Annotated in this window: 58 protein-coding genes (2 of these 58 cut by a window edge); 32 read left to right on the top strand and 26 right to left on the bottom strand. The window is 50.6% G+C overall.

The genetic code is table 11. From position 1 onward, the window contains the following. Window positions 1-315, bottom strand: partial view of a trimeric intracellular cation channel family protein gene (locus LA337_22970; protein UBI15976.1) — the 5' portion only. 303 nt of this gene lie to the left of the window's left edge; the window shows 315 of its 618 coding nt (coding positions 1-315); it begins with the start codon at window positions 313-315; the stop codon falls past the left edge of the window. A 258-nt stretch (window positions 316-573) separates the two neighbouring features. Further along, window positions 574-1437, bottom strand: coding sequence for a YicC family protein (locus LA337_22965; protein ID UBI15975.1), 864 nt, complete (start codon window positions 1435-1437; stop codon window positions 574-576). 125 nt (window positions 1438-1562) lie between these two features. On the opposite strand from LA337_22965, the gene rph reads away from it, so the two are divergent. Beyond that, window positions 1563-2279: a ribonuclease PH gene (gene rph, locus LA337_22960; protein UBI15974.1), complete on the top strand. Its 717-nt coding sequence runs from the start codon at window positions 1563-1565 to the stop codon at window positions 2277-2279. A gap of 65 nt (window positions 2280-2344) precedes the next feature. Beyond that, on the top strand, window positions 2345-2986 hold the full coding sequence (gene pyrE / locus LA337_22955) for an orotate phosphoribosyltransferase (protein UBI15973.1): 642 nt from the start codon (window positions 2345-2347) through the stop codon (window positions 2984-2986). Window positions 2987-3052: 66 nt separating this feature from the next. Here the strand turns inward: pyrE and slmA are convergent, their stop codons facing one another. From slmA to coaBC, 3 genes are all read right to left on the bottom strand, one after another. Then, window positions 3053-3649 (bottom strand): nucleoid occlusion factor SlmA, encoded by a 597-nt coding sequence (slmA, locus tag LA337_22950; protein UBI15972.1) that lies wholly within the window; start codon window positions 3647-3649, stop codon window positions 3053-3055. 116 nt (window positions 3650-3765) lie between these two features. After that, entirely contained in the window at window positions 3766-4224 is a 459-nt protein-coding gene (gene dut, locus LA337_22945) for a dUTP diphosphatase (GenBank protein UBI15971.1), read from the bottom strand. Beyond that, entirely contained in the window at window positions 4202-5422 is a 1221-nt protein-coding gene (coaBC, locus tag LA337_22940; protein UBI18540.1) for a bifunctional phosphopantothenoylcysteine decarboxylase/phosphopantothenate--cysteine ligase CoaBC, read from the bottom strand. Before coaBC ends, dut begins: the two co-directional genes overlap by 23 nt. 172 nt (window positions 5423-5594) lie before the next feature. Between coaBC and radC the strand changes: the two genes are divergently transcribed. From radC to mutM, 4 genes are all read left to right on the top strand, one after another. After that, window positions 5595-6260 (top strand): DNA repair protein RadC, encoded by a 666-nt coding sequence (gene radC, locus LA337_22935; protein ID UBI15970.1) that lies wholly within the window; start codon window positions 5595-5597, stop codon window positions 6258-6260. Window positions 6261-6478: 218 nt separating this feature from the next. Further along, window positions 6479-6715, top strand: a complete 237-nt coding sequence (rpmB, locus tag LA337_22930; protein ID UBI15969.1) for a 50S ribosomal protein L28 — start codon at window positions 6479-6481, stop codon at window positions 6713-6715. Between the two features lie 20 nt (window positions 6716-6735). Then, window positions 6736-6903, top strand: a complete 168-nt coding sequence (gene rpmG / locus LA337_22925; GenBank protein UBI15968.1) for a 50S ribosomal protein L33 — start codon at window positions 6736-6738, stop codon at window positions 6901-6903. 98 nt (window positions 6904-7001) lie between these two features. Next, on the top strand, window positions 7002-7811 hold the full coding sequence (gene mutM, locus LA337_22920) for a bifunctional DNA-formamidopyrimidine glycosylase/DNA-(apurinic or apyrimidinic site) lyase (GenBank protein ID UBI15967.1): 810 nt from the start codon (window positions 7002-7004) through the stop codon (window positions 7809-7811). A gap of 47 nt (window positions 7812-7858) precedes the next feature. On the opposite strand, the gene coaD is transcribed toward mutM, so the two are convergent. After that, on the bottom strand, window positions 7859-8338 hold the full coding sequence (gene coaD / locus LA337_22915) for a pantetheine-phosphate adenylyltransferase (GenBank protein ID UBI15966.1): 480 nt from the start codon (window positions 8336-8338) through the stop codon (window positions 7859-7861). An 8-nt stretch (window positions 8339-8346) separates the two neighbouring features. After that, a complete protein-coding gene (gene waaA / locus LA337_22910) occupies window positions 8347-9624 on the bottom strand; it encodes a lipid IV(A) 3-deoxy-D-manno-octulosonic acid transferase (GenBank protein ID UBI15965.1) in 1278 nt (425 codons plus the stop codon). 397 nt (window positions 9625-10021) lie between these two features. Here waaA and rfaQ point away from each other — a divergent pair, with 397 nt between their 5' ends. The 6 genes from rfaQ to LA337_22880 all read left to right on the top strand — a co-directional run bounded on the left by rfaQ (window position 10022) and on the right by LA337_22880 (window position 16346). Continuing rightward, on the top strand, window positions 10022-11092 hold the full coding sequence (gene rfaQ / locus LA337_22905) for a lipopolysaccharide core heptosyltransferase RfaQ (GenBank protein ID UBI15964.1): 1071 nt from the start codon (window positions 10022-10024) through the stop codon (window positions 11090-11092). Further along, the gene (locus tag LA337_22900) at window positions 11089-12213 is read left to right on the top strand and encodes a glycosyltransferase family 4 protein (GenBank protein UBI15963.1); all 1125 of its coding nucleotides are present in this window, start codon (window positions 11089-11091) and stop codon (window positions 12211-12213) included. Before rfaQ ends, LA337_22900 begins: the two co-directional genes overlap by 4 nt. Beyond that, the gene (rfaP, locus tag LA337_22895) at window positions 12206-13003 is read left to right on the top strand and encodes a lipopolysaccharide core heptose(I) kinase RfaP (GenBank protein UBI15962.1); all 798 of its coding nucleotides are present in this window, start codon (window positions 12206-12208) and stop codon (window positions 13001-13003) included. Before LA337_22900 ends, rfaP begins: the two co-directional genes overlap by 8 nt. 74 nt (window positions 13004-13077) lie before the next feature. Continuing rightward, window positions 13078-14088 carry a lipopolysaccharide 3-alpha-galactosyltransferase gene (waaO, locus tag LA337_22890; GenBank protein UBI15961.1) on the top strand — a complete coding sequence of 337 codons (1011 nt, stop codon included), beginning with the start codon at window positions 13078-13080 and terminating at the stop codon, window positions 14086-14088. Window positions 14089-14178: 90 nt separating this feature from the next. Beyond that, window positions 14179-15192 carry a glycosyltransferase family 8 protein gene (locus tag LA337_22885; protein ID UBI15960.1) on the top strand — a complete coding sequence of 338 codons (1014 nt, stop codon included), beginning with the start codon at window positions 14179-14181 and terminating at the stop codon, window positions 15190-15192. An 11-nt stretch (window positions 15193-15203) separates the two neighbouring features. Next, entirely contained in the window at window positions 15204-16346 is a 1143-nt protein-coding gene (locus tag LA337_22880; GenBank protein ID UBI15959.1) for a lipopolysaccharide N-acetylglucosaminyltransferase, read from the top strand. 36 nt (window positions 16347-16382) lie between these two features. Here LA337_22880 and rfaL read toward each other — a convergent pair whose 3' ends face one another. Genes rfaL through rfaD form a run of 4 tightly spaced genes read right to left on the bottom strand, consistent with a single transcriptional unit; the run spans window position 16383 to window position 20578 of the window. Further along, the gene (gene rfaL, locus LA337_22875; protein UBI18539.1) at window positions 16383-17591 is read right to left on the bottom strand and encodes an O-antigen ligase RfaL; all 1209 of its coding nucleotides are present in this window, start codon (window positions 17589-17591) and stop codon (window positions 16383-16385) included. Continuing rightward, a complete protein-coding gene (rfaC, locus tag LA337_22870; GenBank protein UBI15958.1) occupies window positions 17591-18583 on the bottom strand; it encodes a lipopolysaccharide heptosyltransferase RfaC in 993 nt (330 codons plus the stop codon). Before rfaC ends, rfaL begins: the two co-directional genes overlap by 1 nt. A gap of 3 nt (window positions 18584-18586) precedes the next feature. After that, window positions 18587-19633: an ADP-heptose--LPS heptosyltransferase RfaF gene (gene rfaF / locus LA337_22865; GenBank protein ID UBI15957.1), complete on the bottom strand. Its 1047-nt coding sequence runs from the start codon at window positions 19631-19633 to the stop codon at window positions 18587-18589. Between the two features lie 12 nt (window positions 19634-19645). Continuing rightward, complete coding sequence (gene rfaD / locus LA337_22860; GenBank protein UBI15956.1) at window positions 19646-20578, bottom strand: ADP-glyceromanno-heptose 6-epimerase; 933 nt, start codon at window positions 20576-20578, stop codon at window positions 19646-19648. A gap of 278 nt (window positions 20579-20856) precedes the next feature. Here rfaD and yibB point away from each other — a divergent pair, with 278 nt between their 5' ends. The 3 genes from yibB to tdh all read left to right on the top strand — a co-directional run bounded on the left by yibB (window position 20857) and on the right by tdh (window position 24225). Further along, window positions 20857-21714 carry a protein YibB gene (gene yibB / locus LA337_22855; GenBank protein ID UBI18538.1) on the top strand — a complete coding sequence of 286 codons (858 nt, stop codon included), beginning with the start codon at window positions 20857-20859 and terminating at the stop codon, window positions 21712-21714. Window positions 21715-21993: 279 nt separating this feature from the next. Beyond that, window positions 21994-23190 carry a glycine C-acetyltransferase gene (kbl, locus tag LA337_22850; GenBank protein ID UBI15955.1) on the top strand — a complete coding sequence of 399 codons (1197 nt, stop codon included), beginning with the start codon at window positions 21994-21996 and terminating at the stop codon, window positions 23188-23190. 9 nt (window positions 23191-23199) lie between these two features. Continuing rightward, window positions 23200-24225, top strand: a complete 1026-nt coding sequence (tdh, locus tag LA337_22845; protein ID UBI15954.1) for an L-threonine 3-dehydrogenase — start codon at window positions 23200-23202, stop codon at window positions 24223-24225. A 67-nt stretch (window positions 24226-24292) separates the two neighbouring features. Here the strand turns inward: tdh and rfaY are convergent, their stop codons facing one another. After that, window positions 24293-24979: a lipopolysaccharide core heptose(II) kinase RfaY gene (rfaY, locus tag LA337_22840; GenBank protein ID UBI15953.1), complete on the bottom strand. Its 687-nt coding sequence runs from the start codon at window positions 24977-24979 to the stop codon at window positions 24293-24295. Between the two features lie 244 nt (window positions 24980-25223). Between rfaY and LA337_22835 the strand changes: the two genes are divergently transcribed. Further along, window positions 25224-26258 carry a glycosyltransferase gene (locus tag LA337_22835; GenBank protein ID UBI15952.1) on the top strand — a complete coding sequence of 345 codons (1035 nt, stop codon included), beginning with the start codon at window positions 25224-25226 and terminating at the stop codon, window positions 26256-26258. On the opposite strand, the gene LA337_22830 is transcribed toward LA337_22835, so the two are convergent. Genes LA337_22830 through gpmM form a run of 3 tightly spaced genes read right to left on the bottom strand, consistent with a single transcriptional unit; the run spans window position 26245 to window position 30057 of the window. Beyond that, complete coding sequence (locus LA337_22830; protein UBI15951.1) at window positions 26245-27216, bottom strand: divergent polysaccharide deacetylase family protein; 972 nt, start codon at window positions 27214-27216, stop codon at window positions 26245-26247. The genes LA337_22835 and LA337_22830 overlap by 14 nt on opposite strands. A gap of 3 nt (window positions 27217-27219) precedes the next feature. Continuing rightward, entirely contained in the window at window positions 27220-28503 is a 1284-nt protein-coding gene (gene envC / locus LA337_22825) for a murein hydrolase activator EnvC (protein UBI15950.1), read from the bottom strand. Window positions 28504-28512: 9 nt separating this feature from the next. After that, window positions 28513-30057 carry a 2,3-bisphosphoglycerate-independent phosphoglycerate mutase gene (gene gpmM, locus LA337_22820; protein UBI15949.1) on the bottom strand — a complete coding sequence of 515 codons (1545 nt, stop codon included), beginning with the start codon at window positions 30055-30057 and terminating at the stop codon, window positions 28513-28515. 248 nt (window positions 30058-30305) lie between these two features. On the opposite strand from gpmM, the gene LA337_22815 reads away from it, so the two are divergent. The 5 genes from LA337_22815 (at window position 30306) to cysE (ending at window position 33472) form a co-directional block, all read left to right on the top strand. Then, window positions 30306-30737, top strand: a complete 432-nt coding sequence (locus LA337_22815) for a rhodanese-like domain-containing protein (protein UBI15948.1) — start codon at window positions 30306-30308, stop codon at window positions 30735-30737. A gap of 51 nt (window positions 30738-30788) precedes the next feature. Next, the gene (grxC, locus tag LA337_22810) at window positions 30789-31040 is read left to right on the top strand and encodes a glutaredoxin 3 (protein ID UBI15947.1); all 252 of its coding nucleotides are present in this window, start codon (window positions 30789-30791) and stop codon (window positions 31038-31040) included. 46 nt (window positions 31041-31086) lie between these two features. Further along, window positions 31087-31554 (top strand): protein-export chaperone SecB, encoded by a 468-nt coding sequence (gene secB / locus LA337_22805; GenBank protein UBI15946.1) that lies wholly within the window; start codon window positions 31087-31089, stop codon window positions 31552-31554. Beyond that, window positions 31554-32573, top strand: coding sequence for an NAD(P)H-dependent glycerol-3-phosphate dehydrogenase (gpsA, locus tag LA337_22800; protein ID UBI15945.1), 1020 nt, complete (start codon window positions 31554-31556; stop codon window positions 32571-32573). Before secB ends, gpsA begins: the two co-directional genes overlap by 1 nt. Before the next feature lie 77 nt (window positions 32574-32650). Further along, the gene (cysE, locus tag LA337_22795) at window positions 32651-33472 is read left to right on the top strand and encodes a serine O-acetyltransferase (GenBank protein ID UBI15944.1); all 822 of its coding nucleotides are present in this window, start codon (window positions 32651-32653) and stop codon (window positions 33470-33472) included. Window positions 33473-33565: 93 nt separating this feature from the next. On the opposite strand, the gene trmL is transcribed toward cysE, so the two are convergent. The 6 genes from trmL to LA337_22765 form a co-directional block, all read right to left on the bottom strand. Continuing rightward, window positions 33566-34039, bottom strand: coding sequence for a tRNA (uridine(34)/cytosine(34)/5-carboxymethylaminomethyluridine(34)-2'-O)-methyltransferase TrmL (trmL, locus tag LA337_22790; GenBank protein UBI15943.1), 474 nt, complete (start codon window positions 34037-34039; stop codon window positions 33566-33568). A 46-nt stretch (window positions 34040-34085) separates the two neighbouring features. Continuing rightward, complete coding sequence (locus LA337_22785) at window positions 34086-35426, bottom strand: aromatic acid/H+ symport family MFS transporter (GenBank protein UBI15942.1); 1341 nt, start codon at window positions 35424-35426, stop codon at window positions 34086-34088. A 197-nt stretch (window positions 35427-35623) separates the two neighbouring features. Continuing rightward, a complete protein-coding gene (gene lldD / locus LA337_22780) occupies window positions 35624-36814 on the bottom strand; it encodes an FMN-dependent L-lactate dehydrogenase LldD (GenBank protein ID UBI15941.1) in 1191 nt (396 codons plus the stop codon). After that, window positions 36811-37587 carry a transcriptional regulator LldR gene (lldR, locus tag LA337_22775; protein ID UBI15940.1) on the bottom strand — a complete coding sequence of 259 codons (777 nt, stop codon included), beginning with the start codon at window positions 37585-37587 and terminating at the stop codon, window positions 36811-36813. Before lldR ends, lldD begins: the two co-directional genes overlap by 4 nt. Next, the gene (lldP, locus tag LA337_22770) at window positions 37584-39239 is read right to left on the bottom strand and encodes an L-lactate permease (protein UBI15939.1); all 1656 of its coding nucleotides are present in this window, start codon (window positions 39237-39239) and stop codon (window positions 37584-37586) included. The genes lldR and lldP overlap by 4 nt, the downstream gene beginning before the upstream one ends. Window positions 39240-39501: 262 nt before the next feature. Further along, on the bottom strand, window positions 39502-39864 hold the full coding sequence (locus LA337_22765; protein UBI15938.1) for a YibL family ribosome-associated protein: 363 nt from the start codon (window positions 39862-39864) through the stop codon (window positions 39502-39504). A 292-nt stretch (window positions 39865-40156) separates the two neighbouring features. On the opposite strand from LA337_22765, the gene LA337_22760 reads away from it, so the two are divergent. Continuing rightward, window positions 40157-40363 (top strand): hypothetical protein, encoded by a 207-nt coding sequence (locus LA337_22760; GenBank protein ID UBI15937.1) that lies wholly within the window; start codon window positions 40157-40159, stop codon window positions 40361-40363. 12 nt (window positions 40364-40375) lie between these two features. Here the strand turns inward: LA337_22760 and mtlR are convergent, their stop codons facing one another. The 3 genes from mtlR to mtlA form a co-directional block, all read right to left on the bottom strand. Beyond that, complete coding sequence (gene mtlR / locus LA337_22755; protein UBI15936.1) at window positions 40376-40966, bottom strand: mannitol operon repressor MtlR; 591 nt, start codon at window positions 40964-40966, stop codon at window positions 40376-40378. Next, entirely contained in the window at window positions 40963-42111 is a 1149-nt protein-coding gene (gene mtlD, locus LA337_22750; GenBank protein UBI15935.1) for a mannitol-1-phosphate 5-dehydrogenase, read from the bottom strand. The genes mtlR and mtlD overlap by 4 nt, the downstream gene beginning before the upstream one ends. A gap of 230 nt (window positions 42112-42341) precedes the next feature. Further along, on the bottom strand, window positions 42342-44258 hold the full coding sequence (gene mtlA, locus LA337_22745; protein ID UBI15934.1) for a PTS mannitol transporter subunit IICBA: 1917 nt from the start codon (window positions 44256-44258) through the stop codon (window positions 42342-42344). Between the two features lie 530 nt (window positions 44259-44788). Between mtlA and LA337_22740 the strand changes: the two genes are divergently transcribed. The 9 genes from LA337_22740 (at window position 44789) to LA337_22700 (ending at window position 55119) form a co-directional block, all read left to right on the top strand. Beyond that, entirely contained in the window at window positions 44789-45151 is a 363-nt protein-coding gene (locus LA337_22740) for a DUF3302 domain-containing protein (protein UBI15933.1), read from the top strand. Between the two features lie 2 nt (window positions 45152-45153). After that, a complete protein-coding gene (locus LA337_22735) occupies window positions 45154-46290 on the top strand; it encodes an HlyD family secretion protein (protein UBI15932.1) in 1137 nt (378 codons plus the stop codon). Window positions 46291-46360: 70 nt separating this feature from the next. Continuing rightward, window positions 46361-46969, top strand: a complete 609-nt coding sequence (locus tag LA337_22730; GenBank protein UBI15931.1) for a glutathione S-transferase — start codon at window positions 46361-46363, stop codon at window positions 46967-46969. Window positions 46970-47194: 225 nt separating this feature from the next. Further along, the gene (gene selA, locus LA337_22725) at window positions 47195-48586 is read left to right on the top strand and encodes an L-seryl-tRNA(Sec) selenium transferase (protein ID UBI15930.1); all 1392 of its coding nucleotides are present in this window, start codon (window positions 47195-47197) and stop codon (window positions 48584-48586) included. Beyond that, window positions 48583-50427 carry a selenocysteine-specific translation elongation factor gene (selB, locus tag LA337_22720; GenBank protein UBI15929.1) on the top strand — a complete coding sequence of 615 codons (1845 nt, stop codon included), beginning with the start codon at window positions 48583-48585 and terminating at the stop codon, window positions 50425-50427. Before selA ends, selB begins: the two co-directional genes overlap by 4 nt. Before the next feature lie 189 nt (window positions 50428-50616). Further along, window positions 50617-51768, top strand: a complete 1152-nt coding sequence (gene yiaY / locus LA337_22715) for an L-threonine dehydrogenase (protein UBI15928.1) — start codon at window positions 50617-50619, stop codon at window positions 51766-51768. Window positions 51769-51860: 92 nt separating this feature from the next. Next, on the top strand, window positions 51861-53399 hold the full coding sequence (gene aldB / locus LA337_22710; protein ID UBI15927.1) for an aldehyde dehydrogenase AldB: 1539 nt from the start codon (window positions 51861-51863) through the stop codon (window positions 53397-53399). Window positions 53400-53653: 254 nt separating this feature from the next. After that, entirely contained in the window at window positions 53654-53977 is a 324-nt protein-coding gene (locus LA337_22705; GenBank protein UBI15926.1) for a DUF3302 domain-containing protein, read from the top strand. A 5-nt stretch (window positions 53978-53982) separates the two neighbouring features. Beyond that, window positions 53983-55119, top strand: coding sequence for an HlyD family secretion protein (locus LA337_22700; protein ID UBI15925.1), 1137 nt, complete (start codon window positions 53983-53985; stop codon window positions 55117-55119). 81 nt (window positions 55120-55200) lie between these two features. On the opposite strand, the gene LA337_22695 is transcribed toward LA337_22700, so the two are convergent. Continuing rightward, window positions 55201-56154: a LysR family transcriptional regulator gene (locus LA337_22695; protein UBI15924.1), complete on the bottom strand. Its 954-nt coding sequence runs from the start codon at window positions 56152-56154 to the stop codon at window positions 55201-55203. A gap of 121 nt (window positions 56155-56275) precedes the next feature. Here LA337_22695 and LA337_22690 point away from each other — a divergent pair, with 121 nt between their 5' ends. Beyond that, window positions 56276-57016 carry a MipA/OmpV family protein gene (locus tag LA337_22690; GenBank protein ID UBI15923.1) on the top strand — a complete coding sequence of 247 codons (741 nt, stop codon included), beginning with the start codon at window positions 56276-56278 and terminating at the stop codon, window positions 57014-57016. Between the two features lie 91 nt (window positions 57017-57107). Here the strand turns inward: LA337_22690 and LA337_22685 are convergent, their stop codons facing one another. Then, window positions 57108-57308, bottom strand: the end of a protein-coding gene (locus LA337_22685) for a glycoside hydrolase family 127 protein (protein ID UBI15922.1). It continues 1755 nt past the right edge of the window; the window shows 201 of its 1956 coding nt (coding positions 1756-1956); its start codon lies off the right edge, out of view; it ends in the stop codon at window positions 57108-57110.

Genomic DNA, 57308 nt, shown 5'->3' with positions numbered 1-57308 from the left:
AGCGCCAATAATAGAAAAAACCACCAGGCCCAGCGCATCCAGTACAAGGAATATTTTACGCAGATAGGGCATGACGGGAGCAATAATGGTGGTGAGTACCGCAGCGGTCGCCACGATAATGACGTATTCAGGGTGCTTTACCCAGCCAAGCGGATAGTGGCCGAGAAGAATGTCGCGTACTGAGCCGCCGCCAATGGCGGTCGCGGTGGCAATAATAATGACGCCAAATGTATCCATACGACGACGCCCAGCCGCAAGCGCACCGGTCATGGCTTCGGCAGTAATACCAATTAAATATAAAACGTGTAGCAGCATGTATTCCCCCTGATTTGCTGGGGGCTAAGGTTAACGATTTGTGCGCATTGTCACGATTGAGATTTTCTAAGGTGAAGCGATTTTAATAACTACAGCTAATGCGAATGTGCTAAAAATACGTGGTGACATGCGCTTTGTGTTATTGGTGGTGATAATAAATGATGAGAAAATATAATTCGGAATGAATGGGAAGAATACCAAAGCGAAGGGAAAACACGTAGTCCCGCCGTTTATTGGCGGGCTACGTAGAATGCTGGCTTATTCGATGTTCTGGATCTGCTCGCGCATTTGCTCGATCAATACCTTCAGTTCAATCGCGGAATTCGTCACTTCGGCATTGATAGACTTGGATGCCAGAGTGTTCGACTCACGGTTGAATTCCTGCATCATGAAGTCCAGACGACGGCCAACGGCCTCTTTTTTCTTCAGGATGTTGTAGGTTTCTTTTACGTGGGCTTCCAGACGATCTAACTCTTCTGCCACATCGATGCGCTGCGCCATCAGCACCAGCTCTTGCTCAAGGCGGTTATTTTCCAGTTGCACCTGAGCGTCTTCCAGTTTTGCTACCAGACGTTCGCGTTGCCATTGCAGGATTTCCGGCATATGTGCACGTACTTTCGTAACTTCAGCGCTGACGCCTTCCAGACGCTGCTCGATCAGCGCTTTCAGCGCCTGACCTTCGGTTTCACGCGCGATGATGAAGTCATCCAGCGTACCGTCAAGCGCAGCGAGGATTTCGGCGGCAATGGCGTCCAGATCTTGCTCCTGGGCAGCCATTACGCCTGGCCAGCGCAGGATATCAACCGGGTTAATTTCACCTTCATCACTCTGCATTTTGACCCAGTTAGCTGCACTCACGAGCTGTTTAGCGAGCTTTTCATTCAGAATCAGCTCGCCCTGGGCGCTGGCATCGGGCTCAAAACGCAGCGTACACTCGACTTTACCGCGCGTCAGACGTGTGCGGATGCGCTCGCGAACAACGGGTTCAAGGCTACGGAACTGCTCCGGCAGGCGAAAATAAGTTTCCAGATAACGCTGGTTTACCGAGCGCATTTCCCAGGTTGCGCTACCCCATTCACCCTTGATTTCACGCCGGGCGTAGGCGGTCATGCTGCGGATCATAGACGTTCCTGTTTTTAAAGATGAGATGGGAGGATTATAGCCATCCACGTCTTGTCAGGATAGGAATAACAGTCGGAAGTCCGTATAATGCGCAGCCACATTCGTTTCAAGCCGGAGAATTTATCATGCGTCCAGCAGGTCGTAGTGCCAATCAGGTGCGTCCCGTCACCCTGACCCGTAATTATACAAAACACGCTGAAGGCTCCGTGCTGGTCGAATTTGGTGATACCAAAGTGCTGTGTACCGCCTCGATTGATGAAGGCGTACCGCGTTTTCTGAAAGGACAGGGCCAGGGCTGGATCACCGCAGAATATGGCATGCTGCCACGCGCCACGCACACCCGTAACGCCCGTGAAGCGGCGAAAGGTAAGCAGGGCGGTCGTACCATGGAAATCCAGCGTCTGATCGCTCGTGCGCTGCGCGCCGCCGTTGATCTGAAGACGCTCGGCGAATTCACGATTACGCTGGACTGCGATGTTATTCAGGCCGATGGCGGTACGCGCACCGCATCCATTACCGGTGCTTGTGTCGCTTTGGCTGACGCGCTGAACAAACTGGTAGCAAGCGGTAAGCTGAAAACCAACCCAATGAAAGGGATGGTCGCGGCGGTCTCCGTAGGTATTGTGAACGGCGAAGCACTCTGCGACCTGGAATACGTTGAAGATTCTGCCGCAGAAACCGACATGAACGTGGTGATGACTGAAGACGGTCGCATTATAGAGGTGCAGGGCACGGCGGAAGGCGAGCCGTTCAGCCATGAAGAACTTCTCACCCTACTGGCGTTGGCCCGAGGGGGGATCGAGTCCATTGTAGCGACGCAGAAGGCGGCGTTAGAAAATTGATTTTAAAGGCGACTGATTAGTCGCCTTTTTTTTGTCTGTAATAAAGTGAGATGAGGAGCGAATCCATGAAACCGTATCAGCGCCAGTTTATTGAGTTTGCGCTTAGCAAGCAGGTACTAAAGTTTGGCGAATTTACGCTGAAATCCGGGCGCAAAAGCCCCTATTTCTTCAACGCCGGGCTGTTTAATACCGGGCGCGACCTGGCACTGTTAGGCCGTTTTTATGCCGAAGCGCTGGTGGATTCCGGTATTGAGTTTGATTTGCTGTTTGGTCCGGCCTACAAAGGTATTCCGATTGCTACCACAACGGCCGTTGCGCTGGCGGAACACCATGATAAAGATTTGCCGTACTGCTTTAACCGTAAAGAGGCGAAAACCCACGGCGAAGGCGGTAATCTGGTAGGTAGCGCACTTGAAGGGCGTGTCATGCTGGTCGATGATGTTATCACCGCAGGTACGGCTATTCGTGAGTCGATGGAAATTATCCAGGCTCATGGCGCCACGCTGGCGGGGGTACTGATTTCTCTCGATCGTCAGGAACGCGGTCGCGGCGAGATTTCAGCGATTCAGGAAGTGGAACGCGATTATGGCTGCAAGGTGGTTTCTATCATTACCCTGAAAGAATTGATTGCGTATCTGGAAGAGAAGCCAGAGATGGCAGAGCATCTGGTGGCAGTACGGGCCTATCGCGAAGCGTACGGCGTTTAAGAACTGCCGGATGGCGCTGCGCTTATCCGGCCTACGTAACCCCGTAGGCCGGACTAAACAAATCTGCTATTGCAACTGAGCAGCCACCAACGGCCAGCGGGTGTCGAAATCATCCGTCGGACGATATTTAAATTCGCTACGTACAAACCGGGACAGCATACCTTCGCAGAAAGCCAACAACTGGCTGGCCAGCAGCGTTTCATCCACGGTGTAGCCTTCACCTTCACGCATTCTTTTTTCTCGCAGAACCTGGCGTAATTGCGCCTCAATTCGCTCAAAAAGCTGGTTAATACGGCCTTGCAGACGATCTTGCTCGAACATCAACGCGTGTCCGGTCAGTATTCGCGTCAAGCCAGGGTTGCGCTCACCGAACCCTAAAATGAGCAGTACGATCAGACGCAAGCGCGCGTTAGTGTCCTTTTCATCTTTCAAAATCAGATTGATACGGGTAATCAGACTATCTTCGATAAACTCAATCAGGCTATCGAACATGCGAGTCTTGCTGGGGAAATGGCGATACAATGCCGCTTCGGATACGCCAACTGAGGCTGCCAGCTTTGCTGTGGTGATGCGTTGGCTACCATCGCTGGACTCAAGCATCAGTGCCAGAGACTGAAGTATTTCTTCGCGACGATTCCTTTTCGCAGTTTGCTTTTCTACCATGTTACAAAATACCCCTGAAAATAAGCTCTTGCCAGGCAGGCATCCACACAGCGACCGCAAACTGTTGTTTGCGGTATGTTATTGCGTTATTACGCTGTGGGATACTTTTCTGCGGGTTACTTGCGCCCGGAATGGCCGAAGCCACCTTCGCCACGATCGGTGGCTTCAAACTCTTCCACCAGATTAAATTCAGCCTGCACAACCGGTACAAATACCATCTGCGCGATGCGCTCGCCCGGCTCGATAGTGAAGCTGTCCTGACCACGGTTCCAGACGGATACCATCAGCTGGCCCTGGTAGTCGGAATCAATTAAACCGACCAGATTGCCCAGTACGATACCGTGCTTATGGCCCAATCCGGAACGCGGGAGCATTACCGCTGCCAGAGAAGGATCGGCAATGTGGATAGCTAACCCCGTTGGTACCAGCGTTGTTGCGCCCGGCGCCAGTTCTACGGCGTCATCAAGACAAGCACGCAGGTCAAGTCCGGCAGAACCAGAGGTGGCGTACGTAGGAAGCGGAAATTGTTGCCCTACGCGCGGGTCCAGAATCTTAACGTCGATTTTTTTCATCATAACGGGTCACGATCTCGTCGAGTAATAATTGGCCCAGGAGTTCTTTGCGCTCAAGCGGTAAGACTTTATCTCCATCCTGCCAAAAAAGGTGTAATGCGTTGCTGTCGCTGTTAAATCCTTGAGTAGACAGCGAAACATCGTTCGCGCAGATCACATCAAGGTTTTTGCGGATGCGTTTTTGCCGGGCATATTCTTCCACATTATTTGTTTCGGCGGCAAACCCAACGACAAAGGGACGGTTAGCAACCAGTGCGGCAACACCGGCGATAATATCCGGATTTTTGACCATTTTTACTGTTAATTCATCACCCTGCGTCGCCTGCTTTTTGATTTTTTCGTGGGCGATCGTGTCAGCGCGATAATCAGCGACTGCGGCGCAGCCGATGAAAATATGCTGTTGTTGCACCGCAGATTGCACGGCGGCTTCCATCTCCAGCGCGGTCATCACATCAACGCGCTGGACAAATGGCGGAGTGGGTAACGAAACCGGACCCGATACCAGCGTGACGTTTGCTCCGCGCTTTGCGGCCGCGGCTGCGATAGCAAATCCCATTTTCCCGGAGCTGTGGTTGGAAATATAACGCACGGGATCAAGCGGTTCACGCGTCGGACCCGCCGTAATCATGATGTTGAGATGTTGCAGGGAGTTGACAGGTGAAAAATGTTCTGCCGCCATATCCACAATGGTTAATGGGTCCAGCATACGTCCAGGACCGATATCACCACATGCCTGACTACCGCTGTCAGGGCCCCAAATGAGCAACCCTCGCGAAGCAAGGATGCCCAGGTTGTTCTGGGTCGCGGCAGCGCGGTACATCTGCTGGTTCATGGCCGGTAGCACGGCAACAGGCGCTGGCGTTGCCAGACAGATTGTTGACACCAGATCGTTGGCCATACCTGCGGCAACGCGAGCAATCAGGTCTGCCGTAGCAGGGGCCAGGATAACCAAATCGGCCCATTTCCCCAGCTCAATGTGGCCCATCGCGGCTTCGGCTGCAGGATCAAGCAGGCTGTCGGAAACGGGATAACCCGAAACGGCCTGTAAGCTCAGAGGTGTAATAAACGCTTTTGCCGCTTCGGTCATCGCCACGCGGACGTCAGCGCCGCGTTCCCGTAAACGACGTACCAGCTCAGGGGTTTTGTACGCAGCAATGCCGCCACTGACGCCAAGTACGATTTTTTTACCGGCCAGGCTCATCATGATCTTTCCTGTTGGGTTTCACCAGAAGGCGGATATTTTATCACAATCCGCAATTTGTCGTGCTTTTGCCCGCGATCCAGTTTGCGAGGCGCTACGAAGAAGTGAAAACAGAGCGTCGATTCACCGCTGGCGTTATGCCACTATGCGCACGCTAAAGGAGAGGAAAAGCATGGGAAATACAGGACGTATAATGCCTCGGGAAAAGCTGTTGGCGCAGGGGGCCAGTTCGCTGACCGACGTTGAGCTACTGGCTCTATTTTTACGCACCGGGATGCTGGGTAAAGATGTGCTTACGCTGGCGAAAGAGATGCTTCAGCATTTTGATTCGCTGTATGGCCTGTTGTCTGCTGATTACTTGGATTTCAGCTACGTTCAGGGCATCGGTATCGCGAAGTACGCGCAACTGAAGGGAATAGCGGAGCTGGCGAGGCGTTATTACAACGTACGGGTGATAGAGGAGCGCGCGATACTTAGCCCGGAAATGGCGCGCGAATTTCTGCAAAGTCAGCTCTCGCAAGAGGAACGCGAGATCTTTTTTGTGATCTTTATGGATTCTCAACACCGTGTGATTAAGCACAGCAAACTTTTTTCCGGTACGCTAAGCCACGTTGAGGTGCATCCACGAGAAATTGTTCGTGAAGCGATAAAAATGAATGCTTCGGCGGTGATCCTTGCGCATAATCACCCTTCGGGTTGTGCAGAGCCAAGTAAAGCAGATAAACTCATCACCGAGCGTGTTGTGAAATGCTGTCAGTTCATGGATATCCGGGTGCTAGATCATCTGGTCATTGGGCGCGGAGAGTACGTTTCTTTCGCGGAACGCGGTTGGATTTAACGCACTTTACGCGATCCATCGGGATCTTTGTCTGTTCGGGACTTGAGCATAACGCCGGGTCAGCGTATACTACGCCACCTTTGAGAATCTCGGGTTTGGCATTTGGGCCTGGCAATCGAGAGTTCACTTAGAACTATGCGATGACCGGGCTGTAAAGCCTGACGAGGCGCCGATACCCCATACGAAGCTCGAGCTAATTTGATTTTTGGAGAATAGACATGTCCCGAGTCTGCCAAGTTACTGGCAAGCGTCCGGTGACCGGTAACAACCGTTCCCACGCACTGAACGCGACTAAACGCCGTTTCCTGCCTAACCTGCACTCTCACCGTTTCTGGGTTGAGAGCGAGAAGCGTTTTGTCACCCTGCGTGTATCTGCTAAAGGTATGCGTGTTATTGATAAGAAAGGCATCGAAACAGTTCTGTCTGAACTGCGTGCCCGTGGCGAAAAGTACTAAGTACTAAGAGGAAATAAATCATGGCTAAAGGTATTCGTGAGAAAATCAAGCTGGTTTCTTCTGCTGGTACTGGTCACTTCTATACCACTACGAAGAACAAACGTACTAAGCCGGAAAAACTGGAACTGAAAAAATTCGATCCAGTTGTCCGTCAGCACGTTCTCTACAAAGAAGCGAAAATCAAATAATTCTCGCTTTGACGTAATAAAAAACCTCGCTTCGGCGGGGTTTTTTGTTTTCTGGCCGTCCCCATATTAATGTGACCTGATACATCGCCGGAGATACTATGCCTGAATTACCTGAAGTCGAAACCAGCCGCCGCGGTATTGAGCCGCATCTGGTGGGGGCAACGATTATGCACGCGACGGTGCGTAACGGTCGTTTGCGTTGGCCGGTATCTGAGGAAATCTATCGTCTGAGTGATAAACCCGTTCTGAGCGTACAGCGGCGCGCGAAATACCTGCTGCTGGAGCTATCGGATGGCTGGGTAATCATTCATCTGGGGATGTCGGGTAGTTTGCGTATCCTCCCTGAAGAACTTCCGGCAGAAAAGCATGACCACGTTGACCTGGTGATGAGCAACGGCAAAGTCCTGCGCTATACCGATCCACGCCGTTTTGGCGCATGGCTGTGGGCTAAAGAGCTGGATGGGCATAATGTCCTCGCTCATCTTGGTCCTGAGCCGCTGAGCGATGATTTCAACGCTGGTTATTTGCAGCAGAAATGTGCGAAGAAGAAAACTGCGATTAAGCCCTGGCTGATGGATAACAAGCTGGTGGTGGGGGTGGGTAACATCTATGCCAGCGAGTCGCTGTTTGCGGCTGGCATCCATCCTGACCGTCTGGCGTCATCTTTGTCGCAGGACGAGTGTGAACTGCTGGTGCGCGTCATTAAGGCGGTTTTGCTGCGTTCTATCGAGCAGGGTGGCACCACGCTGAAGGATTTCCTGCAAAGTGACGGTAAGCCGGGCTATTTTGCCCAGGAGCTGCAAGTCTATGGGAGAGAAGGTGAACCCTGTCGCGCGTGCGGCGCGCCAATCATTGCGACAAAACACGCCCAGCGCACAACGTTCTACTGCCGTCGCTGTCAGAAATAACACCGTTATTGGCCGGAGGTCGCATACGTCTCATCCGGCCAGACGTATTACTTCAGTTTACCCAATAATGCCTGATGGACGTTTTTCGGCAGAAAATGCGTCACGTCACCCTGATGGCGGGCAACTTCTTTCACCAGCGACGATGAGATAAATGACCACTCTTTAGATGGCATCAAAAAGACGCTTTCCAGTTGTGGCATCAGGTGACGGTTCATATGGGCCAGCTGCATTTCATATTCAAAATCGGCTACCGCACGCAGACCACGGATCAGAATATTAGCCTGATTATCGCGGGCAAAATTTGCCATCAAATCGCTGAATCCCAGAACTTCGACATTGCCAAGATGCGCCGTTGCCTGTTGCGCCAGCTCAACGCGCTCTTCCAGAGTAAACATCGGCTGTTTACTGGGACTTGCGGCAATGGCCAGGATTACGTGATCGAACATGCTTGTTGCACGCGTCACAATATCGAGGTGGCCGTTAGTAATGGGATCAAAGGTTCCTGGATAAATCGCCCGTTTTTGCATGACTTGCCTCAATGCGTTTTGGGTGGCAGATAAGGTTCCAGCAGCTGCAGCAGACGCTGTAGCGCGCCCTGATTTTGATACAGAACTTCAACTGCGTGACGGCCATAAAAATTACGATAATCTGCATCGGTCAGTAAAGAAGAGACCTCTTTCACCAGCGTAGTTGCGTCGGTGACGGTGATCAATCCGCTTGCCTGTTCGAGGCGGGCGCAAATATCTTTAAAATTAAAAGTATGCGGTCCCATTAATACAGGAATGGCGTGTGCCGCGGCTTCCAGTGGATTGTGTCCACCACGTTCAACCAGTGAACCGCCGACAAAAGCGAGGTCGGCAATGCCGTACAGTAGCATCAGCTCGCCCATGGTGTCGCCGATCACAACCTGAGTACCCGATGACGGAACTTCGCCCGAAGAGCGTGTGGTATAGCTTAGCCCAGCCTGGCGTACGAGGTTAATAGCATCCGGGAAGCGTTCCGGATGTCTGGGAACCAGAATCAGTAAAAGATTCGGGAACTGATTTAATAACGCCTGATGGGCGGCAATGATAATGCTTTCTTCGCCGTCGTGGGTGCTGGTTGCAATCCATACCGGGCGGTGAGGCGCCCATTGACGACGTAATGTGACTGCTTTTGCGGCCAGTTGCGGCGTGACGGAAATATCAAACTTCAGGCTACCGGTGACGGTGACCTGATTGCTTCTGGCGCCAAGCGCAATAAAACGTGCGCCATCTTCTTCGTTCTGGGCGGCAATCAAGGTGATACGACGCAGCAGCCTGCCAACAAATTTCCCTAATTTAGCGTAGCCAGCAGCTGAACGAGCTGAAAGACGTGCGTTGGCAATAACCAGCGGGATGTGGCGCTTATGGAGCGCCGCGATCAGATTTGGCCACAGCTCTGTTTCCATAATTAACACCAGCTTGGGGTCAACTTTATTCAGAAAACGGTTCAGGGCATCCGGTAAATCGTACGGCAGATAAATGTGTTGAACGTCAGTGCCAAAAGCGGATTGTACGCGCTCGGAACCGGTTGGCGTCATGGTGGTTACCGTGATCGGCAAGTCGGGATAACGATGTCGCAGAGCGCGGACTAATGGGATAGCTGCCAGCGTTTCGCCTACTGAAACTGAATGAAGCATGATGCCGCCTGGTTTAAGCGGACGGCGGTAAAAGCCGTAGCGTTCACCCCAGCGTTTACGGTAGGCCGGAGCCTTACGTCCGCGCACCCAAAGCCGTATCCAGATCAGAGGCTGAATAAGGTAGAAAAGGGCGGTGTAAAGCAATTCGAGCATAATGGTAGCTGACTTATGAATGTGCTGGGGATTCTATGTATTTAGTTGTGGCTTTACCAATACTTTTCCTATTTTTAAATTAAATAGCGTCTCAGGCGGGGATTACCTTGGGTGCAAACATCTTTTGCATCTTTACGATATCTGTTGATATTTTCAGGTTTAGTCGAGCCAGAGAGCTTAAAATCAAAAGGTCTTGACATGGTAATTTATTGATTTATATGGCTTAATGATATTGGTTGTGCAAGAATTATTCGAGTCGGAACATGGCGAAAGAAGTGATACACTAGCGCGTAAAAAATCAGTGCGATATCAGTAATCAGGTAGCTGTTGAGCCTGGGGCGGTAGCGTGCTTTTTTCTGCTTAACTTTACCGGACACTCACGATAAAAGAGCCGCTTGTGGATAAGCCAATTAATAGAATTCTGGTCATAAAAATGCGTTTTCACGGAGATATGTTGTTAACAACTCCTGTCATTAGTACGCTAAAGCAGAACTATCCTGAAGCGAAAATCGACGTGCTTCTTTATCAGGATACCATCCCAATTTTGTCGGAAAACCCAGAAATTAATGCCCTTTATGGTATTAAAAATAAAAAGACAAAAGTAACCGACAAAATTACTAATTTCATGCACCTGGCCACAACGTTACGCGCAAATGGGTATGATTTAGTTGTAAACCTTACCGACCAGTGGATCGTCGCGATATTGATGCGGCTACTGAATGCGCCGATTAAAATCTCTCAGGATTATGCTCATCGGCAATCTTCTTTTTGGAAAAATAGTTTTACATGTCTGGCTCCGCTGAGCGGAGAAAATGTGGTGGAAAGTAATCTGTCTGTGCTGGCCCCGTTGAAACTTAACTCGACTGTGACGCATACCACAATGAGCTATCCTCCGGATAGTTGGGAACGTATGCGCACAGAATTAAATCGGGCTGGGGTTGGTGATGAATACGTTGTTATTCAACCGACGGCACGTCAACGCTTCAAGTGCTGGAATAACGAAAAGTTTTCACAGGTAATTGACGCCTTACACCAGCGTGGTCTGGAGGTAGTTCTGACCTCTGGCCCAGGCGCAGACGATCTGGCTTGTGTGAATGAAATTGCACAAGGTTGCAAAGAAAAGCCCGTTACTGCGTTGGCCGGAAAGATGAGCTTCCCAGAGCTAGGAGCAGTCATCGATCATGCCCAGTTGTTTATTGGGGTGGACTCTGCTCCCGGGCACATTGCTGCTGCGGTTGATACACCATTGATATGCCTGTTTGGCGCAACGGATCATAATTTTTGGCGACCATGGTCAAAGCAGATGATTCAATTTTGGGCTGGTGATTACCGTCCGATGCCACCACGTGAGCAGCGCGATCGCAATGAAATGTATCTTTCGGTCATTCCCGCTGACGATGTTATTGCTGCTGTCGATAAACTATTACCCGGTAGACTTGTGCCGCCACAAGCGGGGAGTCCCGTATGATTGTTGCTTTCTGTTTGTATAAATACTTCCCATTCGGTGGGTTACAGCGTGATTTTATGCGCATTGCGCAAACTGTAGCGGCACGAGGTCACCATGTTCGTGTCTACACGCAGTCCTGGGAAGGTGAGTGTCCTGACGTTTTTGAATTAATTCTTGTACCGGTAAAGTCCCGGACAAACCATGGCCGCAATGCGGAGTATTATTCCTGGGTCCAGGCACATTTACTTCAGCATCCTGTCGATCGGGTTGTTGGTTTTAATAAAATGCCGGGCCTGGATATCTACTATGCTGCTGACGTTTGCTATGCCGAGAAAGTGGCGCAAGAAAAAGGTTTCCTCTATCGGTTAACTTCACGATATCGGCACTATGCAGCGTTTGAGCGTGCGACGTTTGAGCAGGGTAAATCGACGCAGCTATTAATGCTAACTGATAAGCAGATTGCTGATTTTCAGAAGCATTATCAGACAGAAGCTGAGCGATTTCATATTCTTCCTCCCGGGATTTATCCGGACAGAAAGTATAGTCAGCAGATCCCGAATAGCCATGAAGTTTTTCGCCAGAAAAACGGTGTAACAGAGCAACAAAATCTTTTATTACAGGTAGGCTCTGATTTCACTCGTAAAGGTGTGGATCGTTCAATTCGCGCGTTGGCATCATTACCAGAAACTCTTCGAACCAATACGCTACTGTTTGTTGTTGGACAAGACAAACCGAGAAAATTTGAGGCGTTGGCGGAAAAACTTGGCGTACGCAGTAATGTCCATTTCTATTCAGGCCGTAATGATGTTGCAGAATTAATGGCTGCGGCTGATTTATTGATGCATCCGGCTTATCAGGAGGCGGCAGGCATTGTGCTACTAGAGGCAATCACTGCAGGGCTGCCGGTTTTGACCACAGCTGTATGCGGTTACGCGCATTATATTGTTGATGCTAACTGTGGTATGGCAATTGCAGAACCATTCCGCCAAGAAACGCTGAATGAAGTCTTACGTAAAGCGCTGGTAGAGCCTTCATTGTGTTCTGAGTGGAGGGAAAATGCGCGAAACTATGCGGATACGCAAGATTTATACAGCCTACCGGAGAAAGCAGCGGATATGATTACGGGTGGTTTAGATGGTTGAATTAAAAGAACCGTTAGCCACATTATGGCGCGGGAAAGATGCATTTGAAGAAGTTAAAAATTTACAAGGTGAAGTATTCAGAGAGCTGGAAACTCGCCGTACGCTACGATTTGAACTAGCGGGTAAAAGCTATTTTTTAAAATGGCACAGAGGCACTTCTCTGAAGGAGATTGTTAAAAATCTACTTTCATTACGCATGCCAGTATTAGGTGCTGATAGAGAATGGAATGCTATTCATCGCCTGAGTCAATTGGGCGTGGATACAATGACAGGGGTGGGATTTGGTGAGAAAGGATTGAATCCACTGACTAAAACCTCGTTTATTATTACTGAGGATCTCACTCCAACCATCAGCCTGGAAGATTACTGTGCGGAATGGGCCACAAATTCTCCCGATGTGAAAGTGAAGCGTATGATTATTGATCATGTTGCCACCATGGTGCGTAAGATGCATGCTGGAGGTATCAATCATCGCGATTGCTATATTTGCCACTTTTTATTACATCTTCCTTTTTCTGGGCATGAGGACGATCTCAAGATTTCAGTGATTGATTTGCACCGTGCTCAAATTCGGTCGACCGTTCCCCGACGCTGGCGCGACAAAGACTTGATTGGTCTCTATTTTTCATCCATGAATATTGGATTAACACAGCGTGATATATATAGATTTCTACGCGTCTATTGCGAATTGCCATTGAAAAGCATCCTAAGCCAGGAGGCTGATTTGTTCAATGAAGCACAGGTTAAAGCTAATAAAATACGCGAAAGAACAATTCGTAAATCTCTGTGATTAATTTATCCTGAACTATTTGGAATAGGGCATGTGAGAACGTGGTCTATTTCTCAAAAATTGGTAAGAGTCAAATGTCTCAATTTAGTGATAAAGAAGTTATCCTTTCTGTTTTTGAGTACGATTTTCGGGAAAATACTTCTGCAGAGTGTTTTAATATCGGTTATGGTATTGACAGGAATTTTTTATTTGGCTGCGGCGTTTCAATAGCCTCTATATTATTGTCGAATAAAAAAATCGATTTCACATTTCATATATTTACTGATTATTTCGATGAGAGTGATAAAGCCAGATTCTCCGATCTGGCTAAACAATATCAATCCTGTATCAAAGTCTACCTAATTGATTGCAATAAATTAAAAGACTTACCTAGTACCAAAAATTGGACTTATGCAACATACTTCCGTTTTGTTATTGCAGATTATTTCTATAATAAGGTAGATAAATTATTATACCTTGATGCTGATATTGCTTGCCAGGGTTGTGTACGAGAACTGGTCGATTATAAGTTTTCCGCAGATGAGATCGCTGTCGTTGTAACGGAAAGAGATTCCGAATGGTGGCATAATCGTTCTGTAACTCTGGCCACCCCAGAATTAACTGCCGGATACTTTAATGCTGGATTCTTACTTATCAATATCAACGCATGGCACAGTAATAATATCTCTTCCCGAGCCATCGAAATGTTGCGTATTCCAGAATGGGTGGAAAGAATAACTCATCTTGATCAAGATGTCCTTAATGTGTTGTTAGCCGGAAAAGTAACTTTTATCAATGGTAAATACAATACTCGCTTTAGCATTAATTATGAACTGAAAGATAAAGTAGTCAACCCTGTTAATAATGAAACTGTCTTCATTCATTATGTAGGACCGACTAAACCCTGGCATGAGTGGTCCAACTATCCGGTATCGAAGAGTTTTTTAGTTGCGAAAGAGGCCTCGCCCTGGCATTCAGTCGCGCTTCTCAAACCGACCAATAGTAACCAATTCAGATATTGTGCAAAGCATAAATTTAAACAAGGGTTATACGTTCAGGGACTGTATAGCTACTTTAATTATTATCTGACTAAGTTGAAAGGTTAACTGCTGGTTAAGTGCATTACTAAAATCATCCATAACTATGCAGAACTTGGCCGCTGAAAAATATAGCTGAAATAATTAAAGGTAATTAAATTGGACTTCAAAAGGTTAACTAACTTCAAAGATATCATTGAGTTAGACAGACGTGTTACTCCATGTGATGATCGTGACACTTTTAATATTTCATGGGGGATCGATAAAAATTACCAAACTGGTGCGGCAATCTCTATTGCATCTATCCTTGAAAATAATAAAGAGAGTAATATTAATTTTACCTTTCATATTATTGCGGATTATTTAGACCAAGATTATATTGCACTTTTGACACAGTTAGCAGAACAGTATAAAACAGTTATTAAGCTATATCATATTGATTCTGAACCGTTGGTGTCACTGCCTAAAACAAATATATGGCCAGTGTCAATATACTATCGCTTGCTTTCATTTGATTACTTTTCTGAACGATTAGATCGACTGCTATATCTAGATGCTGATATTACGTGTAAAGGCTCTTTAGAGGATCTTGCCGCTCTGAAATTTGATGGGGAATATGGTGCGGTCGTAGTAGATGTTGATTCCATGCAGGCTAATAGCGCAGAACGTTTACATAACCCTGAGTTTAAAGGCAACTACTTTAACTCGGGGGTCATGTATATAAACTTGCAACAATGGCTTAACTCTAGTTTGACGAAGAGATTTTTTGAACTATTATCAGATGAAAATATAGTTTCTAGAGTAAAATATCCTGATCAAGATATTTTAAATATTATGTTTTTGCATCATGCGGTATTATTACCGAGAAAATTTAACTCAATTTACTCATTGAAGTCTGAGTTTGAAATTAAAAATAAAAATCATTATAAATCAGTGATTAATGAAGAGACAGTATTTATTCATTATACTGGTGTAACAAAACCATGGCACGAGTGGGCTGACTATTCCTCAGCACAGTTTTTCCGCACAGTATATGAGAAGTCACCATGGAAGAATCAGCCTTATCAAGTTGCAAAACAAAAACATGAATATAGAGAAAAATATAAGCATCTTCTTTATCAAAAAAAAATAATTCCAGGCCTGATCGCAGCAATTAAATATAAGACAATGTGAAGGTGATCTTTATGATTGATAAAATCATATTTACTGTAACCCCTATTTATTCTATTCCACCACGTGGTGCCGCAGCAGTTGAGACCTGGATGTATCAGGTTGCACAGAGAACTCAATTCCCTAATCGTATTGTCTGCATAAAGAATGAAGGATATTCTGATTATTCTTACGTAAACGAACGATGCAGTATTCATCGCATTGGATTTAGTCCGTTATATAAGCGTATTTTCCAAAAGTGGACCCGACTGGATCCGGTACCTTATTCAAAGCGCATACTGAAAGTTGCTGAAAAGTTTGAGATAACCGATCAAAGTGTGATTGTTGTCCATAACAGTATGAAGCTATATCGACAAATTCGTTCGCGAGCTCCTCAGGCAAGAGTTGTGATTCATATGCATAATGCTTTTGAACCTAAGTTGCTCGATCAAAAAGTTAAGATGATCGTACCAAGTTTGTTTTTGAAGAATTATTATCAATCTTATCTTCCTGAAGCTGATATTGTTATTGTACCTAATGGTATTGACCTGGATATCTATCAATCGTCCTATGAATCCATATCAAAGAGTAAATTAAATATTTCCCCAGAAAGCAAGGTGGTATTTTTTGCTGGACGCATAGTACCTGATAAAGGTGTTCTCTTGCTTCTGCAGGCTTTTGAAAAGCTGCAACATGAAAACAAAAATCTGAAGCTTGTGGTCGTTGGTGATCACATGGAAGTAAGTAAGAATGATAAAGGTGATTATCAGCGCGAAGTGCGGGAGATAGCCGAGCGTCTCAAGCCACATTGCATTATGTTGGGTAGTATCTCTCCCGAGAAAATGCACTATTACTATCCACTGGCAGACATAGTAGTGATTCCTTCGCAGTTTCAGGAGCCATTTTGTATGGTGGCAATTGAGGCTATGGGAGCCGGGAGGCCTGTATTAGTCAGCACTCGAGGCGGCATGATTGAGTTTGTTAAAGATAAGATTACAGGCTATCACTTAACAGAGCCGATGACTGCAGACACTATTGCTGAGGATATCACCAGGGTCATGCTGGAAAGTGATTTACCGGATACGGCCCAACGAGGGCAGCAATACGTCTTTAAAAACTATAGCTGGTCTGCTGTTACGCAACGTTTTGAAGAGGTTATTTGTAACTGGTTCGAGTGATAAAAAGGCTACATATAGTAGCCTTTTTTTAATGATTTATTTATTCTTCAGGGCTAACAGGAACCCAGCAAAAATACCCAACAGATCTAATTCAATCTGCTCAACGTTGCCTCGAATAATAAAATAACCGACAAATGAAAGTAAAATTATCATATAAGCATTGTATGGGGAGTGATAATTCTCCCTAAATGCATGTGTGACGCACTCTCTCACAACGCTTGTGTACACCAGTATTAAACCCAGAATTCCAAGCAACCCTGTACCAAACCAGACAAAGAGAATAAGGTTGTGTGGCCCAATTGACTCACGGAATGTCCAGTTTGGATAATCAACAACACGCTTGTTGTACACTATCTTATAAGCATTGTTACCAAAGCCATAGCCTATAACCGGGTTTTCAAGGATTAGGTCAAACGCACTTCCTTGGGTACCATTAGTATAGCGGTATGAGCTGTCAGTTTGCTGTAATTTAACTGTCAGGTTTTCTGACATATCTTTGTGTGAAAAAATAGCTGTCAGAGCAACAATGGCGACGAGTACTCCAACAAGACACAATCGCCATTGTTTATAAATAACTATCCATGTAAGAGCGATGATAAATACCGATAACCAAGCGCCACGGGACAATGTTCCGAGAATTAGAAAGGTATAAATTGCCCCTAGCGTCAGGAATAATATACGGTATTTTGCTGATTTAAGTAACCAGAGATTCAGAAGCGCGGGAAATAAAAATACCATTGCGTCTGAAATTCCGCGATGTTGATAATTAGTAAAAGGCATGATTCCTTGCTGATAGTCCTGATAATAAAGGACAAGTTCTGAAAGGCATCGCAAACTAAGAGCTGTAAGGAACGAGAAGAATATCAACTTCGAAATGGTTTCTTTGCTTTCTTCTCTTAATAATACAGGGATCGCAATGGTGCATAATAAAACATTTTCAACAACAGAGTTGTTTATCTCTTTCAGGCTGGCTTTTAGTTCAGGAGTGAACATTAAAGAGACGAAAGTAGCGATTACAAGAAATAATACACTTGAAAAAATAAATGTTTTAAAAGTTGAAATGTAATGACGAGGATTCTTGCATAAATAGACTATCGTAGTGATTGTCATCAGTATGACAATCAAATGTTTATAACGTGTAATATCACCTAAGAAATAGGTGGCGATAAAAAGAAATACAAGTCCTCTATTCCAGTTTACCTTCCAGTTTTTTTTCTCATTTAAAAAAAACTTTGTTAGAGCCATCATTTCTCCGACACCGGCAGACAATTATTCAAAAATTCACAATTAATTGATCTAAATACGGTCGAAGAATGCAAGTCTGAAAGGTTTTCACTTCCTGAGCGACATACCACTTGATTCTTCCCATACCCACCAATCAATCCTGGGTCCGTTGGACCGTACAACGTAATATTAGGGCGATCCAGCGCAGCGGTTAAATGGCTCAGGCCTGTATCAACCGACACCACAAATTTTGCCCCCGCCAATACGCGAGCGACCTCTTCAAGAGTCATCCGTGGAAGAACATCAACATAAGAAAAACCATCCGCCAGCCTAAGGGCCCGTGCTTCTTCATGGGGAGCACCCCAGGGCAGTTTAATACGTATGCCAGCGTTATTTAACAGGCCAATTAGCTCCCGCCAGTTGGCTTCTGGCCAGTGTTTATCATCACGCGTCGTGGCATGCAGAAATACGGCATACTGTCCTGTGTCAGCATTACGTTCTTTCAGAAAATGCTGAGCGATAGCGTAATCACCCTGCGACTGCGGTTTAGCATTTCCCAGACTTTTGGCGAACAGCTCACGCGTACGTTCTACCGCATGCTGCTGCCGGGCAATGTGATGTTTGCGATTATAAAACAGGCTAGCCAAGGGTTCGCGTGCCGTGCTCCAGTCCATACCATGCTTGATGCCACGCGCCAGACGCGTAACCAACGCTGCGCTTTTAACCAAACCCTGCGCATCAATTATCGCGTCATACTGGCGTAAACGCACCGCATCGCGAAAGGCTTTACGCTCGGCTTTAATCGGCGCTGAAAACCAGGCTTTACGCCAACGACGAATCGCCACTGGGATCACGCGGTCAACGGCCGCATGCCAGGATGGGATCTGCGCGAAGCCCTCTTCCACTACCCAATCAAATTGAATATCCGGCATGACCTGCTGCGCGTCAGTTAATGCAGGTAACGTATGCAGTACATCGCCCATAGACGATGTTTTAACGATCAGTACCCGCATCCGTCAGGCTTCCTCTTGTAACAACAGGTCGTTGAGCTCTTCCAGTACGCGCTGGGGGGTAATGTCAATCAGGCTCTGATGATAGCCTTCTGCCGCATCGCCCTTGCGTACTTTGTGATAACCCGTAATCAGGCGAATCACGCGCGCCTTGTGTGAAAGAGGCGGAGTGAAATCCGGGCTGCTGGGGCCGTATAATGCGACCAATGGGCGGTTTAGCGCGGCGGCAACGTGCATTAATCCAGAGTCGTTGGTGACCACCGCTTTGCAGGCTGCGAGAAGGATGACGGCCTGCTCCAGCTGTGTTTCCCCCGCCAGATTACGGCACCATGCCTGCTGTTCAACGCTCAGCGTCGCCAGGATCTCATTTCCGGCCTCATGGTCTTTTGCCGAGCCAAACAGCACAATCTGATGGCCCTCATCGATCAATTGCTTTGCCAGTTCTGCGTAGTGGTAATGTGGCCATCGTTTTGCAGGGCCAAATTCCGCGCCAGGGCAAAAGCCGATGATGGGGCGTTCGGCAGAGAGGGAAAACTGACTACAGGTCAGTGATTTCTCGCCTTCGCTGACCTGCAACTGCGGCCATAGCAGAGGCTGCGGCAAATCTTTGGCCGTCAGCATCACACCTTTATCATAAGCCAGGGCCACATAGCGCTCGACCATCAACGGCCATGCGTCTTTATCCAGCACGCGCGCATCGTTTAGCAGACCGTAGCGCATTTCGCCACGCCAACCGGTACGATGGGGAATGCCAGCAAAGAACGGCACCAGAGCTGATTTAAACGAGTTAGGCAGCACATAGGCGCGGTCATAGCGCTTTTCACGCAGGCTGTGACCGAGTTTACGGCGTTCGCCGATCTCCAGCGCGCCATGACCCAGCGGCATGGCAATGGCTTCGTTGACTTCAGGCATGCGCGACAGCAGCGGACGGCACCACGCAGGTGCCATCACGTCGATTATCGCCTGGGGATAGCGCGCCTTAAGCGTGCGATAGAGACTTTGCGACATCATCATGTCGCCCACCCAGGACGGGCCCACCACCAGAATCCTCATTGATTGCCTGCCTTACGCGTCGCGGTTCAGCCAGGCCATATATTCCGTGACGCCTTCGGCGACGGTTTTAAACGGCTTGTCATAGCCCGCTGCGCGCAGGTTAGTCAGATCGGCCTGAGTAAATGCCTGGTAGCGACCTTTCAGTTTTTCCGGGAATGGGATGTACTCAATGCTGCCTTTGTTGTGATACGCAAGCGTAGCATCGGCAACGGCCTGGAAAGATTCCGCACGACCGGTACCGAGGTTAAAGATGCCGGAAACCCCGTTTTCCAGGAACCACAGGTTTACCGCAGCCACATCGCCAACGTAAACGAAATCACGTTTGAAGTTTTCACTGCCTTCGAACAGTTTTGGTGTTTCGCCATTGTTGAGCTGGGTATTGAGGTGGAAAGCGACGCTCGCCATGCTGCCTTTATGGCCTTCACGTGGTCCGTAGACGTTGAAATAGCGGAAGCCAACAATCTGAGAGTTCGCTTCTGGCAGGATCTGACGAACGTACTCGTCGAACAGGAATTTTGAGTAACCGTAGACGTTCAGCGGCTTCTCATATTCACGGGATTCGATGAAATCAGAAGTGCGGCCGCCATAAGTGGCGGCAGAAGACGCGTACAGGAACGGGATTTCACGCTCCAGGCAGTAGTGCAGCAGCTCTTTGGAGTATTGATAGTTGTTATCCATCATATACTTGCCGTCCCACTCGGTGGTGGAAGAGCATGCGCCTTCGTGGAAAATCGCTTCGATATCGCCGAAATCTTCCCCGGCCATAATCTGGATCAGGAAGTCTTCCTTGTCCATGTAGTCAGCAATATTCAGATCCACCAGGTTAACAAACTTGGTGCCGTCTTTCAGGTTGTCCACCACCAGGATGTCGGTGATGCCTTTATCATTCAGGGACTTAACGATGTTGCTGCCGATAAAGCCCGCGCCGCCGGTAACGATGATCATAAATGTAACCTTCGAATTATGGAGTCAGAGACAATCTCAGACACTAATGTTTGTAATCATACCATCACATCGGCATCCCTTCAGCCTCTTAAGTAAGATGGCGAGTCGGCAGACGGTCTATAAACACTGGCATAAGAATGCTTATTTAATGGTTATTATCTGTATTGAATTATTCTTAAATGTATTGCGGTTTTTTAATAACCACCCATGTATATTATATGTACAAAAACAAAAGCTATGTGATATAATATTTTTTTTATTAATGGTTTGATATGGCTATGAAATCATCTACCACTATTGTTACAGCATATTTTGATATCGGTAGGGGGGAGTGGACTGTTAATAAAGGCTTCCGTGAAAAACTATCCCGATCTTCTGATGTCTATTTTGATTACTTCAAGCGGTTAGCCGCTTTAGAAAACGATATGGTTATTTTTACTTCGCCTGAGTTTGAAGCCAGAATTGCGGAAATACGCAAAGGTAAGCCCACAAAAATTATAGCTATAGATTTAGATAATAAATTTAAACATATTAAAAATAAAATTAGACAAATCCAGCAGGATGATGCCTTTAAGAGTAAGTTAGAAACTCGACAGCTTGGTAACCCTGAATACTGGTCTCCAGAATATGTGTTGATCACTAATTTAAAAGCATATTTTGTAGCTAAAGCTATTAATTTAGGCTTAGTTAATACTCCGATGGTTGCGTGGATCGACTTCGGGTATTGTCGTAAACCTCAGGTCACTGGCGGTTTAAAGATATGGGATTTCCCATTTGATCGTAATAAAATGCATCTCTTTACGATTAAAAAAGGCTTGGTTGTATCATCAATAAAGCAAGTGTTTGACTTTATGATTGGGAATCATATTTATATTATCGGTGGCGCTATTGTTGGCTCTCAGGAAAAATGGAAAGAGTTTTATTTATTAGTCACTGAATGCCAAAAAGAGACCCTCAGAAATAATATTGTTGATGATGATCAGGGTATTTTTGTTATGTGTTATTACAAGCGCCCTGAGCTATTAATGCTTAATTACCTTGGTCGTGGCAAATGGTTCGATCTGTTCCGTGTTTATCGGCGAACCGCGTTAGGTGCAAAACTCCAGGCACTACGAATTTTTCTGACCCGAAAGTAGTGGTTCGCATGGGATCTAAGGGTTACCTGAGCAGATAGAATGCTGTGAAGGCATTCTACTGTTATTGCTGCTGTTTTTTCACCTCAATCAATAAAGCTCTTCTAAATCAAGTGGTTGTGAATTATCCCTCCTAATAAAGATACACGGCAGCATCACTGATTAGCCATGTGGATATACGTGATTTATGCTTCATTTTGAAGAAGTAGTGATGCGTCATCTCGTATCAACGTATAGCTTTGGGTAATATGTGCTGAAATTTGCCCAGTCTGGAGAATTGAAATGCGTGGGGATTTTTACAAACAGTTAACCAACGATCTCGACACCGCACGTGCGGAAGGATTGTTTAAAGAAGAGCGCATTATTACGTCTGCCCAGCAGGCGGATATCACCGTGGCGGACGGAAGCCACGTTATTAACTTTTGTGCGAACAACTATCTGGGGCTGGCTAACCACCCGGAGCTGATTGCAGCGGCAAAAGCGGGCATGGATTCTCACGGATTTGGTATGGCTTCGGTCCGCTTTATTTGCGGTACCCAGGACAGCCATAAGCAACTGGAGCAAAAACTGGCGGCATTCCTCGGTATGGAAGATGCCATCCTTTACTCTTCCTGCTTTGACGCCAACGGCGGCCTGTTCGAAACACTGCTGGGTGCAGAAGATGCGATTATTTCAGATGCGCTAAACCACGCGTCTATCATTGACGGCGTTCGCTTGTGTAAAGCAAAGCGTTTCCGTTACGCCAACAACGACATGGTCGAGCTGGAAGCGCGCCTGAAAGAAGCGCGTGAAGCGGGCGCCCGTCATATTCTGATCGCCACCGATGGCGTGTTCTCTATGGATGGCGTTATCGCTAACCTGAAAGGCGTTTGTGACCTGGCGGATAAATACGACGCGCTGGTCATGGTTGATGATTCTCATGCGGTCGGCTTTGTCGGCGAAAACGGTCGTGGCTCCCATGAATACTGTGATGTGATGGGCCGTGTGGACATCATCACCGGTACGCTGGGTAAAGCACTCGGTGGCGCATCCGGCGGTTACACCGCAGCGCGCAAAGAGGTTGTTGAGTGGCTGCGTCAGCGTTCCCGTCCGTACCTGTTCTCCAACTCACTGGCTCCGGCGATTGTTGCAGCCTCCATTAAAGTGCTGGAGATGGTCGAGGCTGGCAACGAGCTGCGCGATCGCCTGTGGGCGAACGCACGTCAGTTCCGTGAGCAAATGTCTGCCGCAGGCTTTACGTTAGCGGGTGCGGATCACGCGATTATCCCGGTCATGTTGGGTGATGCGGTTGTAGCGCAGGCGTTCGCCCGTGAACTGCAAAAAGAGGGGATTTACGTTACCGGATTCTTCTATCCGGTGGTTCCAAAAGGCCAGGCGCGTATTCGTACCCAGATGTCTGCGGCGCATACCCCTGAGCAGATCACGCGTGCTGTTGAGGCGTTCACACGCATTGGTAAACAACTGGGCGTTATTGCCTGAGGATGTGAAATGAAAGCGTTATCCAAACTGAAAGCGGAAGAGGGCATTTGGATGACCGACGTTCCTGAACCGGAAGTCGGCCATAACGATTTGCTGATTAAAATCCGTAAAACAGCCATCTGCGGGACTGACGTTCACATTTATAACTGGGATGAATGGTCGCAAAAAACCATCCCGGTACCGATGGTCGTTGGGCATGAATATGTCGGCGAAGTTGTTGGCATCGGCCAGGAAGTTAAAGGCTTTAAAATCGGCGATCGCGTTTCAGGCGAAGGTCATATCACCTGCGGGCATTGCCGTAACTGCCGCGGTGGGCGTACTCACCTGTGCCGCAATACGACCGGTGTCGGCGTAAATCGTCCTGGCTGCTTTGCAGAGTACCTGGTGATCCCGGCATTTAACGCGTTTAAAATTCCGGACAACATCTCCGACGACCTGGCGTCTATTTTCGATCCGTTCGGTAATGCGGTGCACACGGCGCTGTCGTTTGATCTGGTTGGGGAAGATGTGCTGGTTTCCGGCGCGGGTCCAATCGGAATTATGGCGGCGGCGGTCGCGAAGCACGTTGGCGCACGCCACGTGGTGATTACCGATGTTAATGAGTATCGCCTTGAGTTGGCGCGTAAAATGGGCATCACTCGCGCGGTCAACGTCTCGAAAGAGAATCTGACTGACGTGATGGCTGAACTGGGTATGACCGAAGGGTTTGATGTAGGTCTGGAGATGTCCGGTGCGCCGCCAGCGTTTCGCGCCATGCTGGACACTATGAACCACGGTGGGCGCATTGCTATGCTGGGTATTCCGCCATCTGACATGTCAATCGACTGGACGAAAGTTATCTTTAAGGGGCTGTTTATTAAAGGTATCTACGGTCGTGAGATGTTTGAGACCTGGTACAAAATGGCTGCACTGATTCAGTCTGGTCTGGATTTGTCGCCAATAATCACCCATCGATTCTCCATCGATGAATTCCAGCAGGGCTTTGACGCGATGCGTTCAGGCCAGTCAGGGAAAGTGATCCTGAGTTGGGATTGAAGGCTCGATTTGTATTAAATGTTACCAACGGCCAGATTATTTGATCTGGCCGTATACATAATAAATGCTATTTACCACGAAGCTTTCTGGATAAAGATCTTGTCGCTTCTTTGAGGCAGATGAGCTTATACACTAACCCTTTCCCTTTGATTTTAATATTATATTTTCGCTGCAACGCTAAAATGTCATTAGCCTGACAAATCTTCATGTTTCCCTTACAAGATAAGTCGATAATTCTTAATTCACCGCCTGGCGTACGAATGAAGTTTCCTGGGTGGATATCATTAGATGCCAACCCGGCTTTGTGAAGGCGCAGAACGCACTGCTTCACTTCATCGGCATTCTTAGGGCTAATTTCTTTTAAAGGAGTACCTTCAATATATTCATGAATAATATAAACATCATGACACTGACGAAGGCGCACTTTCTCTGCAGCGTAGTAGAGATCGGCTGTACAGGCGCGCATTTCCGGGGAGAGCTTGTCCAGCTTCTTGATGAGCCTGGAATAGAAGGGACCGGAGATAAAATTCTGCATTTTTTTCTCGAATCGAGGATCAACTTCACGGTCGTTTTTGATGATAAATTTTTGTGAGTTGTACTCGACCAGTTCCACGCTGCGCATAGCGTTACCACTGCTCAACGGTTTGCCACTGATTTCTTTATTTATATACTTACTCATCAGTGACTTAAGGTCTATATTGGTCTCTTTACAATAGACCGTATAACCTTTTTCATGTGTCTTACTGATGGCCATCACTTTCCTCAATATCAGTGTACATAATGCGTTAATTTATAGCGATATAGTATACAGGTTGCGCCCCTCAATATGTAGACGATCTGAGCTTTCACTGCCCGCTGAACTCAGGTTTCGCATAGCATTTTCTCATACTGGCTGCTTTCGCCGCGCCGCTTCTGGCGATAAATCGTTCCAGGCTTAATAATTCCTTAATGAAACTGTAGTAAAAGTCATCAGTGTACTAACAAACCAGGGTTAGCTGATGAGAAACAGCACAAATATGTTGAGTGTTATTATTCCGTTGTATAACGCGGGTGATAGTTTTCGGGATTGCATGGAATCTTTGATCGCACAGACATGGAGTGCGATAGAGATCATTATTGTCGATGATGGCTCAACGGATAACTCTGTTGATATTGCAAGACAGTATGCTGATAACTATCCCCATGTTCGGTTGTTGCATCAGGCTAACGCTGGGGCATCTGTTGCGCGTAATCGTGGTCTGGCAGCGGCCAGAGGGGATTATGTTGCATTTGTCGATGCTGATGACCTGGTTTATCCCAATATGTATGAAACCCTGATGACCATGGCACTTCAGGATGACCTGGATCTGGCGCAGTGCAATTCTGACTGGTGCATTTTCGAAACGGGGGACACCTGGCAATCAATACCGACGGACCGTTTGCGGTCTACGGGTGTATTGACCGGCCCTGACTGGTTACGTATGGCATTGGCTTCACGCCGTTGGACACATGTGGTCTGGATGGGGGTTTACCGCAGGGATGTTATCGAGAAAAATAAGATATCGTTTGTTCCTGGGTTGCATCATCAGGATATTGTATGGACGACGGAGTTTATGTTTAACGCCAAACGTGTACGATATACCGAACAATCTTTATATAAATACTTCTTACATGATCAATCAGTTAGCCGTCTTAAAAGACAAGGCTTAAAAAATCTCAATTACCAACGACACTATATTAAAATTACACGGTTATTGGATAAGTTGAATCGTGAATATGCTGGACGGATTACTCTTTATCCGGAATTTCATCAGCAAATAACCTATGAAGCTTTGCGCGTTTGTCACGCAGTACGCAAAGAACCGGATGTTCATATTCGTCAGCGTATGATTGCAGAGATTTTTGTCTCGGGTATGTATAAACGCATGATTACTAATGTACGCAGCGCCAAAGTTATGTACCAGGCGCTGCTATGGTCATTCCGTCTCTGGAAATGGCGAGATAAAACATCGTCGCCTTCTCGTATTACACGTAAAACGCTTAATCTACGTTAGCGTTCATAGTGCCGGGAGAGGATGTATTTCCCCAGCCCTGCCACTGCAGCTTCATGTACTGCACCAGCGTGCTTTGGGTGATGCTTTCACCGAGCACGCTGAAGAAGCGGCTGGCGTAAACCGGCTCTAACGGCTGTTTCGGTTTGCATAATTTCACCCCGCGGAAAGGATTACGCGGTGCGTCAGGCGTACCGTTTTTTGGCGGAGTGAGGTTTGGTCTGGACGTATCCACCTGTGGTTCATTGAGCAGGCTGCTTGGGCGAACCAGCGTGATGTCGGCTGGCAGGCTATAAAGCATCTGCTGCAGGACGCGAACCGTAGACGGGTGAGGGTGGCCAATGGCAATTGCCGAGCCGTTGCGACGCGCAAGTTCGACGGCACGATTAAACTGACGGCGAATATCGGCTTCGTTTTGCGTGTCGTCCAGGAAGACTTTGCGTTTGATGACCTTCACACCGGTTCCTGATGCTGCGCGCATGGCCTGACTGTTGCCGATGGTCATGCTGTCAAGGAAGTAGAGATCGTATCGTTCCAGCGCCTGCATCACCTTCTGCATGCCAAACAGGCTGGAGGTCATCGCGCTGCCCATATGGTTGTTCAGACCGACCGCATTCGGTACTTTGCTTACCGCATCGCGAATAATTCGCTCAATCTCTTCGCTGCTCATTTCCGGGCGTAAAGTGTCTTTCTCTAACGGCTGTTTGCTCAGTGGCGCCATCGGTAGATGGATCAGGACTTCATGCCCGCTGCTATGGGCCTTGGTTGCCATTTCCCGCGCATGCGGAGCATTAGGCAAAACGGCAACGGAGATGGTGGAAGGCATCGCCAGTACCTGATTTTCAGTGTGTGGACGATAGCCGAAATCATCAATGACGATGGCGAGTTTGCCAGCAAAAACAGGTGTTGCGAAGGCCAGCAGGCTGGCGAGAGAGAGTAATAGACGACGAAATTGAGGCAAAACTTATCTTCCCAACCACGGCTGTGGATTGACCGCCTGACCCTGGCGACGAATTTCGAAATAGAGCGCCGGTCTGCCCTGACCGCCGCTGCTACCCACAAGTGCAATAGGCTGCCCGGCGCGAACCTGCGTACCGACGCTGACCAGTGCGCTCTGGTTATAACCGTACAGGCTCATATCGCCTTTACCGTGCTCAACGACGACGACCAGGCCATAGCCCTGTAGCCAGTCCGCCAGAATGACGCGACCATCGGCAATGGCTTTAACTTCGGTGCCTTCGGATGCGCCAATAACCATCCCCTTCCAACGTAGCTCACCCTGCAGCTGTTCGCCATAACGATGTAACGTTGGACCACGAACGGGCCAGAATGCCTGGCCACGTGGTGAACCCAAACCGCCGGTACGCGACATCAGTGATTTTTCACTTTCGGTTGGCTTATAGGTTGAGCCTTTCCGTGAGGCATCCTGTTGCTTATCGCGTACGGCCTGCGCCTCGCGGGCTTCACGTTCCGCGCGTGCTTTGGCTGCGGCTTCGGCGCGAGCAATGCTGTTACGCAGGCGCGATTCGTTGGCGCGCATTTCGCCCAATTGCTGTTGACCCTGTTGAATCGATGACTCCAGACCCGAGAGCGTCTTCTGGCGTTCATTACGCGCCTGCTCCAGCTTAGCCTGCTGAGCACGCTGCTCGTACAACAGAGTCTGCTGTTCGCTCTGCTTATCTTCCAGCTCGGCTTTTTGCGAGTCGACCTCTTCGCGGGTTTGTTTCAACTGCGCGATAGTTTCCTGTCGCGCCTGGTTCAGATAGCCGAAATAGGCCTGCAGGCGTTGCCCACGCTGGCTTTCTTCACCGCTAAGAATGAGCTGAATGCCGGTATGTTCGCCCTGGCGAAATGCAGCGTCGAGTTGGGCTGCCAGGCTGCGTTCTTGCGCGGCCCGCTGTTTTTCCAGCTTCGCAAGGGCGGCATTCATCTCTGCGATTTGCGCGTTCAACTGCGCCAGTGAGTTTTGCGTTTCGCGCAGTTGCCTGGCGGCAACGGCAATGGCCTGTTCCTGCGCTTTAAGCTGAGCGAGTAGGGTGGCGCGTTGTTGTTGCTGTTGGCGTACCGCGCGTTCTTTTGCCGCGATATCGGCCTGAATAGATTTGAGCTGGTCACGTTCGTCCGCGTGGGCGGAAAAGGCGCACAGCAATACGCCAGCGCTAAGCGCGCTGGCGTAGAACAAGGGCCTGACTGAAAGCTTGCGCAGCTTCACGGCCCGAGTGATGGTATTAATCGCCTTTCCCCTCATGGGGAGGGATTATTCCACGATGAACAGCGGCTTACCAGTCATCTCTTGCGGGATTTCCATACCCATCAGCGTCAGCATCGTCGGGGCGATATCAGAAAGTTTGCCGCCTTCGACTGCTTTGACGTTTTTACCACCGACATAAATCAACGGAACGGGCAGGTTGGTGTGCGCTGTATGTGCCTGACCGGTGGACGGATCGCGCATTTGCTCTGCGTTACCGTGGTCCGCGGTGATCAGCAACTGGCCGCCAACGGATTCAACCGCTTTAGTCACCTGCTCAACGCAATGATCCAGCGCTTCAACCGCTTTAACCGCTGCTTCCATCACCCCGGTGTGGCCAACCATGTCGCCGTTCGGGTAGTTACAAATGATGGTGTCGTATTTTCCGCTCTCAATCGCAGCAACCAGTTTTTCGGTCAGCTCTGCAGAGCTCATTTCCGGCTGCAGATCGTAGGTCGCGACTTTCGGCGAGTTGATCAGGATGCGGTCTTCGCCTTTGAACGGTTCTTCTACGCCGCCGTTGAAGAAGAAGGTCACGTGCGCATATTTTTCGGTTTCGGAAATACGCAGCTGCGTTTTGTCGTTCTTCGCCATCCACTCGCCAAGGGTATTGGCCAGAGACGCTGGTGGGTAAGCTACCGCAGTTTTGATGTCGGCCGCGTATTCGGTCAGCATCACAAAGTTGAGGTTAACGACTTTCTTACGGGCGAAGCCGTCGAAGTCAGCGTTAACAAACGCACGGGTAATTTCACGCGCACGGTCAGCACGGAAGTTCATGAAAATCAGCGTATCGCCGTCTTCCATGGCGGCTTCAGCCTGGCCTTCAGCACGGATCACGGTCGCTTTCACGAATTCGTCGTTTTCGTCGCGGGCATAAGCAGCCTGCAGGCCTTCAACCGCCGTAGCGAACTGGAACTCGCCTTTTGCCAGCGTCATCAGGTCATAAGCCTGTTCAACGCGATCCCAACGGTTGTCGCGGTCCATAGCGTAGTAACGACCAATGATGGACGCTACGCGGCCTTTGCCCAACGCGGCAAATTTCTCTTCGAATTTCTGCAGGGAATGTTCAGCGCTGCGCGGCGGGGTGTCACGGCCATCAAGGAAAGCGTGCAGATAGATTTTCTCAGCGCCACGTTCAGCGGCCATTTCTACCATCGCCATGATGTGATCTTCGTGGCTGTGAACGCCGCCAGCAGAGAGCAGACCCATGATGTGTACCGCTTTGCCGCTATTTTTTGCCTGGTCGACCGCATTGGTCAGCACCGGGTTAGCGAAGAAAGTACGCTCTTTAATTTCAACATCCAGACGGGTCAGGTCCTGATACACGATGCGGCCAGCGCCCAGGTTGACGTGGCCCACTTCGGAGTTGCCCATCTGGCGATCGGGCAGGCCGACTTCCAGACCAGACGCATCAATCAGGGTATGCGGACGTTTTGCCCACAGGGCATCCATTACCGGGGTTTTGGCATTAAAGATGGCGTTATCCTGGCTGTCTTCACGATAACCGTAGCCATCCAGAATCACCAGTACCATAGGTTTTTTAGAAACCGACATTGCGACAACCTCACACTTAATAGATAAAAAATAATTGCGTAATTTTACTACAGCTGAATCGATAAAGTAGCCCCAGAAGATCAAATAATCGACCAGAGCGCGCCGCAGAGGGCGCGGATTTACGTTTTTTTTTCCGTAGCGCCCCGCAAAAATGCAATCCAATGCACGCTCTGGCTGTATTTGCGCCAACGCGCAGGTATACTCCTTTCCTGGTTTTTTAATCACTGAGTCGGGAGTTGTTACCCCCCATGCAAGAAATTATGCAATTTGTTAGTCGCCACCCTGTCTTGAGTATCGCCTGGATTGCGTTACTGGCGGCTGTATTATTTACCACGTTTAAGAGCCTGACTTCGAAAGTGAAGGTGATTACGCGCGGAGAAGCTACACGTCTTATCAATAAAGAAGATGCGGTGATTGTGGATTTACGTCAGCGCGACGACTTCCGTAAAGGTCATATCGCAGGCTCCACTAACCTGCTGCCGAGCGAAATCAAAGCCAATAATTTTGGCGAGCTGGAAAAACACAAAAACAAACCTGTTATTGTGGTTGATGGCTCAGGCATGCAATGCCAGGATTCAGCAACTGCGCTGATTAAAGCCGGTTTTGAGCAGGTATCTGTACTGAAAGACGGCGTAGCGGGCTGGAGTGGTGAGAACCTGCCACTGGTTCGCGGCAAGTAATTTACCCGTCTTCTTTCATACCGCAGGGTAAAAGAACACTGGAGATAAGTCATGGCCAATATTGAGATCTATACCAAAGCAACCTGCCCGTTTTGCCATCGCGCAAAGGCGCTGTTGAATAGCAAGGGTGTGAGTTTCCAGGAACTTCCGATTGACGGCGATGCCGTGAAGCGCGAAGAGATGATCAAGCGCAGTGGCCGTACTACGGTTCCGCAGATTTTTATTGATGCACAGCACATTGGTGGTTGTGACGACTTGTATGCGTTGGATGCGCGTGGTGGACTGGATCCACTGCTGCGTTAAGGCGTACCGAAGTATTTAAAGGACAACACTAAAGGGTTTTCTCAACATGTCAGAACAAAATAACACTGAAATGGCTTTCCAGATCCAACGTATCTATACCAAGGATGTGTCTTTCGAAGCGCCAAATGCACCGCATGTTTTCCAGAAAGATTGGCAGCCAGAGGTTAAACTTGATCTTGATACCGCATCTACCCAACTGGCAGATGATGTGTATGAAGTAGTGCTGCGTGTCACCGTAACGGCTTCTCTGGGCGAAGAAACTGCGTTCCTGTGCGAAGTTCAGCAGGGCGGTATTTTTTCCATCAGTGGTATTGAAGGGACTCAGATGGCGCATTGCCTTGGCGCATACTGCCCGAACATTCTGTTCCCGTATGCCCGCGAATGCATCACCAGCCTGGTTTCACGCGGTACATTCCCGCAACTGAACCTTGCGCCGGTCAACTTTGATGCGCTGTTCATGAACTATTTACAGCAGCAGGCTGGCGAAGGTACTGAAGAACATCAGGATGCCTGATGAACCAAAGTAATGCTTCAATGACTGTGATTGGTGCCGGCTCGTACGGCACCGCTCTTGCCATTACTCTGGCAAGAAATGGCCATCAGGTCGTCCTGTGGGGCCATGATCCGAAACATATCGCGACCCTCGAGCACGATCGCTGCAACGTCGCGTTCCTCCCTGATGTGCCTTTTCCCGAAACGCTGCGCCTGGAAAGTGACTTAGCTACTGCGCTGGCCGCCAGTCGTAATATTCTGGTGGTAGTGCCGAGCCACGTTTTTGGCGAAGTGCTGCGTAACATCAAACCGCTGATGCGCCCTGACGCGCGGCTGGTCTGGGCGACAAAAGGTCTGGAAGCGGAAACGGGACGCCTGCTGCAGGACGTCGCGCGTGAAGCGTTAGGTGATTCTATTCCACTGGCGGTTATCTCCGGTCCGACGTTCGCGAAAGAGCTGGCGGCGGGCATGCCGACGGCGATATCTCTGGCCTCAACGGATGATACTTTTGCTGACGATCTCCAGCAGTTGCTGCACTGCGGCAAAAGCTTCCGTGTGTACAGCAACCCGGATTTCATTGGCGTTCAACTGGGCGGCGCGGTGAAAAACGTCATTGCGATTGGCGCGGGGATGTCTGACGGCATTGGTTTCGGCGCCAATGCGCGAACCGCATTGATCACCCGTGGTCTGACCGAAATGTCTCGTCTTGGAGCGGCGCTGGGTGCCGATCCTGCCACCTTTATGGGGATGGCGGGTTTGGGCGATCTGGTGCTGACCTGTACCGACAACCAGTCGCGTAACCGTCGTTTTGGCATGATGCTCGGCCAGGGGATGGATGTGCAGGGCGCGCAGGACAAGATTGGTCAGGTGGTTGAAGGCTACCGCAATACGAAAGAAGTTCGTGAATTGGCGCACCGTTTTGGTGTTGAGATGCCAATAACCGAGGAAATTTATCAAGTATTGTATTGCGGAAAAAACGCGCGCGAGGCAGCATTGACGTTATTAGGCCGTGCACGCAAGGACGAGCTGAGTCGCCACTAGCTGTAAGGAACTGTTGAATATAACGACCCGACCCGCGAAGAACGGGTCGGTCGTTTTGCTACCTTCTGGAGTACGCAATGCCGTGTGAAGAACTGGATATCGTCTGGAAAAACATTAAAGCGGAAGCCCGGGCACTGGCGGAATGTGAGCCAATGCTGGCCAGTTTTTACCACGCAACGCTGCTCAAGCATGAAAATCTCGGCAGTGCGCTAAGCTATATGCTGGCGAATAAACTCGCCTCTCCGATCATGCCTGCCATTGCGATTCGCGAAGTCGTGGAAGAGGCCTACGCCGCCGATCCTGAAATGATTGCCTCAGCGGCCTGTGATATTCAGGCGGTACGTACGCGTGACCCGGCTGTCGATAAATATTCCACCCCACTTCTGTACCTGAAGGGTTTTCATGCGCTTCAGGCCTACCGTATTGGTCACTGGCTGTGGCATCAGGGGCGTCAGGCACTGGCGATCTTCCTGCAAAATCAGGTGTCCGTTAGCTTCCAGGTAGATATTCACCCGGCGGCAAAAATTGGCCGTGGGATCATGCTCGATCACGCCACCGGTATTGTGGTGGGTGAAACCGCCGTGATTGAAAACGACGTCTCTATTTTGCAATCCGTTACGCTCGGCGGGACCGGTAAAGCCGGCGGCGATCGTCATCCGAAAATTCGTGAAGGGGTGATGATTGGCGCAGGAGCAAAAATTCTTGGCAACATTGAAGTCGGACGCGGCGCGAAGATTGGCGCAGGTTCCGTGGTTTTACAGCCGGTCCCTCCGCACACTACCGCGGCAGGCGTTCCGGCACGCATCGTTGGTAAGCCAGACAGCGATAAGCCGTCCATGGATATGGATCAGCATTTCAATGGGATTCATCATACTTTCGAATACGGCGATGGCATCTGATTTCGAGCCATGCCCGGTGGCACTGCGTTTACCGGGCCTACGTGGTATTTGTAGGCCGGATAAGGTGTAGCCGCCATCCGGCATTTAATTCTTTTACGACCGTAATACCGCGCCGGGATAACCTAACTGGCGCCAGGCCTCATACACCACCACCGACACCGCATTTGACAGGTTCATGCTGCGACTGTCCGGCATCATCGGAATACGAATTTTTTGTTCGGCAGGCAGCGCATCGAGGATGCTGGCTGGCAGGCCGCGGGTTTCCGGGCCAAACATCAGATAATCTCCGTCCTGATAGCTTACCGCGCTATGCGCTGGCGTACCTTTGGTGGTCAGGGCAAACAGACGCTGCGGGTTTTGTGCGGCGACGAAGGCGGCGTAATCAGGGTGGCGAAGCACGGCGGTAAATTCATGGTAATCCAGCCCCGCGCGACGCAGGCGCTTATCGTCCCAGGTAAAGCCCATTGGCTCAATAATATGCAGACGAAAGCCGGTGTTGGCGCAAAGACGGATAATATTGCCGGTATTTGGCGGGATTTCTGGTTCGAATAAAACGATGTTAAGCATACTGCCCCCTTAATAACGGGGGGCAGAATAGCAGAAAGAGCCGGTACTATGCGACGGTCAGCGCGTGCGGTTTATAGCGTTGCAGCTTGTAAATCGTCGCGGCAGCGGCGACCAAAGCCGGAAGGCTGAGGAACATTAAGATACTGTCTGCCTGCCATTGCAGGGAAAGCAACTGGGCGCTCATCATCGTTCCGGCTACGCCGCCGAAGCGGCCCACGCCCTGCATCCAGGCAATGCCCGTTGCGCGGCAGTGGGTTGGATAAAACGTTGCAGCCAGCGTCTGTAGCCCGGACTGCGCGCCGTTCATGGTAATCCCCATCAGGAAGATCAGTGCGCCGAACAGGATGATGTGGTTATGTTCAAACCCGAGAGCGAGGGCAAACAGCATCGTCAGCATAAAGCCGAGTGACACCACTTTATGCGCTTCCCAACGGTCCATTAACCAACCGGCCAGCAGGATCCCTGCGGTACCGCCGAAGGTAAACAGTGACGTCAGCCAGGCGGATTCAGCCAGCGGATAGCCCATGCCCAGCATCAGCGTTGGCATCCAGCTCAGCAGCACGTAATAGATAACCAGCCCCATAAAGTAGGTCGTCCAGAGCATCAGCGTGCCCGGCAGCCAGGGCATACTGAATAGTTGCGCCACGCTGCCTTTTTTGATCGTGACGCGGTCTTCATCCAGATAAAACTGAGTAACCTGTTCCAGATTTCCCGACATAAAACGTTGAGCAATGCGTTTAACCTGTGCCACCCCTTTACCGCGGTGAACCAGATACTTCACCGACTCCGGCAGGAACAGCACCAACAGTACGGTGAGGGCCAGCGGGGCGATCGCACCGGCAAGCAGAACACTGTGCCAGCCGTAATTGGGAATAAGCCAGGAGGAGATTACGCCGCCGCCCGCAGCGCCTAACGGAAAGCCGCAGTACATGGTGTTAATCGCCATTGAACGACAGCGTTTCGGGGCGAATTCTGACACCAGGGTGATGGCGTTGGGCATTGCCGCGCCAAGTCCAAGTCCAGTGAGAAAACGCCAAAATGTGAGCATATTCAGGGTCTGGGCATAGGCGGTTCCCAGACTGGCGAGGCCAAAGAACAGACAGGAAAAGACCAGGACACGCTTACGGCCCATACGATCGGAAATCGGTCCGGCGAGCAGGGCGCCAAATGACAGGCCTAATAGCGCGGCGCTTAACACCGGTCCGAGATCTTGCTTCTTGATGCCCCAGTCGGCTGAGAGCGTGGGAGCAATATAACCCATCGCCGCGGTATCGAAGCCGTCAATGGCTAAAACCAGAAATCCCAGGACAATAATGACCCAATGGAAGCGCGAAAAAGGACTGTCATCTATCGCCTGCTGGATATTCACTTTACCGGAATAAGCCATGTCACCCTCGCCCGTTATGATGGTTGTTATCTGTATAAATCGCTCTTGTATTAGCTTGTATATACATTTGGCAGGTGGATAAAAAGTTGTCAAATATATTGGTTGTAAATGTTAACTGGTCGTTATTTTTGCATAAAAAATGGCCGGACTGAGAACAGGCCGACCATGCAGAAAACGCGATTTTACGGGGGAGAGTGTTACGCAGCGCTACCCTGGACCAGAGGTGCCAGCGCGGCAGGCAGGCTCTTACCCAGCTCCTGTACCAGCGAATCGCGGCTGATTTCGCTAATCGACTTCGCACCGGTCAGGGTCATTGCCACTTTCATCTCTTTCTCGATCAGATTCAGTAGATTCGCCACCCCGGCCTGGCCGTGGGTCGCCAGCGCGTACAGATAGGCCCGTCCCAGCAGCACGCTATCCGCGCCCAGCGCAATCATGCGCACAACGTCCAGACCGTTGCGGATCCCGCTATCGGCCAGAATGGTGATATCGCCCTTCACCGCATCGGCAATGGCGGGCAGCGCGCGAGCAGAAGACAGCACACCATCTAACTGGCGGCCACCATGGTTAGAAACGACAATGCCATCCGCGCCGAAACGGACTGCATCACGAGCATCTTCCGGATCGAGGATCCCTTTGATCACCATCGGGCCGTCCCAGAATTCACGGATCCACTCGAGGTCTTTCCAGGAAATCGACGGATCGAAATTATTCGCCAACCAGCCGATGTAATCCTCAAGGCCGGTGGGTTTGCCAAGATAGGTCGAGATATTGCCTAAATCATGCGGGCGACCGTTCAGGCCAACGTCCCATGCCCACTGTGGATGAGTGGCTGCCTGCCAGTAGCGACGCAGCGCGGCGTTGGGACCACTCATACCGGAATGGGCGTCACGGTAACGTGCGCCGGGCGTAGGCATATCGACGGTAAAGACCAGCGTGGAGCAACCCGCTGCTTTGGCGCGCTCCAGGGCGTTACGCATAAAGCCGCGATCGCGCAGGACATACAGCTGGAACCACATCGGACGCTTGATGGTCGGGGCGACTTCTTCAATAGGACATACGGAGACCGTGGAAAGCGTAAACGGAATGCCTTTAGCGTCAGCGGCGGCGGCGGCCTGAACTTCCCCCCGGCGTGCGTACATGCCGCACAGTCCGACAGGCGCGAGGGCCACCGGCATGGAAAGCGTTTCGTTGAACAGCTTTGTTTCCAGGCTCAGGTCGGACATATTCTTCAACACGCGCTGGCGCAGCGCCACTTCCGACAGGTCTGCCACGTTACGGCGCAAGGTGTGCTCGGCATACGCCCCACCGTCAATATAATGGAACAAGAAAGGGGGTAGGATGCGCTGGGCTGCGGCGCGATAGTCGCTGGCTGCTGAAATAATCATGTGTTGTTCTCCCTGCTATTTTCACCAGAGTCACCGGGCAGGCGGGTGATACGCGCCTGGCGGGCCTGATCTTCATCAAATCGTTTAATCGTGGTGTGGACAAAACTAAGGTGCGCCATCATGGCCTTACGCGCCCCGTCGGCATCGCCGGCGACAATGGCGTCCAGCACTGCCTGATGCTGCGCCGTCAGTTGTGAAAATACGGGGGGCACGAGGTACATACGTTGGCGGCTCTGTTTAACCGAAGACTGCAATACGTCGAAGAAACCGCGCATGGTCTGCAACAGCACCACGTTGTGCGAGGCCTCCGCAATGGCGAGATGAAAGCGCACGTCAGCCTGTGAGGCGAGATCCGGATCTTCGCTTTGCGTGGCGTCGAAACAGAGCCTGATTTTCTCTTTGTCGGCGGCGGTGGCCCGCATCGCTGCGTGCCAGGCGGTGCTGGCTTCAATGGCGTGGCGGGCTTCCAGAATATCGAAGCTGTAGTCGGGATCGTCCGCCAGCAGGCTCTTCAGCGGCTGAACGATGTTTTGTTCAGACCAGGCCTCATGCTGCCAGCGGATAAACGTCCCGCCGCCACGACGGCTAATCAGTACGCCTTCGCTCACCAGCTTTGCTAACGCCTCACGCAGCGAGTTGCGCGAGACGCCGAGCTGTACGGCCAGCTGACGCTCAGCGGGCAACTTCATGCCCGCCTCCAGCTGTTGTTCTTCAATCAGCGCCCGCACACGAGATGCGACTTCGTCTGACAGGCGTCTGGGCATCACTATCATGGAATCATCCAGGTTAAGACATAGGCCTGCAGCGTGGTGATCACACCCACCATGCAGGTGAAAATCAGGCTGTGCTTCACGGTAAAGCGGAACAGGTCAGATTCTTTCCCCACTAATCCCACTGCCGCACAGGCAATAGCGATAGATTGTGGAGAGATCATCTTGCCGGTCACGCCGCCGGTGGTATTTGCCGCCACCATCAGTACGTCTGATACGCCGATTTGCTGAGCGGCCGTGGCCTGCAGGGCGGCAAACAGTGCGTTTGATGAGGTGTCGGACCCGGTCAGGAATACCCCCAGCCAGCCGAGGAACGGCGAGAAGAAGGTAAACGCGCTGCCGGTGTGCGCCAGGGCCAATGCCAGGGTTGATGAAAGACCTGAGTAGTTAGAGATAAACGCGAACGCCAGCACCATGCCGATGGAGTAAATAGGCAGCGCCAGATCTTTCAGCGTGCTGCCAAAGGTTTGCAGCGCAGCAGACGGCTTCATCTTCAACCAGACGATAGACAGCAGGGCGGCAAACAGGATCGCGGTACCGGTCGCAGAGAACCAGTCAAATTTGTACACCGCCGCGTAGGCTGTGGCTTCGTGTACGACCGGCGGCATACGGGCAACCAGCTTGTCGAGGAACGGGACTGGAATATTGACCACCCAGTGGTACATCGCGCCGCCGGGCGCAAACAGCGCTTTAAACGGCGGTATGCTCCACAGCGTGACGGTGGCGGTCAGGAACAGGAACGGAGACCAGGCGCGTACCACTTGTCCTGCGGTGTAGCGGGTGCGCGACAGGTCCATATCGACCTGCGAAGCGCCCATATCGCCAAAGCGGAAGATGCGTACTGGCTGCCAGCGTTTCAGGAACAGCGTCAGGCAGACCAGCGAAACCAGAGAAGAGATGATGTCTGGCAGCTCCGGTCCGATAAAGTTAGAGCTGAGGTACTGCGCGATAGCAAACGAGCCTCCAGCGACCATCACCGCAGGCCAGGTCTCTTTTACGCCGCGCCAGCCATCCATAATCGCCATAATCCAGAACAGCACGATAATGGTCAGGAACGGCAACTGACGGCCCACCATCTGGCCAATCTCGAAGCTGTCCAGTCCGGTCACCTGACCGGCAACCAGAATCGGAATGCCCATTGCGCCAAAAGCGACCGGCGCAGTATTTACGATCAAGCACAAACCTGCCGCGTACAGTGGGTTAAAGCCGAGGCCTACCAGCAGCGCGGCGGTAATCGCTACCGGAGCGCCAAAGCCTGCTGCTCCTTCGAGGAAGGCACCAAAGGAGAAACCGACAATCAGCATTTGCAGACGCTGGTCCGGGGTAATCGAGAGTATCGATGAGCGGATGATGTCGAACTGTCCGGTTTTCACCGAGATTTTATAGACGAATACCGCGGCGATAATGATCCAGGCAATCGGCCACAAACCATAGAAGAAGCCGTAGACCACGGAAGCCAGAGCGTGATCGACCGGCATTTTGTAAAACAGCAGGGCGACCGACAAAGCAATCACCACCGTCCATGATGCCGCAACATAGCCTTTCAGCTTGAGCTTAATCAGGGCGAAGAAAAAGAACAGGATAGGGAGCGATGCGATCAAACTGGAAAGCCAGATGTTACCGGCCGGGTCGTAGTTCTGTTGCCAGAGATTCATTGCAGGTCTCCTGGGGGCCGCCGACATAATGGAATGAGTCTGTGCTCATCTCCAGGTCACATTATGTGTAAAAGTGGCCCTGCCAATATTGTTGTGTAGGGGTAATGACAATGAATGGTTAATCAAATGTTATCTATTGGCAACGGTATTGTACGCGCATTTTAATGAAATGTGAGGTGCTGGTAGGATCTGACTGAAATTGGTAGGGCCAATTGCGAGGTGAAATGAAGGACCGGGCAAGCGGATGTTGCCCGGTGGGAGATTAGAACTCGCTCTTCGCGAAGCCCGTCATCTCTTTCAGGCCCATTTCACGGCCAAGCTCGGTCATCGGGTGAACGACAATCAGGCCGCGCACGCTCTTCTTCAGCTTGCCCATATCCGCCTGCTCTTTTTTGGTGATGGCGCGACGGAAAGGGAGTTTCGTCAGCTTTTGCGCTTCTTTGCTCAGCTTCTGGCCATGGACTTCACGCAGACGCGCAATCTCGGTTTCCAGAGTTTCTTTCTCTTGTTCCAGCTCGGCATATTTGTCGGCGGCTTCAACCAGAGACAGGTCAGCCTGCTGGTGGCGGATAGCGTCCAGACGATCGCTCAGGCGTTTAATTTCGTTTTTTTCGACTTCTTTCATAGGATAGCTTCTGATAAAAATAGGATGAATATCCTATAGTATGCGCGCAGAGCGGGATTATTCACAACTAATCGAAGATAAATAATCAAATGCCGCAAGTATTATTCAGCTAATGAAAATACTACCATTTTGATTAATAAGGAATTTTAAGCGATAAGATCGGCCATGGCGCTTTTTATTGGCGGGTTCATAATGAAGCACGTTTTCCTCAATGTAATTGCCCAACCGATCCTAAACTTAAATGATCAACCGCGCAGGCTGAGCGTGGTTAATACATGGAGGAGGGAAGATTATGGCGAAAATAGGTGAGAACGTTTCGGTCCTTATTGATAAGACGGTCGATTTTATGGCTTCAAGCCAGGCTTTTCGCGAGTATCTGAATAAAACACCACCGCGCAACGTTGTCCCTTCTGAAATACCGCAGGAGAATGCGCAGCTGTATCTGCAACGTCTGGCGTACTATCGGCAGCTTTATCGACCGCAGCAGGAAGAGAAGTAAGCCTGCAGGATCTTATTTTTGAAAGGCTTTTTTTAAGCTGATTTTAGAAATCAGCTCGGTCAGGGAAAGTACCATCGTGGAGCGCACCATCTGCTGGTAGCGCTGGATCTGCATCGCGTGCAGACCTGAGTCTGAGGTATCAAACTGCGGTGGCGGCGGGAGTGCCGTCACGCAGTGGAGTTCGCCAAACGGACCAAGAATTTCGTCGTCGGTGAACGCATATTCATTGCCGTCATGGTTTAACTCTTCCCGCAGCGCCATCAGAAGCTCCGCGTCTTCATACTCCGGCCGGCTGAGTACGCCCAGACCGTAGATGAGCTTCAGGCGAACGGAAAGATCGCCCAGCGGACCATCGCCGTCAAGCAGCGGTTCTACAGCATATTTCACCGCATAGTCGTCTTTGCGAAATACCTGAAGCACAAGAATATTCACCGCCTCGGTGAGCAGTTCTACGGCGGTGATGAGGAAGCTGCGTACGGTTTTGCCAGCATTCAGACGCTCAAGCACACGATTTTCAAAGGCCTGCGTTTGTTCCATTATTGCCTGCATATCTGACAATCTGTCATTTGGGCGCAGGCTGACCTGCGCCACATTCTCTATCATTTGGTCGCGTTATATGCGTTAACCGCCTCCGCCACCACATCACTGTTGGCATCCAGGCCGGAGATCTGCGCCAGCGCGGCCTGTGGACCTTTTTCGTCAATCAGCGCGGCCAGTTCCTGTGCCTGCGGATCCTCCTCACTGCGATAGTGCATTGCAGCGGCAATACCGGTGACCAGATTGGCGTGCGGCAGAGCATACTCCAGCGTGCCCAGCAGCGGTTTAATCAGACGATCGCCCGCGCTCAGCTTACGCAGCGGCTGACGACCCACGCGCTCAACGTCATCTTTCAGATACGGGTTTTCAAAGCGACCGAGGATTTTCTGAATGTATGCCGCATGTTTTGCTGCATCAAAGCCATAGCGTTTGATCAGTACCGCGCCGCTCTCTTCCATCGCACCTTTTACCACTGCGCGGATTTTCTCGTCGAGAATCGCGTCACGGATGGTCTGATGACCGGTCAATTTTCCGAGGTACGCGGTTATAGCATGCCCGGTGTTCAGCGTGAAGAGTTTACGTTCGACAAATGCCATCAGGTTATCAGTTAATTCCATTCCCGGGATGTTCGGCAATTCGCCTTTAAACTGCGTTTTGTCGACAATCCACTCACTGAAGGTTTCAACGGTAACTTCCAGCGGGTCATTGGTCGCAGAGGCTGAAGGAGGAACAATACGGTCCACGGCGGAATCGACGAAGCCAACATGTTCTTCAACCCAGGCTTTGTCTTCATCTGCCAGCGCGTTCATTACATGGCCTTTCAACTGGGTCGTTCCGCGCACCATGTTTTCACAGGCGATGATATTTTGCGGAGTAGCTATGCCCTGTGCCTTGCGTTTAACCAGCCCTTTGGCGATGGCCGGAGCGATGCGCTCAAGCACGACCGGACCGACGGCGGTAGTGACTAAATCTACATGGGCAATCAGGTCGACGACATCATCGCCGATGCTGCTCACGGCGTTGACGCCGGAGACGGTATCAACCTGCTCGTTTTCACCCACCACATGAACCTGATAGCTATGACGGGCATTCAGGGCATCGAGCACGACCTGGTTTACATCCGCGAACGTCAGCTGTATCCCCGCGTCCGCCAGCAATTTGCCGATAAAGCCACGACCGATATTACCTGCGCCAAAATGTAATGCTTTCATAGTATTAACCTTCATTAATGTTTTTACCCAAGAGGGCTGGGGTGAGGGACTGTATAGATTTCCCCTCAACCTAACCCTCTCCACAAGGGAGAGGATATCGCCTTCATATTTCGAACTGCAGATGCGTTGGCTCTCCTCGCTCACCCCAGTCACGTACTTATGTACGCTCCTGGGGATTCACTGCGTTGCCGCCTTCCTGCAGCTCGAACTATTTTGGAGATACTTAAGCGTTAAGCTTTTTTACCCGCCAGCAATTCCAGAACTTCATCCACGCTGGTGGTATGGGCCAGACGTTCGATCACAGATTCATCATCCAGAGCGTTGGTCAGGCTGGTAATCACCTGGATGTGCTCGTTGTTACGTGCTGCGATACCAATAACCAGGCGGGCAATATCGTCTTCTTCTTCACCGAAGCGAACGCCTTCCGGGTATTGGCAGAACACCACACCGGTTTTCAGCACGCGGTCTTTGGCTTCAACCGTACCGTGCGGTACTGCGATGGACTCGCCGAGGTAAGTCGGGGTCAGTTTTTCACGGTCCAGCATCGCCTCAACGTATTCTGGCTCAACGTAACCACCTTTCACCAGTTGCTCGCCGGCAAAGCGAATCGCTTCTTCTTTGTTAGTGGCTTTACGGCCAAGGAAGATATTCTCCGCACCCAGCTTGAACAGGTGGGTATCACCCTCTTCAAAGCTGTCTTTCAGGTGATCGCGGACTTTCACTTCATTCACGTTGTGGCGCTGTGCCGCAACCAGACGTTCGGTCAGGCTGGAGTACAGACCGCTGTCGAGGAAGTTGGTCAGCGAAATGTGCTGTGCCTGAGGCACCTGGCGCATCGCACGTTCGGTCAGGTCACGGTGGGTAATGACCAGATCCACATCCGGCGGCAGATTGTTAATCGCGCTGTTGGTGACAGAAATCTGAGACAGACCGGCATCCTGCACTTTCTTACGCAGTACGCCCGCACCCATGGCGCTGGAACCCATACCGGCATCGCAGGCAACGATGATTTTACGCACATGGCTCAGGTCGTTAGTCACGTCGCCAGCCGCCAGCGGAGATGCGCCTTTAGATTCCGCTTTCATGTCGTGCATACGACGTGTGGCAGCATCAATGTCATCATCTTCTTTCACTTTGCTGGTTTTCAGCAGAATGGCTGAGACTACAAAGGAGACCGCCATTGCTGCACAGATAGCGGCGATGTTAGCGAAGTAAGCCCCCTTCGGCGTCATTGCCAGCACGGCCAGGATAGAACCCGGAGAGGCCGGAGAAACCAGACCGCCGTTCAGGATAGTCAGGGTAAATACGCCAGTCATACCGCCGAGGATAACGGCCAGGATCAGACGTGGGTTCATCAGCACGTACGGGAAGTAAATTTCGTGGATACCACCCAGGAAGTGAATGATTGCCGCGCCGCCCGCAGACTGCTTAGCGCTGCCGCGACCGAAGAACATGTATGCCAGCAGGACGCCCATACCCGGACCCGGGTTAGCTTCAATCAGGAAGAAGATGGATTTGCCCATCTCATGGGATTGCTGAATACCCAGCGGTGAGAAAATACCGTGGTTGATGGCGTTATTGAGGAACAGGATTTTCGCCGGTTCAACGAAGATAGACGCCAGCGGCAGCATGTCATGGACAACCATGAAGTTAACGCCTGCCGCCAGGATTTTGGACAGTGCTTCAACCAATGGGCCAATGCCAAGGAATGCCAGAATGGCGAGGATCATCCCGATGATGCCTGCGGAGAAGTTATTCACCAGCATCTCAAAACCGGACTTGATCTTACCGTCTACCCAGTTGTCGAAATGTTTGATAGCCCAGCCGCCCAGCGGACCTGCGATCATCGCGCCGAGGAACATTGGCATATCAGCACCGACGATAACGCCCATGGTGGTGATAGCACCAACCACGCCGCCACGCTCGCCGCCAACCAGCTTACCACCGGTATAACCGATCAGTAGCGGCAGCAGATAGGTGATCATTGGGCCGACAAGCTTCGCCAGCGTTTCGTTCGGCAACCACCCTGTCGGAATGAATAATGCGGTGATAATACCCCACGCGATAAACGCGCCGATATTTGGCATCACCATGTTGCTGAGGAATCGACCAAAGCTTTGCACCTTGATCTTAATATCGGATGACATAAAAACACCCCTTCTTATGTTTGCTATCGCGCAGGCTGAAAGCCCGAGGTTTGTTAATGTAGCGGCAGGAGGTAGCCGGACCCTGTAGATACTGCGAAATCTGGCACTGAATCGTTCAACTGTCCAGTCGACGCCCTTTTGTGTGACTTCCGTCACGTAAATATAGGGTGTGGGGCGCTAGTTAATGTGACCTTAATCACAAAATACCAGTACAAAAAAACATCACTGGATCCGAATTCGCCAAAAACGAGGGGTAAATGTGAACTGATTCACATTTTTGCTTTTGCTGTTTGTTGAATCTTTGTGATGTAGATCGCAAAGTATTTTTATCTGCATTTGCCCGGATGTGATCTACAGCAGGTTCTACCCCCGACATTTTTATTGCAAAAGAAAGCAACTTCTCACCAGAAAAAATATTTTTTTTGTGGTGTGGCGAAAACCCCAAACTGCAGTTATGTTCAAAACATCAGCCTGGGTGCATACGGCTGCCGGCATAAAAAAACTCTAATTAGCGTGAATTCGAGGCAGGTATGTTTCTTAATTATTTCGCGTTGGGCGTGCTGATCTTCGTATTTCTGGTGCTGTTTTATGGAATCATCGCCATCCACGATATCCCATATAACATGGCTAAGAAGCGCAACCATCCTCATGCCGATGCCATCCACACGGCGGGATGGGTGAGTCTTTTTACATTGCATGTTATTTGGCCATTCCTGTGGATTTGGGCGACGCTCTACCAGCCTGAGCGTGGCTGGGGCATGCAGTCACACATCACGTCGACTGGAAAGGATCCAGACCCCGAGATTGCTGCGCTGGCAGCGCGCATCAGCCAGTTGGAAAAAAGACTGGATGGGGAGAATAAAACCGATAACTCCACCTTTCCGGAGATTTAATCATGGATCTGTTGATTGTCCTGACCTACGTGGCATTCGCCTGGGCCATTTTTAAAATATTCCGTATTCCGGTCAACCAATGGACGCTTGCAACCGCTGCATTAGGCGGCGTGTTTATTGTGGCGGGACTCATTTTATTAATGAACTATAACCACCCGTATACCTTTACGGCGCAAAAAGCGGTTATTTCAATTCCTGTTACCCCGCAGGTCACGGGAATTGTTAGTGAGGTGACAGATAAAAATAATCAACTGATTAAAAAAGGCGAGGTGTTATTTAAACTCGATCCTGTGCGTTATCAGGCGCGGGTTGACAGACTTCAGGCAGACCTGGTGACCGCGACGCATAATATCGACAATCTGAAAGCACAGCTGTCGGAAGCGGTCGCTAATACCACCCGCGTGTCTGCGGAACGTGACCGCCTGTATAAGGATTATCAACGCTATTTGAAGGGCAGCCAGGCGAGGGTAAACCCATTCTCTGAAAGCGATATCGACAACGCCCGGCAAAACTATCTGGCCCAGGATGCGCTGGTCAAAGGATCGGTTGCGGAACAGACACAGATTCAAAGCCAGTTAGACAGTATGGTCAACGGGGAGCAATCTCAGGTTGCGTCTCTGCGCGCTCAGCTCGCTGAAGCCAAATACAATCTTGAGCAGACTATCGTCCGTGCCCCCAGCAACGGCTATGTTACGCAGGTGCTTATTCGTCCTGGGACCTACGCTGCCGCGCTGCCTCTGCGCCCGGTGATGGTGTTTATTCCGGAACAGAAACGACAAATCGTGGCGCAATTCCGCCAGAACTCGCTGTTGCGCCTGAAACCGGGCGATGAAGCGGAAGTGGTGTTTAATGCGCTACCAGGTCAGGTTTTCTCCGCTAAGTTGACCTCCATTCTGCCGGTTGTGCCGGGCGGTTCTTATCAGGCCCAGGGGGCATTACAATCCTTAACGGTGGTGCCGGGTACCGATGGGGTGCTGGCCACGATTGAACTGGATCCTAATGCCGATGTAGATGCGTTGCCGGACGGTATCTATGCCCAGGTGGCGGTCTATTCTGACCATTTCGCCCACGTGTCGGTGATGCGTAAAGTGTTGCTGCGCATGACCAGTTGGATGCATTACCTTTATTTGGATCATTGAGATCGTCATCACCTGCCATTTACGGCGACCTGAGCCATACTGATATTTTTGTTGGCAAAAAGGACCCGGCATGAAACTCATCGGCAGCTATACCAGCCCTTTTGTGCGTAAAATTTCTATTCTGTTACTGGAAAAGGGCATCACCTTCGAATTTGTGAATGAACTCCCCTATAACGCGGATAGCGGCGTGGCGCGCTATAACCCGCTAGGAAAAGTGCCCGCGCTGGTCACCGATGAGGGCGAGTACTGGTTTGACTCCCCGATCATTGCGGAATATATCGAGCTGCTGGATATTGCGCCAGCTATGCTGCCGCGTGAACCGCTGGCGGCGCTGAAGGTACGCCAGTTGGAAGCGCTGGCAGACGGCATTATGGATGCGGGTTTAGTCTCGGTGCGTGAGCAGGCTCGCCCCGCCGCGCAGCAGTCAGAAACGGAACTGTTACGCCAGCGGGAAAAGATTACCCGTAGTCTGGATATGCTGGAGGGCTATCTGACGGACGGTACGCTGAAAACGGATACGGTTAACCTGGCAACCATTGCGATTGCCTGCGCTGTCGGCTATCTCAATTTCCGTCGGGTCGCGCCCGGCTGGTGTGTTGATCGCCCGCGCCTGGTCAAACTGGTGGAAACGCTCTTTCAACGCGAAAGTTTTGCCCGTACAGAACCGCCAAAGGCTTGATGCACATTTACACTTCATCCTTCAAGCTGCCTCTTTGTTGGCAGCGTTTCTTCGCCCCAGTTACGTACTATTCGTACGCTCCTGGGGACTCATTCTCTTGACGCCTCGATGCATCTTGAATGATTTTGTGTATGTATGTCCGCCTGAGCAAAGTCACGGTACAATCCTTCCTATATCGATATCCCTCTCCACGGTGGAGAGGGCCACCAACAGCCAGGCCCTTTCATGACAACCGACATGCGTTCACTCTACAGCCAGCTTCCCGCTATCGATCGTTTATTGCGCGATAGCGCCTTCCCAGCCTTACGTGAGTCTCACGGTCATACCCGAGTGGTTGACCTGCTGCGTCATATGCTCGACGAAGCCAGAGAAGCCATCCGCGACACGCACGCGCTCCCGGCATGGTGTGAGGACTGGGCGCAAGAAGCCAGCGCCCGGCTGGAACGAGAATCGCAAAGCGCGCTGCGTCCGGTGATTAACCTGACCGGCACGGTGCTGCACACCAACCTTGGTCGCGCGTCGCAGGCAGAAGAAGCGATCGAGGCGGTGGTGCAGGCGATGCGCACGCCGGTGACGCTGGAATACAGCCTGGATGATGCCGGGCGTGGACATCGGGATCGGGCCCTGGCGGATTTACTCTGCCGTCTGACGGGGGCGGAAGACGCCTGTATCGTTAATAACAATGCAGCAGCGGTTTTACTGATGTTGGCCGCCACGGCTAACGGCAAAGAGGTGGTCGTTTCACGCGGCGAACTGGTAGAAATTGGCGGCGCGTTTCGTATTCCGGACGTTATGTGCCAGGCCGGATGTATGCTGCGTGAAGTGGGTACCACCAACCGGACCCATGCGAAGGATTACCGTCAGGCGGTGAATGAAAACACCGGGCTGCTGATGAAGGTGCATACCAGTAATTACAGCATCGAAGGCTTTACGAAGTCGGTGGGTGAGGCTGAGCTGGCCGCTATTGGTAAGGAGCTGGATGTACCGGTGGTGGCGGATCTCGGCAGTGGCTCGCTGGTCGATCTCAGCCAGTATGGACTGCCGCAGGAGCCGATGCCGCAGCAACTGATTGCCGCTGGCGTCAGTCTGGTGAGCTTTTCTGGCGATAAATTACTGGGCGGGCCGCAGGCCGGGATCATCGTCGGTAAAAAAGAGATGATCGCTCGCTTACAGAGCCATCCGCTGAAACGTGCATTACGGGCTGATAAAATGACGTTGGCTGCGCTGGAAGCGACGCTGCGGCTTTATCTGCACCCGGAAGCATTGGCGACGAAGCTGCCGACGCTACGCCAGCTCACCCGTTCGCAAGAGGCTGTCCATGCGCAGGCCCAACAATTACAGGCACGGCTTGCTGAGCATTACGGCGACGAATTCGCCCTGAATGTGATGCCTTGCCTGTCGCAGATTGGCAGCGGCTCGCTACCTGTTGATAGGCTGCCCAGCGCGGCATTAACCTTTACCCCCCACGACGGGCGCGGTAGCCGCCTTGAAGCGCTGGCCGCTCGCTGGCGTACGTTGCCCGTGCCGATCATTGGGCGAATTTATGATGGTCGCATGTGGCTGGATCTGCGCTGCCTTGAAGACGAGACCCGGTTTATGGAGATGATGCTGAAATGATTATTGCAACCGCCGGACACGTTGACCACGGAAAAACAACGTTATTACAGGCGATTACCGGCGTGAATGCCGACCGTCTGCCGGAAGAAAAAAAGCGCGGCATGACCATCGATCTCGGCTATGCCTACTGGCCGCAGCCGGACGGACGGATACTGGGATTTATCGATGTTCCGGGACACGAAAAGTTTTTGTCCAACATGTTGGCAGGTGTCGGCGGGATTGACCACGCGCTGCTGGTGGTGGCGTGTGATGATGGCGTGATGGCGCAAACGCGTGAGCATTTGCAAATTTTGCAACTGACGGGTAATCCGCAGATCACCGTGGCGCTCACGAAAGCCGACCGCGTGGATGAGGATCGCATCAACGCGGTACGTGCCGAGGTGCACACCACGCTTGAGAATTATGGTTTCGCCGGTGCGGTTCTGTTCGTGACGGCCGCCAGTGAAGGTCGTGGGATTGAAGAACTGCGCGAGCATTTGCTGCAATTAACGTCGCGCGAGCATGCCTGCGATCGCAGCTTTCGCCTGGCGATTGACCGTGCCTTTACGGTCAAAGGCGCGGGGCTGGTGGTGACCGGGACGGCGCTTAGCGGTGAAGTGAATATCGGTGACACGCTGTGGCTCACGGGCGTCAACAAACCGATGCGCGTACGTAGCCTGCATGCGCAAAATCAGGCCACCGAACGCGCGCAGGCGGGGCAACGTATCGCGCTGAATATTGCCGGCGATGCGCAAAAAGAAGAACTTAACCGCGGCGACTGGCTACTTTCCGATGCGCCGCCGGAGGCTTTTACCCGCGTAATTGTTTCTTTAGAACATGCCGCGCCGCTGATGCAGTGGCAACCGCTGCATATTCACCACGCGGCCAGTCATGTAACCGGGCGAATCTCGCTGCTTGAAGGAACGCTGGCGGAACTGGTGTTTGATACACCGCTCTGGCTTGCTGATAACGACCGTCTGGTGCTGCGCGATATTTCTGCCCGCACGACGCTAGCAGGTGCGCGCGTGGTAACGCTCAATCCGCCGCGTCGCGGGAAACGTAAGCCGGAATATCTGCAGTGGCTGTCGGCGCTGGAAAAGGCGCAGAGTGACGGCGACGCCCTGGCGCTGCATCTGACGCGTGGGGCGGTGAATATTCCTGATTTCGCCTGGGCGCGCCAGCTCAACGGCAACGGGATGCGTCCGTTGATTGAGCAACATGGTTTTATTCAGGCGGGATACAGCCTGTTGAATGCTCCCGTTGCGGCGCGCTGGCAGCGAAAAGTCCTCGATACGCTGGCGACCTACCACGAACAGCACCGTGATGAGCCAGGGCCTGGACGCGAACGTCTGCGGCGTATGGCTTTGCCGATGGAAGACGAAGCGCTGGTCTTGCTGCTGATTGAAAAGATGCGCGAGAGTGGTGCCATCCATAGCCATCATGGCTGGCTGCATTTGCCGGATCACAAGGCGGGTTTCAGCGATGAGCAGCAGGCAATCTGGCTAAAAGCAGAACCGCTTTTTGGCGATGAGCCGTGGTGGGTACGCGATCTGGCAAAACAGACGGGTACGGATGAGCAGATGATGCGCGTGGCGTTACGACAAGCGGCACAGCAAGGCATTATTACCGCGATCGTTAAAGATCGCTATTACCGTAACGATCGGATTGTGGCCTTTGCCAATATGATCCGCGAGCTGGATCAGGAACGGGGATCGACCTGTGCGGCTGATTTCCGCGACAGGCTGAACGTTGGGCGCAAATTGGCTATTCAGATTCTGGAATATTTTGACCGCATTGGTTTTACGCGTCGCCGGGGAAATGATCATTTATTACGCGATGCGTTATTGTTTCCGGAAAAATAATGAAACAATTAATTCATGGTTTAAATGAATTAATACAAAATATATGTTGATTGAAATAAGCACATTAGATTCTAAGCCTAATGTGCTTTTTTATTTATGGTGTTATTAAAATAACCACCACGATCATATTTTGTTGAAAAATTCACACGTATGCTTCCTGGCTCTTCAGAATAAAATAAGGAACGTACAATGGCTGCTTCAACATTTTTTATTCCTTCCGTGAATGTAATTGGCGCTGATTCATTAAAAGACGCGATGAATACAATGGCGGAATATGGTTTTCGCCGTACGCTGATTGTCACAGATGCCATGCTGACGAAATTAGGTATGGCTGGCGAGATTCAAAAGGCATTACAGGAACGTGATATTTTCAGCGTCATTTACGACGGTACGCATCCTAATCCCACGACCAGTAACGTCGCTGCTGGCCTGCAAATGTTGAAAGAAAACCAATGTGATAGCGTTATTTCCCTCGGCGGTGGTTCTCCGCACGATTGTGCAAAAGGTATTGCGCTGGTGGCGGCTAACGGCGGCGATATTCGCGATTACGAAGGCGTGGATCGCTCAGCAAAACCTCAGTTGCCGATGATCGCCATTAACACCACCGCGGGCACGGCGTCGGAGATGACGCGTTTCTGCATTATTACCGATGAAGTACGCCACATTAAAATGGCGATTGTGGATAAGCATGTTACGCCGCTGCTGTCCGTTAATGACTCCTCGCTGATGGTCGGTATGCCGAAGTCTCTGACGGCGGCCACTGGTATGGATGCGCTGACCCACGCTATCGAAGCCTACGTTTCTATTGCTGCAACCCCAATTACCGATGCTTGCGCGCTGAAAGCGGTCACCATGATTGCGGAAAACCTGCCGGTCGCTGTTGAAGACGGCAGCAATGCTCAGGCACGCGAGGCTATGGCCTACGCGCAGTTCCTCGCAGGCATGGCCTTTAACAACGCTTCTCTGGGTTACGTGCACGCCATGGCGCACCAGTTGGGTGGTTTCTACGATCTGCCGCACGGTGTATGTAACGCGGTTTTGCTGCCGCATGTGCAGGTTTTCAATAGTAAAGTGGCTGCCGCTCGCCTGAGTGATTGCGCTAAGGCGATGGGCGTGGACGTTGCTGGCTTGAGCGCAGAGCAAGGGGCGGAAGCTTGCATCGCGGCGATCCGCGAACTGGCGCAGAAAGTGAATATTCCTGCCGGTCTGCGTGAGCTGAACGTGAAGGAAGAAGATATTGCCGTACTGGCGACCAATGCCCTGAAAGATGCCTGTGGTTTCACTAACCCGATTCAGGCGACTCATGAAGAAATTATGGCGATTTATCGCGCAGCCATGTAATTCGTGATACCTGTCGTAAAGCAGGAAATGGCTGGCGAATAATTCGCCAGCCCCGTCTACCCTTGTAGTACCCCTACAGCAAGGAGACGGTCATGACCAATAATCCCCCTTCAACGCGTATTTATCCCGGCGAATATGGTTACCCTCTGAAGTTAAAAGCCCGATACGATAACTTTATCGGTGGTGACTGGGTTGCACCGGTGGACGGCGAGTATTACCAAAACCTGACGCCGGTAACCGGGCAATTACTGTGCGAAGTGGCCTCTTCCGGCAAAAAGGATATCGATCTCGCCCTGGATGCCGCGCACAAGATAAAAGACAAGTGGGCGCAGACATCCGTGCAGGACAGGGCGGCGATTCTGTTCAAAATCGCCGATCGCATGGAGCAAAATCTCGAGCTGCTGGCGACGGCAGAAACCTGGGATAACGGTAAACCTATCCGCGAAACCAGCGCGGCAGACGTGCCGCTGGCGATTGACCATTTCCGCTATTTCGCTTCCTGTATTCGTGCGCAGGAAGGGGGAATCAGTGAGGTTGATAGCGAGACCGTGGCGTATCACTTCCATGAACCTCTTGGTGTGGTAGGGCAAATTATCCCGTGGAACTTCCCGCTACTGATGGCCAGTTGGAAGATGGCGCCCGCGCTGGCGGCGGGTAACTGCGTGGTGCTTAAACCTGCGCGTCTGACGCCGCTGTCCGTACTGCTGTTGATGGAAGTCATCGGCGATCTTCTCCCACCAGGCGTAGTGAACGTGGTAAACGGCGCGGGTGGAGAAATCGGTGAATATCTGGCGACATCTAAACGCATTGCGAAAGTGGCGTTTACCGGTTCAACGGAAGTCGGGCAGCAGATCATGCAGTACGCCACGCAGAATATTATCCCTGTCACGCTGGAGCTGGGTGGGAAATCTCCCAATATCTTCTTTGCAGACGTGATGGATGAAGAAGATGCGTTCTTTGACAAAGCGCTGGAAGGCTTTGCGTTGTTTGCCTTCAACCAGGGCGAAGTGTGTACCTGTCCAAGCCGTGCCCTGGTGCAGGAATCCATTTACGAACGTTTTATGGAAAGAGCGATTCGCCGGGTGGAAAGTATTCGTAGCGGCAACCCGTTAGACAGCGTGACGCAAATGGGCGCGCAGGTGTCGCATGGTCAACTGGAAACCATCCTGAATTACATCGATATTGGTAAGAAAGAAGGGGCAGATATTCTCACCGGCGGGCGGCGTAAGCAGCTGGATGGCGAGTTAAAAGAGGGTTACTACCTCGAACCGACCATTTTGTTTGGTAAGAATAATATGCGGGTTTTCCAGGAGGAGATCTTCGGACCGGTACTGGCCGTCACGACCTTCAAAACCATGGAAGAGGCGCTGGCAATCGCCAATGACACCCAATACGGTCTCGGTGCTGGCGTCTGGAGTCGTAACGGAAATCTGGCGTACAAGATGGGCCGCGGTATTCAGGCGGGGCGTGTATGGACCAACTGTTACCATGCTTACCCGGCGCATGCGGCGTTCGGCGGTTACAAGCAGTCGGGCATCGGGCGCGAGACGCATAAGATGATGCTCGAGCATTATCAGCAAACCAAATGCCTGCTGGTGAGTTACTCAGATAAACCGCTGGGGCTGTTCTAATATCCCGTCACTTACTGCCCGGACGCGTTTAGCGTACCGGGCATCCCCAGGATGCTTACTCAGGTAAGTGGCTGGGGTGAACGAACGCAGCCAACAAAGAAGCAGCTCGAAAGACGACGGGTATATATAGAAACCCATATATCGTTATATAAATAACACCATTGCATCCAATCTGGTCATTCCACTACTATTATCAACTCTATTGTTTAAATCAAACAGCAGCCGAATTTTTAATTTAAATCCCTGAGGCAAATATGTTCCTTGATTATTTTGCATTAGGAGTGCTTATTTTTGTATTCCTGGTCATTTTTTACGGGATTATTATTCTGCATGATATTCCCTATCTAATTGCAAAGAAACGTAACCATCCACATGCTGACGCAATACACGTCGCGGGCTGGGTTAGTTTGTTTACCTTACATGTTATTTGGCCCTTTTTGTGGATCTGGGCAACGCTTTATCGCCCCGAGCGCGGATGGGGCATGCAGAGCGCGGATCCTTCCCTGATCCAGCTTCAGGCACGGGTGGCCGATCTGGAAAAGAAACTGGGTGAGGCGAAGACCTCTCCGGCGGAGTAATATCGATGGATTTACTGATTGTTCTGACCTATGTGGCGTGCGCATGGTCAATATTTAAAATATTTAAAATTCCTGTAAATAAATGGACAGTACCCACTGCAGCCTTAGGCGGTATATTTATTGTTTGCGGGCTGATATTACTGATGAATTATAACCATCCGTATACATTTAAGGCGCAAAAGGCGGTAATTTCAATTCCCGTAGTGCCGCAGGTAACGGGTGTAGTGACGGAAGTAACGGATAAGAAGAATACGCTGATCAAAAAAGGCGAGGTTCTTTTTAAGCTTAATCCGGGACGTTATCAGGCGCGGGTAGATCGTCTGAAAGCTGATATTGTCACCGCACAGCATAAAGAGCAGGCTCTGGTGGCACAGTTAGACGAAATGCAAGCCAACACGCAGCAGGCAAAGGCCACGCGCGACAAACTGGCTAAAGATTACCAGCGCTATGCGCAGGGGAGTCAGGCGAAGGTGAATCCTTTTTCTGAACGCGATATCGACGCGGCGCGGCAAAACTATCTGGCGCAGGAAGCCGCGGTGAAATCCTCCGTTGCAGAACAACAGCAAATCCAGAGTCAGTTAGACAGCCTGGTGCAGGGTGAGAATTCGCAAATTGCCAGCCTGAAAGCACAGTTAGCTGAAGCGGAATTCAATCTGGATCAGACCGTGGTTCGCGCGCCCAGCGATGGTTACGTAACCCAGGTGCTGATGCGCCCCGGAACCTACGCCGCCGCGCTGCCGATGCGCCCGGTGATGGTGTTTATTCCGGATCAAAAACGGCAAATTATCGCCCAGTTCCGTCAAAACTCGCTGCTGCGACTGGAGCCCGGCGATGAAGCGGAAGTGGTGTTTAACGCCCTGCCGGGTAAGGTATTTAGCGGCAAACTGGCTGCCATCAGCCCAGCCGTACCGGGGGGGACATACCAGTCGAACGGGGCGCTACAATCCTTAAACTCGACGCCCGGTTCGGAAGGGGTGATCGCCACAATTGAGCTAAATGAAAATGCGGATGTGAGCGCATTACCTGATGGGATTTACGCCCAGGTCGCCGTTTACTCTGACCACTTCGAGCATGTGTCGGTCATGCGTAAGGTCTTGCTGCGGATGACCAGCTGGGTGCATTACCTGTATCTCGACCACTAGGTGCAGGCTATTTTTGAACCTGGGCAGTGTTCAAACTACCTGCGCCAATAACGCCTGTTGAGTCTGGTATCCTCATTTTGCTTACTCAGTCTGCTGCTCCAGCGACTGAGTAAGCTGCTGGCGGATCTCTGCCAACATCTCATCAAGAATAAACTGTACCCGCCATGGCTGGTATTCACGCTTGCGGAAAATCGCCACCAAATCCAACCACCATTCATGTTGTTCTGAGAAACATGGGACCAGCAATCCGGATTGAACATCTTTTTGTACACTCGCATTCGGCGCAAAAACAATGCCCAGATGGTTACGTGCCAGCGCCAACGCAGACTGTGTATTGTCGCAGACATAATTTCCGGTCACCCGATAATCGTGCATTTCCTTGCCGCCGGCGGAGGTGAAGCGCCAGATATTGGCATCATCTATCATCATGGAATCAATCAGAATGCAGGAATGTTCTTCCAGCTCATCAGGACTACTAATAGGATGTTGTTTGATGTATTCAGGGCTGGCAAATGCCGTCACTGCATATTTGGTAATAAAACTGGCGACCAGTGATTCATCTTTAGGGTGTGCATAGGTGATTAAAACATCACAATCATCAGGAAAGTCGACGCCTTCATAAAAAGCTTTACGTTCAAGGTTACATGTTTTAAGTGAGAGGCTAATGCCGCCGATATTCTGAATTTTTGCAATAACATGTTGCGATAAGTAAGCAATAATTCCCGTTGGTGCATAGACCGTTACCCGCCCACGTTTTTCATGCTTATAATCAGCAATGAAACTATTGAGCTGATCGTTTCTTTCCAACATATCATTGATGTAAGGAAGCAGCGCCGTACCAAACGGCGTAAGAGTTAGCTGCCGAGTGGTGCGGTCAAACACCTTTAATCCAACTTTTGATTCGAAATCAGCCAGGTACTTGCTGACGTTGGCCTGTGCGATGCCGAGAACCGTAGCGGCATGACTGATGTTTTCACTGGCAGCAATTACCGAAATAATTTTCAGTTCCCGGTGTTTGAGTTGTAATTTGTTCATCGCCAAACCCAATATATATATGTTTGTATATATTACTATATAAATATGAATGTTGCATCGATGAAATTGTAAGCATTATTATGCACGCGCTTTGTAGCTTATTTTAAAATGGAATGTTGGCATGTTAATTAAACGCAATATTGTGGCGCTGTTCGCCTTTTCTTTTATGGCGAGTGCAACTGCCGCAGAATTTTCTATTGGTGCTGGCGCTGTATATAATGAATCTCCTTATCGTGGATATAATGATAACGTTCACGCAGTACCGCTTGTCAGTTATGAAAGTGAATCCTTTTATTTTAGGCAAACAACGTTAGGTTATATTCTTTCAAAAAACGAAAGTAATGAATTTAGCATTACTGCCTCATACATGCCGCTTGAGTTTGATCCAGGTGATAACGACGATCATGCGATGAAAAAGCTGGATAAGCGTGACGCGACCGCCATGGCGGGCGCCGCGTGGTATCACCATCAGAAATGGGGCAGTGTGAAAGTCTCCGCCGCAGCGGATGTGCTGGATAACAGCAATGGCTGGGTCGCGGAAATGTCTCTGTTCCGCCAAATGCCGATGGGCAAGCTAACGCTGACGCCGGCGATTGGCGTGCTCTACTATGACGAAAACTTCAACGAATATTACTACGGCATCTCTGGCAATGAATCCCGCCGTAGTGGGTTATCAAGCTACTCTCCTGGGGACAGATGGACACCGTATGTTGGCCTGTCCGCTAAATACGCGTTGACCAGCAACCTGACGCTGCTGGCCAGCGCCAACTACAGTGCGCTGCCGGACGACATTAAAAATAGCCCGATGGTTGATCGCGATGACAGCTTCACCTTGATGTCCGGTCTGACCTGGCGTTTCTGATTCTCACCCGTTTGTCCTCAGGGAGGAGGGCAATCTTTTCAGTCGCCAGACCGGATAAGACGCGAAGCGTCGTCATCCGGTACGCTTACCGTTACTGCTCGTTTACCCAGATTCGCATTTCGCCTTCACCACGGTTCGCCCAGCTAAACCACGGAATAAACGTCAGCGTATGCGCCTGGCGAGAAGCCGGTGAAACATCATAGTGCCACAAGGATTGCTGCGTCGCGTCGGCGCAGCTTTGCTTCACGCCTTCAGCCTGAATTAACATCTTATGGCTGAACAGCCCCTTACC

Source organism: Citrobacter europaeus (genome assembly GCA_020099315.1).
GTDB lineage: Bacteria > Pseudomonadota > Gammaproteobacteria > Enterobacterales > Enterobacteriaceae > Citrobacter > Citrobacter europaeus.
The sequence above is the reverse complement of the archived record's forward strand: the minus strand, read 5'-3'. Positions and strand labels throughout refer to the sequence as shown.

Excerpts from the sequence above, each read along its gene's own strand:
- LA337_22965 (UBI15975.1), bottom strand. The coding sequence starts at position 1,437 with ATGATCCGCAGCATGACCGCCTACGCCCGGCGTGAAATCAAGGGTGAA.
- rph (UBI15974.1), top strand. The coding sequence starts at position 1,563 with ATGCGTCCAGCAGGTCGTAGTGCCAATCAGGTGCGTCCCGTCACCCTG.
- pyrE (UBI15973.1), top strand. The coding sequence starts at position 2,345 with ATGAAACCGTATCAGCGCCAGTTTATTGAGTTTGCGCTTAGCAAGCAG.
- slmA (UBI15972.1), bottom strand. The coding sequence starts at position 3,649 with ATGGTAGAAAAGCAAACTGCGAAAAGGAATCGTCGCGAAGAAATACTT.
- dut (UBI15971.1), bottom strand. The coding sequence starts at position 4,224 with ATGATGAAAAAAATCGACGTTAAGATTCTGGACCCGCGCGTAGGGCAA.
- coaBC (UBI18540.1), bottom strand. The coding sequence starts at position 5,422 with ATGAGCCTGGCCGGTAAAAAAATCGTACTTGGCGTCAGTGGCGGCATT.
- radC (UBI15970.1), top strand. The coding sequence starts at position 5,595 with ATGGGAAATACAGGACGTATAATGCCTCGGGAAAAGCTGTTGGCGCAG.
- rpmB (UBI15969.1), top strand. The coding sequence starts at position 6,479 with ATGTCCCGAGTCTGCCAAGTTACTGGCAAGCGTCCGGTGACCGGTAAC.
- rpmG (UBI15968.1), top strand. The coding sequence starts at position 6,736 with ATGGCTAAAGGTATTCGTGAGAAAATCAAGCTGGTTTCTTCTGCTGGT.
- mutM (UBI15967.1), top strand. The coding sequence starts at position 7,002 with ATGCCTGAATTACCTGAAGTCGAAACCAGCCGCCGCGGTATTGAGCCG.
- coaD (UBI15966.1), bottom strand. The coding sequence starts at position 8,338 with ATGCAAAAACGGGCGATTTATCCAGGAACCTTTGATCCCATTACTAAC.
- waaA (UBI15965.1), bottom strand. The coding sequence starts at position 9,624 with ATGCTCGAATTGCTTTACACCGCCCTTTTCTACCTTATTCAGCCTCTG.
- LA337_22900 (UBI15963.1), top strand. The coding sequence starts at position 11,089 with ATGATTGTTGCTTTCTGTTTGTATAAATACTTCCCATTCGGTGGGTTA.
- rfaP (UBI15962.1), top strand. The coding sequence starts at position 12,206 with ATGGTTGAATTAAAAGAACCGTTAGCCACATTATGGCGCGGGAAAGAT.
- waaO (UBI15961.1), top strand. The coding sequence starts at position 13,078 with ATGTCTCAATTTAGTGATAAAGAAGTTATCCTTTCTGTTTTTGAGTAC.
- LA337_22880 (UBI15959.1), top strand. The coding sequence starts at position 15,204 with ATGATTGATAAAATCATATTTACTGTAACCCCTATTTATTCTATTCCA.
- rfaL (UBI18539.1), bottom strand. The coding sequence starts at position 17,591 with ATGGCTCTAACAAAGTTTTTTTTAAATGAGAAAAAAAACTGGAAGGTA.
- rfaC (UBI15958.1), bottom strand. The coding sequence starts at position 18,583 with ATGCGGGTACTGATCGTTAAAACATCGTCTATGGGCGATGTACTGCAT.
- rfaF (UBI15957.1), bottom strand. The coding sequence starts at position 19,633 with ATGAGGATTCTGGTGGTGGGCCCGTCCTGGGTGGGCGACATGATGATG.
- rfaD (UBI15956.1), bottom strand. The coding sequence starts at position 20,578 with ATGATCATCGTTACCGGCGGCGCGGGCTTTATCGGCAGCAACATCGTT.
- yibB (UBI18538.1), top strand. The coding sequence starts at position 20,857 with ATGAAATCATCTACCACTATTGTTACAGCATATTTTGATATCGGTAGG.
- kbl (UBI15955.1), top strand. The coding sequence starts at position 21,994 with ATGCGTGGGGATTTTTACAAACAGTTAACCAACGATCTCGACACCGCA.
- tdh (UBI15954.1), top strand. The coding sequence starts at position 23,200 with ATGAAAGCGTTATCCAAACTGAAAGCGGAAGAGGGCATTTGGATGACC.
- rfaY (UBI15953.1), bottom strand. The coding sequence starts at position 24,979 with ATGGCCATCAGTAAGACACATGAAAAAGGTTATACGGTCTATTGTAAA.
- LA337_22835 (UBI15952.1), top strand. The coding sequence starts at position 25,224 with ATGAGAAACAGCACAAATATGTTGAGTGTTATTATTCCGTTGTATAAC.
- envC (UBI15950.1), bottom strand. The coding sequence starts at position 28,503 with ATGAGGGGAAAGGCGATTAATACCATCACTCGGGCCGTGAAGCTGCGC.
- gpmM (UBI15949.1), bottom strand. The coding sequence starts at position 30,057 with ATGTCGGTTTCTAAAAAACCTATGGTACTGGTGATTCTGGATGGCTAC.
- LA337_22815 (UBI15948.1), top strand. The coding sequence starts at position 30,306 with ATGCAAGAAATTATGCAATTTGTTAGTCGCCACCCTGTCTTGAGTATC.
- grxC (UBI15947.1), top strand. The coding sequence starts at position 30,789 with ATGGCCAATATTGAGATCTATACCAAAGCAACCTGCCCGTTTTGCCAT.
- secB (UBI15946.1), top strand. The coding sequence starts at position 31,087 with ATGTCAGAACAAAATAACACTGAAATGGCTTTCCAGATCCAACGTATC.
- gpsA (UBI15945.1), top strand. The coding sequence starts at position 31,554 with ATGAACCAAAGTAATGCTTCAATGACTGTGATTGGTGCCGGCTCGTAC.
- cysE (UBI15944.1), top strand. The coding sequence starts at position 32,651 with ATGCCGTGTGAAGAACTGGATATCGTCTGGAAAAACATTAAAGCGGAA.
- trmL (UBI15943.1), bottom strand. The coding sequence starts at position 34,039 with ATGCTTAACATCGTTTTATTCGAACCAGAAATCCCGCCAAATACCGGC.
- LA337_22785 (UBI15942.1), bottom strand. The coding sequence starts at position 35,426 with ATGGCTTATTCCGGTAAAGTGAATATCCAGCAGGCGATAGATGACAGT.
- lldD (UBI15941.1), bottom strand. The coding sequence starts at position 36,814 with ATGATTATTTCAGCAGCCAGCGACTATCGCGCCGCAGCCCAGCGCATC.
- lldR (UBI15940.1), bottom strand. The coding sequence starts at position 37,587 with ATGATAGTGATGCCCAGACGCCTGTCAGACGAAGTCGCATCTCGTGTG.
- lldP (UBI15939.1), bottom strand. The coding sequence starts at position 39,239 with ATGAATCTCTGGCAACAGAACTACGACCCGGCCGGTAACATCTGGCTT.
- LA337_22765 (UBI15938.1), bottom strand. The coding sequence starts at position 39,864 with ATGAAAGAAGTCGAAAAAAACGAAATTAAACGCCTGAGCGATCGTCTG.
- LA337_22760 (UBI15937.1), top strand. The coding sequence starts at position 40,157 with ATGGCGAAAATAGGTGAGAACGTTTCGGTCCTTATTGATAAGACGGTC.
- mtlR (UBI15936.1), bottom strand. The coding sequence starts at position 40,966 with ATGATAGAGAATGTGGCGCAGGTCAGCCTGCGCCCAAATGACAGATTG.
- mtlD (UBI15935.1), bottom strand. The coding sequence starts at position 42,111 with ATGAAAGCATTACATTTTGGCGCAGGTAATATCGGTCGTGGCTTTATC.
- mtlA (UBI15934.1), bottom strand. The coding sequence starts at position 44,258 with ATGTCATCCGATATTAAGATCAAGGTGCAAAGCTTTGGTCGATTCCTC.
- LA337_22740 (UBI15933.1), top strand. The coding sequence starts at position 44,789 with ATGTTTCTTAATTATTTCGCGTTGGGCGTGCTGATCTTCGTATTTCTG.
- LA337_22735 (UBI15932.1), top strand. The coding sequence starts at position 45,154 with ATGGATCTGTTGATTGTCCTGACCTACGTGGCATTCGCCTGGGCCATT.
- LA337_22730 (UBI15931.1), top strand. The coding sequence starts at position 46,361 with ATGAAACTCATCGGCAGCTATACCAGCCCTTTTGTGCGTAAAATTTCT.
- selA (UBI15930.1), top strand. The coding sequence starts at position 47,195 with ATGACAACCGACATGCGTTCACTCTACAGCCAGCTTCCCGCTATCGAT.
- selB (UBI15929.1), top strand. The coding sequence starts at position 48,583 with ATGATTATTGCAACCGCCGGACACGTTGACCACGGAAAAACAACGTTA.
- yiaY (UBI15928.1), top strand. The coding sequence starts at position 50,617 with ATGGCTGCTTCAACATTTTTTATTCCTTCCGTGAATGTAATTGGCGCT.
- aldB (UBI15927.1), top strand. The coding sequence starts at position 51,861 with ATGACCAATAATCCCCCTTCAACGCGTATTTATCCCGGCGAATATGGT.
- LA337_22705 (UBI15926.1), top strand. The coding sequence starts at position 53,654 with ATGTTCCTTGATTATTTTGCATTAGGAGTGCTTATTTTTGTATTCCTG.
- LA337_22700 (UBI15925.1), top strand. The coding sequence starts at position 53,983 with ATGGATTTACTGATTGTTCTGACCTATGTGGCGTGCGCATGGTCAATA.
- LA337_22695 (UBI15924.1), bottom strand. The coding sequence starts at position 56,154 with ATGAACAAATTACAACTCAAACACCGGGAACTGAAAATTATTTCGGTA.
- LA337_22690 (UBI15923.1), top strand. The coding sequence starts at position 56,276 with ATGTTAATTAAACGCAATATTGTGGCGCTGTTCGCCTTTTCTTTTATG.